The following is a 42,073-nucleotide window of genomic DNA, read 5'->3' as shown; positions in this document are numbered from 1 at the left end:
GACGATCTCTTCAGGCTTGTGCTTCTTCTGCGGCATCGCGGGCATCCTCCAAAGGCTCAAAAAGCCTACTTCAGGGAGGGCCACTTTTCAGGGGGCAGGCCACTGCGCCACGGCCGGCCTTTCGACGCACACAGGGAGGCTATCGCCATTTAGCGACCTCTCCAGGAGTTCGCGACGGAGCAGGTATGGAACGGATTAATTTGCGCACCCTGAGCCTGGTGGCCCTGGTGGCCCATGAACGGCCGATCCGCTAATGAGGCCAAAAGTGCGCGCGTACTCCCATCAAGGCCACGGCCCGCGAGCCGATCAGTAGGCGGGATACATATGAGCGACTTCCGTTACCGCGCCAAACCCGTTGTGAAACGCAGCCGGTCCACAGATAACGGGCCAACTCCGGAAGCGATTGCGCCTGTTTTTCCAGCAAGTCGGGCAATCGCGCACCGCGCCGATTGCGCCCACATTCGACTGGACTTCATTCGCACGGCACGCATTGGTGTCGAAGGCGGCGCGGAGATACGCGTCGATCTTCTAAGCTAACCCTGCCGGCGTCGCGCCGAGGCGGGGTCGCGGTGGTGCGGGGATGGTCCCGCTGCAACCGCGAGGAGATCGCCATGACACGCCGAAGCCGCAAGGCCGACACCGCTCCTGCGATCGACACATCGTCCGCTTCTAAGAGCGAGGCCATCTCAGCGGTGGTCTCCGGATCGCCTTTGCCGCCCCGTCCCGGCAGCAAGCTCGGCATCGTCTTGGGCCTGCTGCAGGCCGCCGAGGGGGTGAGTCTCGCCAAGCTCGCAGCCGTGACGGACTGGCAGCCACACACGACGCGCGCCGCCCTGACCGGCCTGCGAAAGCGCGGCTACGTCATCTCGCATGAGAATGTCGGCGCTGCCGATGGAGCGAAGTGCTCGGTCTACCGCATTACCGCGGGCCAGGCACAATGAGCAGGGCCCCACGCGATAACATGGCCCAGCCCTCGGCGTCGGGCCTGGCCGACGAGGTGGCCGCTCTGGCGAGCCTCGGCTTCGATGAGCTGCGGGCCCGCTTTCGCCGGCTGTATCGCACGGCCGCTCCGGCCGGCCTGTCGCGCGATCTGATCGCGCGGCTGGTCGCCCATCGGCTGCAGGAGCAGCACCTCGGCAAGCTTGATGATGAACTGGCGCGACACCTGGCGAAGCTGGCGCGGGGCCAGGAAACCCGACGACGCATCAAGACCGGCTCAGTCCTGGTCCGCGAGCACGACGGCGTCAACCATGAGGTTGTGATCGTGCCCGGCGGCTTCCTCTGGAATGGCGAGACACATCGCAGTCTCTCGACACTGGCCAAGCGGATCACAGGGACCACCTGGAACGGACCGCGCTTCTTCGGATTGCGGCAGCGGCAGGCCGCGAGGGCCACCCCATGATCCGCGAGCCGGCAACAAGGCCGCAGCGCTGCGCGATCTACACGCGCAAGTCGACCGAGCATAATCTCGATCTCGCCTTTAACTCGCTCGATGCCCAGAGAGAGGCCTGCGAGGCCTATATCAAGAGCCAGGCCCATGAAGGCTGGAGCCTCATCGGTGATCGCTATGACGATGGCGGCTTGTCTGGCGCATCCTTGCAGCGCCCTGCCCTGCAGCAGCTGCTCGATGCGGTCCGCGCAAGGCGCATCGACATCATCGTCGTCTACAAGGTCGATCGCCTGACGCGCTCACTCGCTGACTTCGCCAAGCTGGTCGAGCTCTTCGATGAGCACGGCGTCTCCTTCGTCTCGGTCACCCAGTCCTTCAACACGACAACGAGCATGGGCAGGCTGACGCTCAACGTCCTGCTCTCCTTCGCCCAGTTCGAACGCGAGGTCATCGGCGAGCGCGTTCGCGACAAGATCGCGGCGTCCAAGACCAAAGGGCTTTGGGTCGGCGGCCCGGTCCCGCTGGGCTATCGCAGCGAGAAGAAGCAACTCGTCATCGTCGAGCAGGAGGCTGCGCTGGTGCGTCGCATCTTCCAGCTTTATCTCGATCTCGGCTCGGTCGGAGCGGTGGCCGAGACCCTGGGTCGTAAGGGCATCGTCACCAGACTGGGTCATCGCTTCCGTGTCGGCATGCTCGCCCATCTGCTCAAGAACCGCTTCTATCTCGGCGAGATCGTCTGGCACGGCGTCTCACATCGTGGTGCCCATGTACCGATTGTCACGGTCGAGATCTTCGACGCCGTTCAACGGCACCTCGCTGCGGCCGCCATCGAGCGCAAGGGACGATCGGCGAACTCAGCCTTTACGCTTGCGGGTCTGCTGCATGACGATGCGGGCAACCGGATGAGCCCGAGCCATGCCCGCAAGAACGGGGCGCGGTATCGCTACTATGTCTCGCAGGCGCTGATCCAGCATCGCAAGGCCGAGGTCGGATCGATTGCCCGGATCTCGGCTCCCGAGATCGAAGCCGCCGTGTTGGCCGCAACTCCCAATCCTGCTCAGATCGCGCGCGTCACCCTGCACCGGGATTGTCTGATCATCGCGCTCCAGTCTCCCGATGATGCTGGCGAGCCCAGCACCATCACGGTTCCCTTTACCTGGCAGCCTCAGGGTCGGCGCAAGGGCGTCGCGCATGAGCCCACGCAGAAGCCCCGGCTCGATCATGATTCCGCGGAGGCGATCCTCACCATGATTGCTCAGGCGAGACGCTGGATGGCGCAGCTGATCGATGGCTCGATGGCCTCGACCGATGCGATCGCGATCCGCGAAGGTGTAGGCGAACGCAATATCCGCAAGCTGCTGCCGCTGGCTTGTCTCTCGCCGAATATCGTCCGCGCCATTGCCGATGGCACGGCACCCGCCAATCTCACCATCAGCAGGCTGACCGCAGCCCTGCCTCACGACTGGGCGAGCCAGGAGCACCGCATCCTCGTTCACTGAGCACCGCGATCAGCTATCGATTCGAGCCCGCCTCCTCGGCGGGTTTTTTCTCGTCCAGCGAATCTGTCGAACCAGTCTCGCCAAAAGCTGCCGCGAACCGGTCTCAGCCAAAATCCCGCGGAACACAAAAACCGGCCTGCCCAGACCGCGCCTCAGAAACCGGCCCGATAGCATGGGTTCTGGAGCTTGGATGGCGCGGCGAGACCGCCTCGGCCTGCTAACCCCCCACACCGTCGCAGTAACTGCTCACCCGTCCAAATCTGGCGTTTGGACAATATGCGTGGCTGGGGCGGGAGGATTCGAACCTCCGAATGGCGGTACCAAAAACCGCTGCCTTACCACTTGGCGACGCCCCAATGTGTCGCGCGTTCTAGAACGCGTCGTCGTCATGTGCAACCGTCTCGCGGTGGCTCCCTGGAACCTCGGAAGAAATCATCCCCAGGCTGCAAACGAGCTGTTGCGCCGGGGCCGCGTGCTGGCTATAAGCCGGCCACCAGTTGATCGGAGTGTGGCTCAGCCTGGTAGAGCACCTCGTTCGGGACGAGGGGGTCGCAGGTTCAAATCCTGCCACTCCGACCAAAAATTTCCCGCGATAAATCAAGACGTCAAAAGATAACCCTTCGGGGTTTTTCTTTTTTGCGATCGAAATACCTGACAGTTTTGTCATCTCCACTCGTCTTCTGCGCTCGGCCGACGCGCACGTGGTTGGAGGTATCTGCAGCCTGCCGCGTCCAACCGATGCAGGCGGCTTGCATTGATCGCCGATCGCGGTCGCATCGCAGCCACTTTCCTGCTGTTTACGTCGCCCCCTCGAGGGCAGACATGAGATCCCAGATTCGCCGGTTGAGCGCGTGAAGCTCGCGGATGGTGCGGGAGATTTCCTCGAGCCTCGCATCGTCGACCGCCCGGCGGACACCGAAGCGCAGGTTCCCCCGGCTTTCCTCCACCTTCATGTGCTGCGTATGGGTGATCTCGCCCTCCGCATCGATGACGAAGGTGGCGTGGCTGAGATCGTTGCGCAGCCGCGTCGCCGCCGAGAAGCGCTCCACGATCTCGTTGAGCTCGCCCCGGACGACCTTGTCGGCCACCCCGATCTTGGCCAGCCGCTGCACCAGATCGAGACGCGCGCGCGTCGTGTTCAGCGTGGCGAAGACGATCGCCGCCGACTTGTCATCCGTGCCGAGCAAAACCATCAGCACATAGATGAACAGGCTCTCGTTATTGGACCAGGCGAGATTCAGATCGCCTACGAGGTTCATGAAGGCTACTCTGCGGCTGGAGGATCGGCGCGCGGCGACAACCTCCAGGACATCGAAATCCGGCCTGGGCGGCAAGGCCGTTCGTCCTCGGGAGGGCTTGGGCATCGGCGCTTCCTCGGAGGCTAGGCTTCGCTCAGCGCGGGGGCGCCATGTTCGAATGGCTCAAGATTCGCAAGGCGCGCCGCATGGCCCATGCCGCGATCGCCCCCTTCCTGCATCGCGATCCCAGCGGGACCGCGACATGCCAGGCCGGTGACTGGCTTCATCCCCAGATCATCGGCTTCCTCGCAACGCTTGTCACGCTGATTGCCCAGCGCCATTGCGGCCCGATGCGCACGCATGCCCTCGCAGCGGTTCAATCCGATGTCCTGAACGCCGTCACGGGAATTGGCCCGGAGCTCATCGGCGAGGAAATCTGCCTGCTCAGCAGCCGCGAGGATCCGGCCTTTGCAGCCGGCGCCCGCGGTGCCGTCGCCTTCCTCGAAGCGCTGCGCCCAGCCAGCCAGCTTGACGAGATCGAAGAGCCCGTACTGCAGGCCGATCCCTCGCTTCAGCGGCTTTGGGAAGAACATGTCGATCAATGCCTCCGCCGCAGTCCCCGACCCCAATAGATAACTGCGCCGGAGTGTGGGGCGTCTTCCCTCTGCCAGTGGAGGCCGCCCTCTTCCCATCAGCCGTCAGCGCAATCCATCGTCGTCAGCAGTCCTTTTTCGCTCCGCAGGCTGATCGAACAGGCCCAACTCGAGCTGTTGCTCGAACCTGCCCTCCTCCGGCTCGGTGTCCACGCCGGAACTCCGCAGCAACCGGTTCAAAGCCTGGAGGAAGACAGTGTCATCGAGACGGTGCGTCGCGCTCGCGGTAACCGCAAGGAAGCGCTCGTAGCGCGCCTTGCAGACGGCCTGCCCCGGCCGGGGCGGCGCGGAGCTACTCGGAAAGGGCTCTCGCACGACGCGGTCGACAACGCTTTCGCCAGGCCATGAATTCGGCAGATCCTTCGCGGTTTCGAGGCCGGCCGCGATCTTCGTCTTGAGATGCCAGGCGGTCCGGACGGACACGCCGAGGATCTGGCCCAGCCTCTGCGAACCGATACGCTCGCCGGTCGCGGTCAGCAGATAGAGCGCCTGCAGCCAGACATGCATGGGCACATGGCTGTTCTGAAAGATCGTGCCATGCCTCACGGTGAAGGGCTTGCGACAGGCATAGCACTTCCACATTCCGACAGGTGTGCTCAGCCCGCTCAGGCGGCCGAGCCGACAGCTTTCGCTGCAATGCGGACAGACAGGTCCGTCGCGCCAGACCAACGTCTCGAGCGAGAGGAAGGCGGCCTGTTCGTCGTGCATGCGGACGGCGTTGGGCATAGCCAATCTCCGGCGCACAAGGCACCAGCCTTTACCAAGCCACCTCCTGGGTCATGAAAAATCAATGAACCGGTTAACGCAGGGTAACGATTCAGCACATTGACCCAACAGCCCCTTCGTGGCTGTTTATAGACACCAAGCAGCATTCAGGAAAGAAAAAATACTGAACTCGAATTTGCCTGCTTAGATTCATAGAGCGATCGAATTCAGCAATCCGATGGAATCGGATTTCCATAATATCGGATAATTATAGAATTAATCCTTCAACGCGACATTTCTCGCGAACGATAACTATTGAATTCAACAAACTTTAATCGTCAAAATACATGAAATACTTCTTAACAGCCAAATTTATTACCGAAATAACAACTACATAGGAGGCATAAATGGATTAAATCAGATCGGATAACATCGAAAATTGGATGTATATCGTTACGCTAGACGGTATCTATCCTTGTAAACCGCATAAAACCAATCGACATCGCTGAAACCGGACCGCGCACCGCAGAAGAGAGGCGCACCGGACCGCATCGATGTCTCCTGAACGCACAGGAGCGTGTCATGGGTAGCCACAACAATCCGCAGCCTTCGCACCACGACGACGACAACGACCCGACACAGGGCCAGTTGCAGGGCCAGGCCGAGCTGCAGGGTCAGCTCCAGGGTCAGGCCGAGCTTCAGGGCCAGGGACAGGGTCAAGGCCAGGGACAGGGCCAAGGTCAAGGCCAGGGTCAGTCCCAGGGTCAGTCGCAGTATGCCGGCCAGGTCGCCGCGCAGGCCGTCGACACCGACGTCTGGAATTCCGCCAGCAACGCCAATGAAAACGGCAACCTGAACGGCAACGGAAATCTCAACGCCAACGGCAACCTGAACGGCAACGTCAACTATAACGAGCTGGACAATCAGGTTACCAACCAGGTCGACAACTGCGTGAATGTCTCCGTCAACGTCGACCTCAGCCTCGAAGGTGCAATCACCGGGCCGCAGGACAACGAAGCGATCGACATCGACTCGATCTACGGCATCACCGATTCCATCGTGATGCCCGACGTGGTCACCCAGAACGTCTATGAGGGCAACAACTTCAATATCGATCAGATCAACAACCTGACCGATAACGACACCCTCAGCGGCGCCTCGGTGAGCTACAGCTCCGGCGGTGTCTCCGATGCGTGCTGCTGGGATCCTTGCGGCTCCGACGCGAACTCGGTCGGCGACTTCACCATGACCGCGACCGCCACCGGCGGCAGCGCGAGCTCCAGCCTCGGCGCACTTACCAGCGACGATGGCGACTTCGGCGGCGCCGGCGCGGCTTCGGCTGCAGCCTCGCTCACGCAGGAAGCCTTCACCCAGTCGATCGTTCAGGGTGCGAACATCCAGTTCAACTCGATCGAGATGACTGTGGGCAGCGGGGACGCTCTCGACTCCCTGTAAGCACTGTCCGAAGCGAAGCGACCGCGCGGGGCCCTCCCCGCGCGGTTTCCGCTCCCGCCTTCCCCTTTCTGCGCGCCATGCGTTTGAAGTGTTCCCGTCCGGTGCGAGCTGGACGCCGCGGAGGATCGTGCCATGCAGCCCGGCGGCTTCACCGAAACGATCTGGCAATTCATCGGCTATCTGCATCTGTCCGACTCCGTCGCCCGGACGCCGGTGTTCTATGACGGTGAGGCGCCACCGCCGTTTATACCCGAGGACCTCGATCCGTTCCGGGAGCCGCTCCGCGGGCTTGCTTTCGACGAACTCGTTTCGGTTCCAACGACGGTTCGCGAATTGCCCGCACCGGACCCGCACAGCAGTTTTACACCTTTATCGACGCCGGCCAGATTCGGCGTGCCCAGCAAGATTCTGCCAGTCGTTCCACAGCCCCTGAAGCCGATCCCGCATAATGCCGAGGACATCGGATCTTCGGTGGGCTTCCGCTCCGCTCAGCGCGAAATCACCGTCGAGTATCGCGACGCCGACGGCGAGGGCCTGTATCAGATCAAGCAGATCAACGTCGCGAGCGACCAGGATCTCATAACGTCCGATGCGATCACCTATGCCGACGGCAGCGTCGTGATCCCGGCTGAACTGCATCTGGAGGGCGAATTCGCTTCGCTCATCGATCAGGCCGACGATATCGCTCCCGCGGGCATCCCCGACATGACCGCGGCGCTCCGGATCGGAACCGACGACGTCATCGCCATGGTGTCGGCTCGCGACGCGCTCTGGGCCGAGACGGGCAATCCGAACCCGGACGGCAGCCCCGCCGAGACCGCCCCGCAAGGCCGTATCATCGACGGCGTTGCCGGCGCGCCCGAACCTTATGCGCCGACCTTGCTGGACAGCGCACCCTGGCGCCCGGACGAACCGCCGGCCCAGACCAGCACAACGGCGGCGCTCGATGCCGCGAGCCCGACCGGCGGCGTGGCGACGCTCGCCGAGACAGGTCTCAACACACAGATCAACGCCGCGAAGATCGTCGACCTCAACGAGGGGGTCGGCTCCATGATGATCGGCGGCGACTACTTCTACAGCCGCGGCATCGTGCAGGCGAACATCTTGGTCGACAACGATCATGTCGACATCGCCGTCTCCGGCACTCTCGACCCCGTCGTGAAGACGCAGGGCAACGAGGTTCACAACATCGCGGAGTTCATCACGCATCAATCGACGATCGACGTGCGCGGTGCGGCCGGGACGTCTCACTGGGTCGTCGATGTCCTGTCGGGCGATTTCTACGACGTGAAAGCGATCGTCCAGTTCAACGGTCTCGACGACAACGATCGCACGGTTCAAAGCGAGTCCGGCGTCTATTACAATCTCGGGACCGGCGGAAACGAACAGATCAATCTGACGAAGATTTACGGCATAGCCGATTACGACATCATCATCATCGGCGGAAACTACCATCGGGCCGACTGGATCTACCAGTACAACATCATGCTGGATCCCGATTCAGCCAAGCTCTACAGCACCGGCGGCGAAGAAGACGGCACGACCGTCACGACCGGTTTCAACAGCCTGACCAACAAGGCCACGATCGCGAGCTACGATGCGCCGGCCTTCAAGCCGATGCTCGATGCCCATCACGAGCTGATCGATCAGCTTGCCGGCGGCGCAACCATCCTCGCCCCGGACGCCGACTGGCACCTCTACGGTGGCGCCTCGGGCACGCTGAAGATTCTCTACGTCGCGGGCGATTACTACGACGCCAACGTCATCACGCAGGTCAACTTCCTCATCGACGGCGATCAGAGCATTCAGGCCAGCGCGCATGCGGACACCGAACAAGCTGTGGCCGCAGGCGGCAACAGCGCGCTCAACGAAGCCTACATCGTCGACCCCGGGCTGCTGTCGACCTCCAACTATCTCGGCGGCGAGGCCTATGAAGAATCCGTGCTGATCCAGGTCAACATCGTCACCGACAGCGACACGGTGAAGATTCATGACACCAGCACGCTCGTGCCCGAGCTCGTCGCCTTCGCCGAACAGGCCACCAATGAGCCCGAGCCCGAATGCCGGCACGTCAATGTGCCGGACCCGGCGCAGCACGACCATCTGACGTCGAACATCATGGTTTGAAGCAAGAAGAACGAGACGGGGTAAGGGGCATGAGCGAGAAGAACGAAGCATCGCCATCCGCGGCGCCCCTGGCCGGCCCTGCCTCGGTGCGGATGGTCGGCTTGCCGCAGGCTGTCGGGCTGGCCGCCGTCAAGGTCGAGGGCACCGCCAATGCCAACAGCCGGATTTCCCTGGTCCCGACCGGCGTGCCCGCATCGCTCCCGCAGCCGCCCGCTCCCCACGACCCGGCTACTCCCCAGGAAACCGGACCCCAAAGCCGGGCAGAACGCAGCGAAGCCCGCATCGACGGACAGCCGGCACCCGATGTCGTCACGCTGCGTCCGAAGCTGGATTCACAGCCTCCGAAAACGGCCCTCGACGGCGGCCGCGGCAGCAAGGGGCCGGGCGGCGGAGGAGGCGGTGGCGGATCGGGCGGTGGAACGCCGATCGAGCAACGGCTTGGTGATCGCGACTTCAAGCAGGTTCTCGGCGCGGGCCTCGGCGGCGCGCGGCACAACCTGACGGTCGTCGCGCTGTTCTCGATCGTGGTGAACACGCTCGTCCTCGCCGTGCCGATCTATCTCTTCCAGATGTCGGACCGCGTGCTGACGAGCCGCAGCGTCGATACCCTGGTGATGCTCTCGGTCATCGTCATGGTGGCGATCGGAGCCCATGTGCTGCTCGACATGGTGCGCCGCTTCATGCTGATGCGCATCGCGGTCGATGTCGAAACCCGGCTTGGTGGACCAGTGCTCGCGGCCGCCGCCAAGGCCGCCCAGACGGGCTCCAGTCGCGAATTCCAGACGCTCGCCGATCTCCAGCAGATCCGCAGCTTCCTGACCGGTCCGGTCATCCTCACCATGCTCGATGCGCCGACCGCGCCGATCTATCTGCTGGCGGTCTACCTGATCCATCCGCATCTCGGCTACATCGTGACCGTCGCGTCGGTCGTGTTGTTCCTGGTCGCCTATCTCAACCAGCAGGTCACGGCCGCGCCCTTCGCACGAGCCAGTGCGTTTTCGACCCGCGCGAATCTGCAATCGGAAGCGATGTCCCGCAACGCGCAGGTCATCAACGCCATGGGCATGATCCCGGAGGGCGTGGTGATGTGGGGGCGCGAGACGGCGGAATCCCTCAAGGCGCAGGTCAGCGCGCAGGATCGCAACATCCTGATGACCGGCACCTCCAAGTTTTTCCGCCTGGGAACGCAGGTGGCGATGCTGGGCTGGGGCGCGATGCTCTCGCTCGAAGGCCAGTTGACGGGCGGCATGGTGGTCGCGTCCTCCGTCGTCGCCGGCCGTGCCCTTGCCCCGCTGGAAGGCACCATCGAAGGCTGGCGCAGCTTCATCCATGCGCGCGCCGCCTATCAGCGCGTCAAGGCGCTGCTGCAGGCTTCCCCGCTCAACCTCGACCGGCTGAAGCTGCCGAACCCCAAGGGCCGGCTCGATGTCGAGCGCGTCCTCTACGTTCCGCCACCGAACAAGAAAGTCATCCTCAACGGCATCAGCTTCAGCCTGGAGCCGGGGGACTCCCTCGCCATCGTCGGCGCTTCCGGCTGCGGCAAGTCGACCCTGGCGCGCATGCTGGTCGGCTCGATCAACCCGACCGCCGGCACCGTCCGGCTCGACCGGATGGAGCAGCGCAATTGGGACCCCCGCCAGTTCGGCGAAAGCGTCGGCTATCTGCCGCAGGACGTTCAGCTCTTTCCGGCCTCGATCAAGGCCAACATCGCCCGCATGCGCGACGATGTCGCCGATGCCGATGTCTTCGAAGCCGCCGAGATCGCCGACATCCACGAGATGATCGCCCAGTTCGCCCATGGCTACGAGACGCAGATCGGCATCGACGGCGCTCCCCTCTCGGGCGGGCAGAAGCAGAGGCTGGGCCTGGCGCGGGCCTTCTTCGGCAATCCGCGGCTCGTCGTGCTCGACGAGCCCAACTCCAATCTCGACGCGCTGGGCGAGGCCGCCCTCGCGCGCGCCTTCGAGCGGGCCAAGAGCCGCGGCATGACGGTGGTCGCCGTGACGCAGCGCCCTGCCCTGCTCCGCAGCGTGGACAAGATCATGATGATTAAGGACGGCGCGGTTCAGGCCATCGGGGCACGCGACGAGATCCTGCCGATGATCGTTGGACAGCGCAGCATCGATGGCGGTGCGCCCAAGCCACACTGACAAAACCGGCATTCGAAGCCGGGGGCGACGAGGGAACGGAGTGGGGAAATGGCAGGGCAGCTGATATCGCAAACCTGGTATGCCGACGTGCCGCGCAGTACCCGCACGGCGACGCTGAGCGGCGTCGTCATCGTCGTCGCGACGGTCATGGGCTTCGGCGTCTGGGGCAACACGGCCCCGATCGCCGGCGCGGTCATCGCGACGGGCGTGTTCGTCACCACCGGCCAGAACAAGACGATCCAGCATCTGGAAGGCGGGGTGATCCGCGAGATCCTGGTCCATGAGGGCGACGTGGTCCAGGTCGGCCAGCCCCTGGTCAAGCTCGAAGACACCTCCTCCCGCGCCGAATTGCGCCGCCACGAACTCAAGCTCTTCCGTCTGGAGGCGATCGAGGCGCGGCTCCGGGCGGAGGTCATCGGCCGAACCGACTTCTCCTTCCCCCCGCATCTGGTCGACAGAGCCAACGACCCCGACATCGCCGTGCTTATCGCGGCGCAGCGGATCGCCTTCCGCGCGCGGCAGAACAATATCGCAAGCGAAATCGCCGCCCATCAGAAGAGCATCGATGCGCTCGAGGAGAAAGTCACCGGCAGCAAGGTGCAGCTTGCGGGAGTCCATCAGCAATCGCTGTTGCTGAAGGAGGAACTCGAAGGCAAGCAGGCGCTGCTTCAGCGCGGTTACATCCGCAAGCCCGACGTGCTCTCGCTCCAGCGTCTTGCCGCAAACCTCACCGGCGAGGCCGGGCGCATCACCGGCGATATCGGCGATTCCCGCGAGCGGATCGCCCGCTCGCTTGAACAGATCGACGGCGTCCGCAAGAACGCCCAGAAGATCGCCTCCGACCAGTTGCAGGAGATCAGCGCCGAACTCAACGACGTGCGCGAGCGCATCCATACCGTGAAGGGTATCCTGGACCGCTCGAACATCGTCGCTCCGGTCAAGGGAACGGTCGTCAAGCTGCGCTATCACACGGCCGGCGGCGTCATCGAAGCCGGCAAGAACATCATGGAGATCGTTTCGCTGCAGGATGAGCTCATCATCGAGGCGCGCGTGCGTCCGCAGGACATCGACAAGATCAAGCACAGCCAGCTCGCCACGGTTCGGCTCACCGCCCTCAATCAGCGCACCACCCCGATGGTCAGCGGCCGCGTCATCTACATCTCCGCCGACGCGCTGCCGGACGAGAAGCAGCGCGCCTATCCCGGCGTTCCGGATCTCTATGTCGTGCGCGCTCGTCTCGACCCGAAGAGCTTGGCCGGCGTCCACGACTTCCAGCCGACCGCGGGCATGCCCGCCGACGTCTACATCCAGACGACCGAGAGGACCTTCTTCGAATATCTGCTGCAGCCGCTCAAGGACAGCATGGCGCGCGCCTTCCGCGAAACCTGATCTCGCAACGTCGATCGGCGGCATCGCCTCTGCCGGTCGCGACAGCGATTTCTCGGGGCTTCCCAGGCCTCGGGGAAACCGTCACCCGCCTGTCAAATGGCACGACTATTGCGACGGCTCCCGCAACGGAGACGAAGCATGCTGCGCCATTGGCCGAACGACGCGAAAGCCACGATCGCCCTGATCGCCGTCTCGGCGATCTGCATCCTGGGCTGGCTCGCGGATATCGGCCTCTGAGCGTCGGCCTTCGCTCTCGACACCCCTGTCGCGCGCCGCCGGCACGTTCTAGATTACGACCCGCATCGAATCGAACGGTTGGGCCATGAAGCGCATCATTCTCCTCGCCGGCCTGTTGGGGCTGGCTCTCTCGCTTTCGGGCTGCGACAAATGCGGGAATTTCGGCCCACTCTTCGGCCCCTATGACGGCAAAAGCTGCGGTGGCGGCCAGTCGACCAGCTAACGGGATTGCGCAAGCGCATACGGGAATCAAAAAAGGCCGGGGGCGACCCCGGCCTTTGTGCTTGAAGGCGCTGTTTAAGCGAAGGCTCAGCCGCGCCGGCCGATCAGCGACCAGCCCGCCCCGGCGATGCAAGCCGTGAGCGCGATCTTCAGCGCCTCGCCGAGAAGGAAGGGCTGCACGCCATAGGCGAAGGCCTTTGCTAGACCGACCCCGGTCGCGCCGCCCGTCATCTGGGCGCCGAAGGCGAGCCACAGGCAGCCGATGGCCAGGAGCGCGAGATCGGCGAGGACCAGCCCGCCGACCAGCCGCAGCAGCGACGCACCGCGCTGGGCCGCCCAGCCGGCGATCGCCGCCGCGACGATGAAGCCGACCAGGAAGCCGCCGGTCGGACCGACGAGATAGAGCGGGCCGGCAACGACCGGCGGCGTGTTGGTGAAGACCGGCAGCCCCACAAGTCCGTAGACGATGTAGAGCGCCATGGTCGCAGCACCGAGGCGGGCGCCATAGGCGGCCCCGAGGCCCAGCACCGCCAGCGTCTGCAGCGTCATCGGCACGGGCCAGAACGGAACCTTGATCTTGGCCGCCGCGATCAGGAGCAGGCTGCCGGCGAAGGCCAGCGCGACGTTGCGCAGCATGGCCGAGCGCGTGTCCGCTGCGGGAAGGAGCGTACCGGCGAGCGTCGGCGCTTGCATGGGGATGGTATCGGCCATGGGCTTGTCGTCCTTTCCCGAAAAGGCCGCGCGACGCGGCCGCTTTTGCGTCTATAGGAAATGCGGCAGGGCCTCACAAGCGGACAGGCTTTGCGCGGATAGGCAGCCGGTTTGACGGAATCGGCACAGGCTCGGACGAGGCGTGCAGAGATGGCGGACGAGATCGAATTCGACAGGAGCGCGACCACGCCGCCCGGCGAGGTCGCGACGCTTTCGCCGCTCGTGCGCCGGGTCATCGCCGGCAATAGCGGGCCGATGACCTTCACCGGCACCTGCACCTATATCGTCGGCCACGGCACTGTGGCGGTCATCGATCCCGGTCCCGATGATCCCTCCCATGTCGAACACCTGCTGGCCGCTCTCCGCGGCGAGACGGTCAGTCATATCGTCGTGACGCACACGCACCGCGACCACTCCCCGGCCGTTCCGGCGCTCAAGGCAGCCACCGGCGCGCGCGTGGTCGGCTGCGGGCCGCATCGCCTCTCCCGCGAGCTCGGCCCGGGCGAGGAGCGTGTCCTCGATGCCGCCGCCGACACCGCCTACGTGCCGGAATGGCTGATGCGGGACGGCGACGCCGTTTCCGGTCCCGGCTGGAGCCTCGCCGCGGTCGAGACGCCCGGTCACACCGCCAATCACCTGGCCTTCACCCTCGCCGAAGAGGAAACGCTGTTCTCGGGCGACCATGTCATGGCCTGGTCGACCTCGGTCGTCGCACCGCCCGACGGTTCGATGGCCGCCTATATGGCCTCGATCGAGAAACTGCGCGGTCTCGAGCATGCCCGCTATTGGCCGGGCCATGGCGGCCCTGTCACCGAACCGCAGCGTTTCCTGCGTGGCCTCGTCCAGCATCGCCGCCAGCGCGAGGCCGCGATTCTCAGCCGCCTGGGGCAAGGCGACGAGACGATCGCGGCCATGGTGACCGCGATCTATCAGGGCTTGGCGCCGGCGCTGCACGGAGCGGCGGCGCTCTCGGTACTGGCGCAGCTCGAGGATCTGGTGCTACGAGGCGCCGTCCAGGCCAGCGATGCCGTGCCTGCCCTGACGAGCCGCTACCGTCTCACCTGAACCGCCTGTTCAGCGATTCTCCATCAGCAGCTCGATCTCGTCGGAGAATGCGGCGATGCGCGTCGCGTTGACTCCGAGATCGTGGCTGCCCAGCCGTGAAGCCGAGCGAATGTCGATCCGGCTGCCGTCGACGCGCGGCCTGACCCGGATCGTGATGTCCTCCGAGAAATGCAGCATGCGGCCGCGCGCGACCGCCTCGATCCGCCCGGCCCCGCTGCGCCCGCCCGGCCGGGTCGTTTCCAGCACCTGCCAGCCGAGCCCGGTCGCGGCGCGGCGCGCGACGTCGAAGGCGATCTCGGCCGGAACCTCCAGGAGAATGGGCACCGCCTTGGGATAGGCTTGGCGCTGCAGGCGCCTGCGCTCGGCCGGCACATCCGGTGGCACGCGCCCGGCCCTTGCCGTCTGCGCTATCTGCGACCGACTGAAGGCAGGCGGGTCGTCGATATCGGTCGAGATATCAGCCAGGGCGGGCCTGGTCACGAGCTTCACCGCGACATAGCCCAACGGCACCAGCAGGACCAGCGACAGCAGCATCGCCCAGGCCGCCTTGCCGACGCCGCGATGGCCGGACTGCCAGATGCGGATGAAGGCGAGGATCGCCAGCCCGAGCGCCGCAAAGACGAAGACATAGGCACCGGCGACCGGCGCGAGCCCTTCGATGCTCGGCTCCCGCAGCCGGACGAGCAGCAGCGACAGCAGCAGCACCGCGAGCGAGAACCAGGCCAGCCGCCGGCTCCAGATGGCCGCGCGTGAAACCGGTTCCTCGAAGACGAGACGGCGATGCATCGTTCTTAGGTGACGCCGCTACGAGCGGAAGGCAAGCGGCAGAGGCAGCTAAGCGCAATCTTAATCAAATCGGCCGTAACTGGGCGGGAAAGAGGCATCGGTCGCGCCGGGTCGCCTCTTCCGCCTGCGCCACCGCCTTCCAGCCGCACGCCTCTTCGAGCCTCGCCGTGAAATTCTTCCCCTCTTCGATCCAGAACTACCTCGTGGCCACCATGGCCTGTCTTTGCGTGCCCGGCATCGGTGCGCTGGCCTACATGGCGGAGCAGTCCATCATGGAGGTGAGGACCAATATGCGGCTGGCCGAGCTGGTCGAGGCCGACAAGGCGCTGCTTCTCACCGGCAACATGATCCGCACCGCGCGCGGCCAGGCTCAGACCAGCATCCAGGTCGCGGATGATCCGGCCCCGATGCTGAAGCAGATCGAGCAGGCCAATCGCGCCCAGATCGCCGAAGCGGTCGCTCAGCTCCAGGAAACCGATCTGCCGAACCGCAAGGAGCTGATCGCCGGCATCCAGCAGGAGCAGAAGCTCACCGACGCCAGGATGGCCGACCTCTATGCCGAGGCCGGCAAACCGAAGGCGCAGCGCAGCCTGGCCGCGACCATGCCCTGGTACAACGGTATCGGCGCGATCGAGGGTGCGATCGTCAAGGCTTCCGACGAGACCTCCACTGCGGCCCGGCTGGCCGACCCCGTGCTCGCCGACCTGCAGGGCTTCAAGTCCGCCGGCTGGGACGTGCGCTCGAACTACGGAACGCAATGTTCGGTGCTGCGCCCGGCCTTCAGCTCGAACAAGGCGATGGATGCGGCACAGCTACGTCGCATCGGCGAGTTGCGCGGTGTTTCCAACGCTTCCAGGGACACCCTCAAGCAGCTCGCGTCCCGCCCCGGCGTCGGCAGCGAACTCGTCCGGAAGATCGGTGTCATGTCGGCCGAGGTCGATGCCTCCAATCGCAAGATGGACGAACTGATCGGCAAGCTCGGTCAGGGCTCTGGCCCGGTCATCGCAGCCGAGGAATGGACAAAGCAGTGCAACGCCCCCTTTGAGGCGATCATATCGGCCGTGACCCAGTCGCTCGACGACATGATCACGCGCACGAACCAGAAGCTCAATCAGGCCTGGGTCAAGTTTGGCATCGTCGGCTCCCTGCTTGCCGCTTTGCTTGTGATTTGCGTCCTGAGCTGGCGCGGCGTGCAGCGTCGCGTAGCCCGGCCGCTGATCTCGCTCAAGTCGGCGCTCGACGGCATGCAGCAGGGCGATTTCGCGCAGGCCATTCCGCCGGCCCCCTCGCCCGACGAGATCGGAGCGCTGAGCCGCGCGCTCGAAACCTATCGCGAGAACGCATTGGCGCTCGAGCAGAACCGGCGCGATCGCGATCTCGCCATGCTGGCCGACGCCGAACAGGCTGCTCATGTCCAGAAGCTGCTTGGGGAAGTCGCGACCATCGTCGCCGATGCCCGCGACGGCAATTTCTCCGGCCAGGCGCAGGTCGGCGGCATGGAAGGCCCGCTCAAGGAGCTCGTCGAGGGCATCAACGAGATCAACATAGTTGTTGATTCTGCGACGACGGAGTTTGCGCAGGCTTTGTCGGCGATTGCGGGCGGGGATCTGACCAACCGGGTCGAGACGGCCTATCGCGGCCGCTTCGCCGATCTCAAGGGCGCCATCAACGAGACGGTCGACCGGCTCTCGGCCACGGTCGCGACGATCCAGACCACCTCGGCCGATGTCGGGCTGGCCGCACGCGAGATCAACATGGGCGCCGACGACCTGTCGAAGCGCACCGAGGAGCAGGCCTCCTCGCTCGAGCAGACCGCCGCCACCACCGAGGAGCTCGCAGCCTCGGTCAAGGCCTCGGCCCAGGCCTCGAAGGATGCCGCCCGCATCGCCGACGAGGCCATGCAGGCCGCCCAGTCCGGCGGCGCCATCGCCGGCCAGGCTGTCGATGCCATGGCCCGCATCGAGAGCGCCTCGCAGAAGATCTCCGACATCATCCGGGTGATCGACGACATCGCCTTCCAGACCAACCTGCTGGCGCTCAACGCGGCGGTCGAGGCGGCCCGCGCCGGCGAGGCCGGCAAGGGCTTCGCCGTCGTCGCCTCCGAGGTGCGCACCCTGGCGCAGCGCTCGGGCGAGGCGGCCAAGGACATCTCCGGGCTGATCTCCTCCTCGAACACCGAGGTCGGCGAGGGCGTGAAGCTGGTGCGCCAGGCCGGCGACCAGCTCGCGCGCATCCTCGCCGCCTCGCAGAAGGTGGCGGCCACCATCGCAGACATCTCGGCAGCGTCGGGCGAGCAGGCCAACGGCATCGACGAGATGAGCCAGGCGGTGGCGCATCTCGACGAGATGACCCAGCAGAACGCGGCGCTGGCCGAGGAGAGCGCGGCCTCCGCCAATGCGCTGACCGGCCGGATCGGCCAGCTCAACGAGCTGGTCGCGGCCTTCCGCACCGGCCGCGAGGCGGTCGGCCAGAGCGGCTATCCGCAGCCGGTCATGGCCGCCTCCTCCGCGGCGCGCGCCCTGAAAACCGTGGCGCCGGCTCGCGCCCCGGCCCGACCGGTCGCGGTTGCGGCAGCGTCCGCGGCGGCATCCGCCCGGGCTCCGGCCGCGGCCGAGCCCGAGCGCCTGCGCCAGCTCGCCGAAGCCGCCTTCGCCCAGTCCAAGGCCACCCCCGCCCCGCGCAAGGTCGCCAACGGACGCGCCCAGGATGCCGGATGGGAAGAGTTCTGAGACGGACAGCCTCCGCACTCGCGCTCGACCAAGACACACGAACGGCGCCCCGAAAGGGCGCCGTTTGCGTTTTGGCGCCAGCTGGCAACGTCGAATCCCTTTGCCGTCATCCCGGGCTTGCCCCGGGATCCATCGAGAAGCACCGCGCTCTACGATGGATCCCGGATCTCCGCTTCGCTGCGTCCGGGATGACGTGGTTCTTCTGGAGACTTTGAGAACGGCCCCTGCCCGGATGTCACCCCGGCAGCCGATAATCCTTGAACATCTCGCGCAGCGCCGTCTTCTGGATCTTGCCGGTCGCTGTGTGCGGGATGGCCTCGACCAGCACGACATCATCAGGCAGCCACCATTTCGCGATCTTGCCGGCCATGAAGGCGAGCATCTCGTCCTTGCCGGGCGTGCGGCCGGGTTTCGGCACGATGACGAGCAATGGCCGCTCGTCCCATTTCGGATGGGCAACGCCGATCACTGCCGCTTCCGCCACGTCGGGATGGCCGACCGCGAGATTTTCCAGATCGATCGAGGAGATCCACTCCCCGCCGGACTTGATCACGTCCTTCGAACGGTCGGTGACCTGCATGTAGCCGGCGGGGTCGATGGTGGCCACGTCGCCGGTATCGAAGAAGCCGTGATCGTCGAGGATGTCCTCGTCCGCGCGCCGGTAATAGGCACCGGCCACCGCCGGCCCGCGCACCTTGAGGCGGCCGAAGGTCCGGCCATCCCAGGGCAGGTCCCGGCCCTCGTCATCCGTGAGCCGGAATTCCACCGTGAAGGGCGGGTGGCCTTGTTTGACCTTGAGGTCGTAGAGCGCCTCGCCTTCGAGGCCACCATAGACCGGCTTCATCGAGCAGAAGGAACCGAGCGGGCTCATCTCGGTCATGCCCCAGGCATGCGCGACGGTGACGCCGTATTTGCGCTCGAAGGCTTCGGTCATCGCGCGCGGGCAGGCCGAGCCGCCGATCACGACGCGTTGCAGCGTCGAGAGCCTGCCGCCGGTCGCCTCCAGCTGCTGCAGCAGGCCGAGCCAGACCGTCGGCACCGCCGCCGTCATGGTGACGCCCTCGCCTTCGAGCAATTCGTGCAGCGACGCGCCATCGAGCTTCGCGCCGGGCATCACCAGCTTGGCGCCCGTCATCGGCGCCGAATAGGCGAGCGACCAGCTATTGGCGTGGAACAGCGGCACGACCGGCATCACCGTGTCGCGCGAGGACAGCCCCATATAGTCCGGCGCAGCGCAGGCCAGCGCATGCAGCACGTTCGAGCGATGCGAGTAGAGCACGCCTTTCGGCCCTCCGGTCGTGCCGGAGGTGTAGCAAAGCCCCGCCGCCGTATTCTCGTCGAGACGGGCCCAGGCGAAATCGTCGTCGGCCTCGGCCAGCCAGTCCTCATAGGCGACGGCACCCTTGAGGCTCGTCTGCGGCATATGCGCGGCGTCGGTCAGCACGACATAGCGCTCGATGCTCGGGAGCTTCTCCTGCAGCTGCTCGATCAGCGGCACGAAGGTCAGGTCGAGGAACATCAGCCTGTCCTCGGCATGATCGACGATCCAGGCGATCTGTTCCGGGAACAGCCGCGGATTGACCGTGTGCGTGATCGCGCCGATGCCGCTGATGCCGTACCAGAGCTCGAGATGGCGGTCCGTGTTCCAGGCCAGCGTCGCCACCCGGTCGCCGAGCACGACACCCTCTCGCTTCAGTCGCTTGGCGACCTTGAGCGCCCGGCTCCTGATCTCGGCATAGCTGCGACGGCGCAGGCTGCTATCCTCGACCGCCCGGCTGACGACCTCGCGCGGGCCATGCTGGATGGCGGCATGATCGATGATCCGATGGAGCAGAAGTGGCCAGTCCTGCATCAGGCCGAGCATGCGCGTTTCTCCCGGAGTCTTGTCTTTCCCGGAGGATAGCGACGAGCTTCCGCGAAAGGAAAGCTGCACCATCGAAGGCTCGCCTGTGCGCGCGAGATGGTTTAGGTCTGATCGTTCAAGAGGGGGAACGCGCGATGACCGCACCGAAGACCGTGCCGCACGCGGCGACGGAGCCTGATCGCGTCTGGTTCCGCTTCATGCGATTGCACCAGCGCATGCTGATTCAGATGACGGCGCGCATCCGCACGCTCGGCCTCTCGATCCCGCAATTCGACCTGCTTTCGACGCTGACCGAGCAGGAAGGCATCAGTCAGAGCGAGCTGGCCGAGCGGCTCTATGTCACCAAGGGCAACGTCTCCGGGCTGGTCGACCGCCTCGTGCAGGCCGGGCTCGTCGAGCGCCGCGCCATTGCGGGCGACCGGCGCTCCTACGCCATGCACCTGACGCCGGAAGGCCGCCGGCTGGCCGAGGCCGGCATCGCCGCCCAGCGCGATTTCGTCGCCAGCACGCTCGGCAAGCTCGGATCGGACGACCTCGCCGAGCTCGATCGCCTCGTGCTGCTCTGGCGCGATCTTGCCCGCGCCGTCGATGCCGAGTGACGGCACGATGGCTGCCGGCATCGATCTCACCGCCTCCGCCACGGCCTTGCGCGCGGCGCTGCTCGCCCGCCGCTTCAGCGCCACCGAGCTCCTGGAAGCGACCTTCGCCCGCATCGACGCGCTGAACCCGCGCCTCAATGCCATCGTCGCGCAGGATCGCGAGGCCGCCCGCGCCATGGCCCTCGCCAGCGATGCGCGGATCGCCGCGGGCACGGCCCGCCCGCTCGAGGGCCTGACGATCACGATCAAGGATGCCTTCGACGTCGCCGGCCTGCCCTCCGCCGGCGGCCTGCCAGCCTATCGCGAGCGTGTGCCGTCCGAGGATGCGGCAGCGGTGGCGCGGCTGCGTGCCGCCGGCGCGGTCATCATCGGCAAGACCAACGTCCCCGTCTTCTCCGGCGACTTCCAGAGCTACAATCCGGCCCATGGCGTGACCAACAATCCCTGGGACGAGGCGCGCTCGCCGGGTGGCTCATCGGGCGGAGCGGCCGTCGCCGTCGCGACCGGCATGAGCGCCTTCGAACTCGGCTCCGACCTCGGCAGCTCGATCCGTTGGCCGGCCCATGCCTGCGGCGTCTTCGGCCTCAAGACGAGCTGGGGGCTGGTCTCGACCTGGGGGGCGATCCCGCCGCCGCCGGAACGGCGCACACCGCGCAATGCCGACCTGATGGTCGCCGGCCCGATCACCCGCGCCGCCGATGATCTCGACCTGATCCTGCCGGTCATCGCCGGTCCGCGCGATGTAGCGCACGCCTCTGCGCCTTTGCCGGAGCCGCGCTTCATCGACGCGAAGGGCCTGCGCGTCGCGCTCTGGGCCGACGATCCCTTCGCCCCCGTCGACAGCCAGGTGTCGGACGCCGTGCGCGAGGCTGCCCGTCGTCTCGCCGAGGCCGGCGCCATCGTCGACGAGACCGCCCGCCCTTCCGTCAGCTTCGCCGACGCCTTCGAGGTCTATGCTCTGCTGAACCATGCCGTCGTCGCCTATGGCCTGCCGCCAAAGGTGCGCGCCCGCATCCAGGCGCAGGCCTCGCGCTTCAGCCCGAACGACCTGTCGCACCAGGCGTTGCAGGCGCGCGGCGCGCGGATGACGCCCGGCCTCTATCAGCAGATCGCGCATCGCCGCCTGGCCCAGAAGCGGCAATGGGCACGCTTCTTCGCGCGCTACGACGTCGTGCTCTGCCCGCCGGCGCCGGTCGCCGCGATCCCGCATGATCACACGCCCGATATCCACGCCCGCCGGCTCCTCGTGAACGGCGAGCCACGCCCCTATCTCGATTTCCTGCACTGGGCCGCACTCGCGACCGGATCGGACCTGCCGGCCCTGTCGGCGCCGGTCATGCTGTCGCGCGAGGGCTTGCCGCTCGGCGTGCAGATCATCGCGCCTTTCGGGGAAGACCGGACGGCCATCGCGGTCGGCGCCATGCTGGAGCGCGCCGGCAGCGGCTTCGCCGTGCCGCCGCTCAGTTCGTCGCCCTGACCTTCTCGACGGTCTGGCGTCCGCCCGGCAGATCGCGCAGGACGATGCGCTCATCCGCCGCGAGCTGCCCCAGAACCGTCTCGCCACTCGCGGTCACAGCGGTCGCGGTCTTGCCGACGAAGACGATGACCGGCCGGCTGCCGGCAGCGGCCCAGCGCCTGAACTGCGAGAGATAGGGCTCCTTGCGCCAGGCCTGTGCCGCGCCGGGATCGACCTGCGCATAGAGCAGCCGGCTCGTGCCATCCATGGTCAGGACGAAGCGGCTGCGCTCCGGCTTCCATTCCGGGCCGAGGAAATCCTGGCTGATCCAGAGGCAATGGAAATCGCGGCACTGCTGCGGGCGGGTGTCGTAGATGCGGCAGCCGCGCCCGGGCTGGCAATTCCGGCACCAGGTGCCGGCCGTCATCGGCACGGCCGGGACATCGTAGACCTTGCAGCACAGCGCGCAGCTGCCGCAGCTGCGGCCGGGCGCCGGCCGGTTTGTCGAAAATGACGGGTCGAGCATCAGCCTTGGCCAGTCCGGAACGATTCCAGATTGGAAGATTGCCCACCTGTACCCGGCCTGACAAGCGCGCGGCTTTGCGCCATCGGCCGCCTTGCAGCAGAGTATGGCGTCCCCTGCGCCAAAATCGCTCAACATTTGCGGTCAGTTCGGCTTATGGTGGCAAGAATTTTTAACAGGCCGGGAGCCCATCATGCTGTCGAATGTCGCCGTCAGGGATATCGAGACGCTCGTCCATCCCTATACGAACCTTGCCACCCACCGGCAGAACGGGCCGCTGGTGCTGGAGAGCGGCAAGGGCATCTTCGTCTACGATTCGGCGGGCAAGGAATATATCGAGGGCATGGCGGGGCTCTGGTGCACCGCGCTCGGCTACTCCAACCAGGAGCTGATCGAGACCGCCTACGAGCAGATGAAGAAGCTGCCCTTCACCCACATCTTCGGCGGGCGCAGCCATGACCCGGCGATCGAGCTCGCCGAGAAGCTGAAGGAGATCGCGCCGGTTCCGATCTCGAAGGTGTTCTACGGCGCCTCCGGCTCGGACGCCAACGACACCCAGGTCAAGATCGTCTGGTACATGAACAATGCGCTCGGCCGGCCGCAGAAGAAGAAGATCATCTCCCGGCTGAAGGGCTATCACGGCGTCACCGTCGCCTCGGCGTCGCTGACTGGCCTGCCCAACAACCATATCGACTTCGACCTGCCGCTGCCCGGCATCCTCCACACCTCCTGCCCGCACCACTACCGCTTCGCCGAGCCCGGCGAGAGCGAGCAGGACTATTCGACGCGCCTTGCAGCCGAACTCGAGGAAATGATCCTGCACGAGGGGCCGGACACGGTCGCCGCCTTCATCGCCGAGCCAGTGATGGGCGCCGGTGGCGCGATCACCCCGCCGGCCGGTTATTTCGAGAAGGTCAACGCCGTCCTCGCCAAGTACGACATCCTCTTCATCTCGGACGAGGTCATCACCGGCTTCGGCCGCACCGGCAAGATGTTCGGCACCGAGACCTACGGCATGAACGCCGACACGATCTCGCTCGCCAAGCAGATCACCTCCGCCTATTTCCCGCTCAGCGCCGTCATGATGAACGAGAAGGTCTACGAGGTCCTGGTCGACCAGAGCCGCAAGATCGGCACCTTCGGCCATGGCAACACCTATGCCGGCCACCCCGTCGGCTGCGCCATCGCGGTGAAGACGCTGGAGATCTATCAGCGCGAGAAGATCGTCGATCACGTCAACAAGGTTTCGCCGGCCTTCATCCGGCGTCTCGACAAGCTTGCCGAGCATCCGCTCGTCGGCGAAGCCCGCGGTGTCGGCCTGATCGGCGGCGCCGAGCTGGTCAAGGACAAGCAGACCAAGGCCTCCTTCGAGACCAAGAAGGGCGTCGGCGCCAAGGCCGTGACCTACGCGCTGGAAGAGGGCCTCATCACCCGCGCCATGGGTGACCGTCTCGCCTTCTGCCCGCCGCTGGTCATCAGCGAGGCCGAGATCAACGAGATGTTCGACCGCTGCGAGCGCGCGCTCGACAAGACGCTGAACTGGGCCAAGGCGGAAGGCCTGTTCGCCGCCTGAGGGCCGGACGCACGAGGGATACGAAGGGCCGGGCGGCGATCGCCCGGCCCTTTTTCTTTTGTTCATCAATGTGGCCGAAGCTGCCGCGGGCCACAGATCGCCATGAACAAATCACAGACGCGCCCCGGCCCCGACCTGATCGGCGGTCAGGTTGCAGGGGTCGGGAGCGAGAGTTCCCGGCACGAGGTCATCAGAAAGTCAGGAGCCATGCTTCAACACGACGCCCGTCCCAAGATGCAGGATCGCAGGGGTTTTCACGATGCCAAGGCACGCGAGACCTACGCCTCCCAATTCCGCCCGATCGCGATTCAGGCGGTCGCTGCGGGAACCAGACAGATGTCGGGCGCGTTGAGGAAGCACGGCGAGACACGCAAGGCCGATTTGCCCGGTGTGCTTCGCCACGGTTTCGCCGACTGAAACCTCCCCTTCGAGACCCAAACGACTGGCCGGTGCGGAGTTTGCTCCCACCGGCCTTTTTTTTGTCCGTCGTCCGAACGAGCGGTACTCGCAAACGAAAACGGGCGGCCCGAGGCCGCCCGCTGAAACACTAAAACCGGCCTGAAACGTCAGACGACGACGACCTTCGCGCCCGCCGGCACGCGGTTGAAGAGATCGATCACGTCGATGTTGCGCATCCGGATGCAGCCGGACGAAGCCGAGCGGCCGATCGTCTCCGGCTCGTTGGTGCCGTGAATGCGATAGAGCGTGTCCTGTCCGTTCTGGTAGAGATAGAGCGCCCGTGCGCCGAGCGGGTTGTCGGGGCCGCCAGCCAGGCCGCCAGCGACCGGCTTCAGATGCGGCCAGCGCTTGATCATCTCGGCCGGGGGCGTCCAGCGCGGCCATTCGGCCTTGCGCTGCACCACGGCCTCGCCGGTCCAGCCATAGGCCTCTTCGCCGGTCGCGACGCCGTAGCGGATCGCCTTCTTGTTCGGCAGCACGAGGTAGAGGAACTTCTCCTTCGTATCGACATAGATCGTGCCGGGCGGCTGACCGGTGGGATCGGCGATCTCATACGGGAGATAGGGAAGGTAGGTGTCGAACTTGGGGACGAGCGCGATATATTCCGCGTCCCGGGCTGACAGCTCAGGGGCAGCTACGCTCTTGTACTGGCAGGCGCCAAGAAGGGCCGACAGCGCCAAGGCAATGAAAACGGTTTTCTTCATAGCTTCCACCAGAGCGACCCGCAGGCAGCCTTTATGATGAATCGAACGTTAACGCTTCGTATCGCCCGAGACTTGCCCGAGGGGCGACGGTCGGGCGAAGCACTAGGCCCCAAACCGGCATGGCGCAATCTAGTTCCCTTTGTGACTCCCGGATGGCGCCTCGGCGTGGCAAAGCAGCCACGCTTCCCGCTGCTCAAGCCCTGTTCTCTCGGATAATCGCGCTTGACCACGCTTCTTATCACGCACCCGGCGGGCCTCGACCATGTCATGCCGCCCGGCCACCCCGAAAGCGCTGCGCGCCTGAAAGCCGTCGACCAGGCGCTGGAGGCGGAACGCTTCGCCTCGCTGATTCGGATCGAGGCGCCGCTGGGCACGCTCGATCAGGTGGCGCTCTGCCACCCCGCCGACCACGCGCAGGCGCTGATCGATTCGAGCCCGGCCTCCGGCTTCGTCCAGGTCGATGGCGACACCTTCATGTCGCCCGGCACGATCGAGGCTGCGCTGCGCGCCGTCGGCGGCGCGGTCCTGGCCGTGGACGAGGTCATGGCTGGCAAGGCGCGCAATGCCTTCGTCGCGATGCGCCCGCCCGGCCACCATGCCGAGCGCGACCGCGCCATGGGCTTCTGCTTCTTCAATCATGCCGCCGTGGCTGCCCGCCACGCGCAGAAGGCGCACGGCGCCGAGCGTGTCGCCATCGTCGACTGGGACGTGCATCACGGCAACGGCACGCAGGACATCTTCTGGAACGATGCCAGCGTGCTCTACGCATCGTCGCACGAGATGCCGCTCTATCCCGGCACCGGCGCCGCCTCGGAGCGCGGCAGCCATGGCACAATCGTCAATGTGCCCCTGCGTCCCGGCGAGGGCTCGGATGAATTCCGCGAGGCTTTCGAGATCGCGATCCTGCCACGCCTCGATACCTTCCGCCCCGATCTCATCGTGATCTCCGCCGGCTTCGATGCGCATTGGCGCGATCCGCTCGCCAGCCTCAACCTGCGCGAGGCCGACTTCGCCTGGGCGACGCAGAAGCTGATGGAGCTGGCCGACAGGCACGCTGGCGGCCGCATCGTCTCGGTGCTGGAAGGCGGCTACGATCTCGATGCGCTGGCGACCTCCACCGCCGCCCATGTCGCGGCGCTGATGGGCAGCTGACGGCGACAGGCGCCTGCCAGGTGATAACGAACGCGGGTCATCCCGGACGGAGCGAAGCGAAGATCCGGGATCCATGCCTGAGCCTTACCGATAGAGGTTCAGGCATGGATCCCGGGTCTCCCTTCGGTCGCCCGGGACGACCCGCGTTTTCTGTTCCAGATATCTCCGGAAGCGCCGCCTACTCCAACGGCGAAGTCCCGGCGATCTCGATGCCGAAGCCGCTCAAGCCCACGAAGGAGCGCGGCGAGGATGCGAGGTTCACGATCGAGCTGACGCCGAGATCGCGCAGAATCTGCGCGCCGAGCCCGACCTCGCGCCATTGCTGGCTGCGCAGGGCGTCGGCGCCTTCATCCTCGACGCTCTTGATCGGCACGCCGGCGCTGCCGTCGCGCAGATAGACCAGGACGCCCTTCCCCTCCTGCTGGAAGCGCTTGAGCACGCACTGGATCGAGCTGGCACCGCCGAGCACGTCGGCGACGACATCGGCCCGGTGCAGACGCGCCGGCACCTTCTCGCCATCGCCGAGCTTGCCCATGACGAAGGCGAAGTGCTGCGTATCGTCGAAGGGCGTGATGTAGACATGGCCTGTCATCTCGCCGAACGCGGTCTTGACCGGGAAGGAATGCACCCGCTCGACCAGCTTCTCGCGCAGCTGGCGATAGGCGATGAGATCCGCGACGGTGATCTGCTTGAGCCCGTGCTTCTCGGCGAAGGCGGCAATCTGCGCGCCCTTCATCACGGTGCCGTCGTCATTGGCGAGTTCGCAGATCACGCCGACCGGCGGCAGGTCGGCGAGCTTGCACAGGTCGACGGCCGCCTCCGTATGGCCGGAGCGCATCAGCACGCCGCCGTCCTTGGCGATCAGCGGGAAGACATGGCCGGGCCGCACGAAATCCGCCGCGCCCATATTGCCGTTGGCGAGCGCGCGGACCGTGTTGTTGCGCTGCTCGGCCGAGATGCCGGTGGTCAAGCCGTGCTTGACGTCGACCGTGATGGTAAAGGCGGTGCCGAGCGGGGCATCGTTCGACGACACCATCGGGTCGAGCCGCAAACGGCGCGCCTCGGCCGAGGTCAGCGGCGCACAGACGATGCCGCAGGTGTTGCGGATGATGAAGGCCATCTTCTCCGGCGTGCAGAGCGAGGCGGCGACGATGAGATCGCCCTCGTTCTCGCGGTCGTCGTCATCGGTGACGATGACGATCTCGCCGCGGGCGAAGGCTTCGATGGTCTCTGCGACATTGTTGGACATGGCAGCCTCGCGCGGCCCGGACAGGCCGAGGAAATCATTGGGGGTGACGGAGCCGCTCGTGGCGGCGGCGATGCGCTCGGCGCTTTCGCGGGAGATCCAGGCGGTCTGGTCGTTGCACAGCGCCGTCACGCTGGCCGGCGACAGGCCGACCTGCTTGGCAAAGGCGCTGCGCGCGATCTTATGCTGTCGGAGCCAGGCGTCGAGCTTCATGCGACCAAGCTAATACGGCAGCGTTTCATCCGCAATGAAGAGATAATACATTTTCAGTATTGCTGAAATGCAAGGTGCAACCGAGCCGTCATGCTCGGGCTCGCCCCGAGCATCTCATGACGAGAAGGCTCCTTACCACAGCTTCTTCCGGCCGGAGATTCTCGGGTCCGCTGCGCGGCTCGAGAATGACGCGGCCTACTCCTGAAACGGCCAGCGCGCCTCCACCACGCCCACCTGCCCGCGATGGCGCAGATACTGGTCCGCCAGCACGCAGGCGACCATCGCCTCGCCAACCGGCACCGCGCGGATGCCGACGCAGGGGTCGTGCCGTCCCTTGGTGAACATCTCGGCCTCGCCGCCCGTGCGGGTCACGGTGGCGCGCGTCGCCAGGATCGAGGAGGTCGGCTTCACCGCGAAGCGCGCCACGATCGGCTGCCCCGTCGAGATGCCGCCGAGGATGCCGCCAGCATGGTTGGAGAGGAAGAGCGGGCGCCCGTCATTGCCGGCGCGCATCTCGTCGGCATTCTCCTCGCCGGAGAGTTCCGCCGCACCGAAGCCCTCGCCGATCTCGACGCCCTTCACCGCATTGATGCTCATCAGCGCCGCCGCGATCTCGGCATCGAGCTTGCCGTAGATCGGGGCGCCAAGCCCGGCCGGCACGCCCTCGGCGACGATCTCCAGCACCGCGCCGATCGACGAGCCCGACTTCCTGATACCGTCGAGATAGCCCTCGAAGAAGGCGGCAGCCTTGGCATCCGGGCAGAAGAAGGGATTGCGGCCGACCTCGTCCCAATCCCAGTTGCCGCGGTCGATCTTGTGCGGCCCCATCTGGACCAGCGCGCCGCGCACGACCATGCCGGGCACGACCTTGCGGGCGATGGCGCCCGCCGCGACCCGCATCGCCGTCTCGCGCGCCGAGGAGCGCCCGCCGCCGCGATAGTCGCGGATGCCGTATTTCACGTCATAGGTGAAATCGGCATGGCCCGGCCGGTACTTGTCCTTGATCTCGGAATAGTCCTTCGAGCGCTGGTCGACATTGTCGATCAGGAGCCCGATCGAGGTGCCCGTCGTCACCTGAACGCCGTCGCTCTCGCGGGCGAAGACGCCCGAGACGATGCGGACCTGGTCCGGCTCCTGGCGCTGCGTGGTGAAGCGCGACTGGCCCGGCCGGCGCCGGTCGAGATCGCCCTGGATGTCGGGCTCGGTCAGCGGGATCAGCGGCGGGCAGCCATCGACGACGCAGCCGATGGCCGGGCCATGGCTCTCGCCGAAGGTGGTGACGCGGAAGAGGTGGCCGAAGCTGTTATGCGACATGGGTGCCTGCGCGAAATCCTGCGCAGGCTCTTAGTCCCTGCCGTGACCGGTGGTCAAACCGCGTGCTCAATGCCCGGCCGGCGCCTTCGCCGGCACCGCGGGCGCCCCCTCCCAGCGCGTATGCGCCGGCAGGTTCTCGCCCTTCATGATGACCGTGAGCAAGCCGATCTGGGCGTAGTCGCCGACATGGGTGTCGTAGAGCACGGTCGCGCCTGCGCCGACGCAGACGCCCTTGCCCAGCTTCACCCTGCCGACCTTCATCACCCGGTCCTCGTAGAGATGCGTCTGCAGCGCCGAATGGGCGTTCACCGTGCAGAAATCGCCGACCCTGATGCAGTCGAATTCGGTGATATCCGTCGAGTCAAGCCAGACGCCCTTGCCGTATTTCGCGCCGAACAGCGTCAGGAACCAGGGCAGGAACGGCGTGCCGCGCAGATAATCGAACAGCACCTTGCCGCCGAGGCCCCAGTACATGACGGCGACGGCCTCGGTGCGCATCGCCCACCACGACCACATCGGCTTCATCACCGGCTTGTAGGCGCCCATCATCAGCCATTTCACGGCGGCGCAGATCAGCGCCTGCACCACGGCGATCGCGACCGCGACCCCCATGAATGACAGCACGAGGCCGAGCCAGTCGCCCTCGTTGATCTTCTGCTGCAGCACCATGTCGACGGCGATGGTGCCGAAGGTGATGAACAGCATCGACGGGAAGGAGGTGTGCAGCGCCTCGAAGACGCCGCGCCCGAACTGCTTGCCGAAGGAGGGCTTGTAGGTCCAGTCCGCGCCGAGATCGACCTTCTGCCGCGTCGGCAGCTTGATCGGCGGCGAGCCGAACCAGGTGTCGCCGGGCTGCATGCGGTCATTGGCGGGGGGTTTCGACTTGATGCCGATCAGCACGCGGTCGGGAATGACGGCGCCCGGCGGCACCACCGCATCGTTGCCGATGAAGACCTGCTCGCCGGTGCGCGTCGAATCGAGGCGCATATAGCCGCGGCGCATGTCTTCGTCGCCGAAGACCACCTCGTCGGCGATGAAGTTGCCGGCGCCGATGCCGGTGAGGTCGTAGCGGCCGGAGAGATTGGTCGAGATCTCCGCCCCCTTGCCGATGCTGGCGCCCATCAGCCGGTACCAGGCCCGCATGTAGATGGTCGCGAAGAGCGAGGAGAGCGTCTCCAGCGTTACTTCCGTCGCCAGCGCTACCGTCCATTTGCGCGCGTAGAAGCCGGAATGGATCGAATAGGAGCCGGAGGTGACGCGCGGCAGGATCGCCCAGCGCAGCCCGGCCATCAGCAGCACGGTGAAGGCGATGAGCCCGATCGCCGTCGGCCAGGTCAGGATCGGCAGGAACCAGAGATAGCTGATCTCGGTCCAGCCGGCGATCCAGTAGTCGATCTTGTCGAACAGCCAGAAGGCCGGGAAGATCGGCAGCAGGCTGACCGGCGGCAGCACGATCAGCATCAGGATGTGGAAGGCCGTCATCAGCGTGCGCCGTGCGGGCGAAGCTTCCGCCTGCGGCGGCAGGGCGGCGAGATCGACCGTGCCGATCTTGCGCGCCGGGGTGCCGTCCCAGATCTCGCCTACCCCGACCTGGGCTCCGGGCGGGATCGCGGTCAGGTCGCCGATCTCGGCATGGTCGCCGATCGCCGAGCCGTGGCCGAGCACAACGGAAGCCCCGGCCGAGACGTCCTTGCCGATCTTGATGCGGCCGATGACGAGCTTGTCGCCGATCGCCTCGCCATTGGCGAAGGTGGTCTTGGAGCCGAAGCTCGTGCCCTCGCCGATCTCGATCAGGTCGATTGCGCCGGCCTCGTAATCGGAGATGATGACGTCGCGCCCGACCTTGGCGCCGAGCAGCCGCCAATAGAAGCGCATCACCGGCGTGCCCTGCAGCCATTTGATATGGACGAGCCCGGCGACGCGCGCCGCGAACCACCAGCGGAAGTAGTAGACGCCCCAGAGCGGATAGATTCCGGGCTTGGTCCGGCCGAGCACGAGCCATTTCAGCGCGATGGCGATGAGTCCGGTGACCAGGATGATCGCGATGTAGACGCCGAGCAGCGCGCCGATCTGGCCGAGCAGCGGCAGGTCCTCGCCGGACAGGATCATGTAGGTGACGAAGACGCCAAGCCATTGCGCCGTCGCGAGACCGATGATGACCGGCAGCACCACGGCCTGGGCCAGCCCGCAGAAGAAGCGGCGCAGGAATGGCGGCGGCGTGAAGGACAGGTCCTCGGTCGCGGCGATACCGCGCTCGTCGAGCAGTTCGGCCATCGCGCGCAACGTGCGTGCGCCGTAGACGTCCTGCAGCGTGATGCCGGCATAGGCCGGCGTTTCCCGCACGATCGAGATGAAGCGCGCCGCCAGCAGCGAATGGCCGCCGAGATCGACGAAGAAGTCCGCCTCCAGCGGCAGGCAGGCAGCGCCGAGCACGCGCCGGGCGGCGTCGAGCAATGCGGCTTCGGTGGCGTTGCGCGGCGGCTCCTGCTCGCCATCGGCGCTGGGCGCCGTCAGCGGCGCCGCCTTGAGCATCTTGCGGTCGACCTTGCCCGAGACCATGCGCGGCAGCGATCCGACCGCCTCGAAATGCGCCGGCACCATATAGGGCGGCAGCTTTTCGCGCAGCGCCGCGCGGAGTGCGCCCCCGTCGACGGCCACGCCCGGCTCGGCCACGACGAAGGCGACGAGCCGCTCGATGCCGTCATCGGTGCGCAGCACGACGGCGGCCTGCGCCACGCCGGGCTCATCGGCGAGCTTGGATTCGATCTCGCCGAGCTCGACGCGGAAGCCGCGGATCTTGATCTGGTCGTCGATGCGGCCGTGGAAGACGATGTTGCCGTTGTCATCGAGGCTGACCGCATCGCCGGAGCGGTAGAGCACCGGGTCGCCCTCTCCCGCCAGGCCGACGAAGGGGTTGGCGATGAACTTTTCGGCCGTCAGCTCCGGCCGGCCGTGATAGCCCTTGGCGACGCCCGGCCCGCCGATCAGCAACTCGCCCTGCTCGCCCGGCTGGACGAGGCGCAGCTCCTCGCTGACGACATAGGCGGTGTAGTTCGGGATCGGCTTGCCGATGGTGACGGTCTCGCCGGGGACGACCTCTGCGGCGGTCGCAACGACGGTCGCCTCGGTCGGCCCATAGGTGTTGAGGATGCGCCGGCCCGGCTTCGACCATTTCTGCACGATCGCCGGCGGCAGCGCCTCGCCGCCGAGCAGGATCAGCTTCAGCGAGGGCACGTCGGCAGGCAGGATGCCGAGCAGCGTCGGCACGGTGTCGATCACGGTGACGCCGGCCTCCTCGAGGATGGCGGGCAGCTTCTCCGCATCGCCCATCATCTCCGGCGAGGCGACGAACAGCGTCGCGCCGACGAGATAGGGCGTCCAGATCTCCTCCATCGAAAGGTCGAAGGCGACCGATGCGCCCTGGAAGACGACGTCGTCCGGCCCGATGCCGTAGAGCGCGTTACCCGAGCGCAGGAAATGGCAGATGTTGCGATGGCTGATGACGATCGCCTTCGGCGTGCCCGTCGAGCCGGAGGTGTAGATCAGATAGGCCGGATGGTCCTTGGTCAGCCCGGTGGGCCGTGCCGCAGGCTCGGTCCCGTCGGCATGCGCGGCCAGCCCCTCGGGCGACCAGACGGTCCGCTCGATCGCCTCCGCCCGACCGGCCCAGCCGGCGCAGGTGACGATGCCCTTGGCCGCCGCATCGTTCAGGCAGGTCGCGATGCGCTCGACAGGGGCCTCCGCATCGAAGGGCACCCAGGCCGCGCCTGCGCGCGTGATCGCGATCTGCGCGACGAGCAGGTCGATGCCGCGCGGCATCCACAGCCCGACCATGTCGCCGGGCCCGACGCCAGCAAGTTGCAGCCCGCGCGCCTGCCGACCGGCTTCCGCCCAGATTTCGGCATAGCCCAGGCGCCGCTCACGATCAACGAGGGCGGGATGATCAGGGCGAACGGCGACTGTCGCCGCGAAGATTTCGGCCAGCACCTCGTCACGGATCAGATCGGGGCGCTTCTCGCCCGCCATCATGGCAAGGGGATTAGCGCCGGTCGCGTCCGACGCCGCCGACAGCTTCGTCATATCGTTCATCGCGCCCCGTTGCGCTGAAAGGCCCGTCGCTGTCGCCGCGGCAAACCAAGCCTGCGGCAGCACGGTGCCCTACCACGCACCCTATGAAGAAAACCGGAATCGTCGCAACGCGCCGCGACATCCGCGTGAGCCCCCCGGCCGGGCGGGCCGCCGCTTCACGACGTTTTTGCTAGCACATTCCTCCTGCGGAATCACGCGTGAACCGGTGATGAATGCCATGCGGTTGCGGAGGCCGATCAGGGCGGATCAAAGCCAATCGGCCTTGTTGCCGGTGACGACGAGCAGCTTGCCCTGCCAGATCTCGACCATGGACGCCTCGCGCGGCGCCACCGCGCCGACCAGCGCCAGGACAGCGCGCGCCACCCCGCCATGGCTGACGATCACCGTCTCGCGCTGCAAGCCTTCGAGCACCGGCCGCACCCGCTCGGCCAGCATGCGGTAGCTTTCGCCGCCGGGCGGCACGAAGCCCCATTTGTCGCGCTCGCGCAGATGCGCCTGCTCGCGCTCGGCCTTGCGGATGTCGCGCCAGGTGAAGCCTTCCCACTCGCCGAAGGTCAGTTCCCGCAGCCGGTCGTCGATCGTGTAGGCGCCTGCCGGCAGGGCGAGCTCGCGCCGCAGGATATCCATCGTCTCGCGCGCCCGCAGCATGGGCGAGCCGATATAGTCGAGCCCGGCATAGGCCGGCTCCAGCGCCTTGAGGCGCCCGGCAGCCTCGGCCGCCTGTCTGCGACCGAGTTCGTTGAGCGGGATGTCCTGTCCGCCCTGCAGCCGGCCCTCGCGATTCCAGTCGGTCTCGCCATGGCGGACGAGGATGAGCCGGTGCGGAAGCGATAGCGGAACCATGTGGCGCTTCTGCACGCTGGCACCCGCACCGTCAAAGCCCGGAGCGGTGCTTCCTGCCCATGGCGACAATTGGCCGCTTTCTGTGGCCCAATCCACACGGCGTGTGTATAGCGCCCTTGCCCTGTCACTGGCGGACCCGCATGCCCCTCGCCCTCACCTTGCCCGACGGCCGCAGCTTGGCGCTCGATGCGCTGCCGCTCGTCATGGGCATCGTCAACGTCACGCCCGATTCCTTCTCGGATGGCGGCCTGCTCGCGAGCACCGAGGCTGCCGTGGCCCATGGCGAGCGCCTGGCCGCCGAGGGCGCGGCGATCGTCGACATCGGCGGCGAGTCGACCCGCCCCGGCCATGCCACCGTCGATGCCGCGACGGAACTGGCCCGCGTGCTGCCGGTGATCGCCGGGCTGAAGGCACGGACCGACACGCCCATCTCGATCGACAGCTACAAGGCCGAGGTGGCCGAGGCCGCGCTCGCCGCCGGCGCCGCGATCGTCAACGATGTCTGGGGCGCCCAGCGCGATCCGCGCATCGCCGAGGTCGCCGCCCGCGCCGGCGCGCCGATCATCCTGATGCACAACCGGGAGACGATCGACGCCTCGCTCGACATCTTCGACGACGTCAGGCGCTTCCTCGATCGCTCGATCGCCATCGCGACGCAGGCCGGCGTGCCCCGCGGCCAGATCGTCGTCGACCCCGGCATCGGCTTCGGCAAGACCATCAGCCAGAACCTCGAGCTGATCCGCCATCTCGACCGGCTGAGCGAGCTCGGCTGCCCGATCCTGCTCGGCGCCTCGCGCAAATCGACGCTCGGCCGCATCACGGGCCGGGAGATTCCGGCCGAACGGCTCGCCGCCAGCATCGCCGCCCACCTCTATGGCGTGAGCCGCGGCGCCGCCATCATCCGCGCCCATGACGTCGCGCCCCATATCGATGCGCTCAAGACCTGGGCCGCGATCGAGGACAGCATGAAGGTAGTCCCGTGAGCGAAACCGGCTCCATCCTGATCGAAAAGCTCGATATCTACGCCTATCATGGCTTCTTCTCGGAGGAGGAGCGCCTGGGCCAGCGCTTCGTGCTCGACATCCTGCTGGCCGTCGACATCCGCGCCTCCGCGATCAGCGACAAACTCGCCGACACCGTCGACTACGGTAACGTCGTCGCCGTCGCGATCGAGGCTTTCACGGCGCGGCGCTACAATCTGCTCGAGGCGGCGGCGCGCGCCGTGGCCTTTGCCATCCTTGAGCGCTTCCCGCCGGTCGGCCGGGTCGAGGTCACGCTGCGCAAGCCCGGCCCGCCGATCCCGGCGACGCTCGGCTCGGTCGGAATCAAGCTGGATTTCCGGCGTGAGGACTGAGGCCGCCCTCGCCTTCGGCGGCAATCTCGGCGATCCCGTCACAGCCTTCGCCTCCGCCCTGCGGAGCCTGCGCGGCCATTCCGCCGTCACGCTCGGGCGACTCTCATCCGTGTATCGCACGGCGCCCTGGGGCAAGACGGACCAGCCCGAATTCCTCAACATGGCAGCGCTCGTCGAAACCTCGCTCGCGCCCGCTGAGCTGCTCGCACTCTGCCTGGAGCTGGAGCGGGCCGGCGGACGCGAACGCCGCGAGCGCTGGGGGCCGCGCACCCTCGACATCGACATCCTGACTTATGGCGACGAACTCATCGACCAGCCCGGCCTGCAGATCCCCCATCCGCGCATCGCCGAGCGCGCCTTCGTGCTGGCGCCGCTGGCGGAGGTTCTGCCGCGACGAGTGATCGGAAGCGAGACGGTCGCCGGCCTGCTTGGGGCTCTCGCCGACGAAACGATCCGCCGCGACGATGCCGCGACGGACCGGTTGAGAGCGCTGCTTGCAACACCCCTGCCCTGACTCGCCCAGCGACCTCGGCTACTCTTCGTAGAGTTCGCGCAGAACAGCCAAGGCCCGGCTGAGAGTGGATGGTGGAGCCGCGCCCAGGCGTCGGATCAGTCTTTTCTTGTCGAGCGCCCTGCTCTGTTCGAGCAGGACTAGCCCGTCGATGCCCTGGAACGAGATCGGTACGCGAAAGCCCGCCGCCCGGCTTTTCGAGGTCATCGGCGCAACGATGACCGTACGAAGATGGTCATGAATCTCGGCAGGCGAGATGATGAGGCACGGTCGCGTCTTCTGGATCTCGCTGCCGATCGTCGGGTCCAGCGCCGCGAGCCAGATCTCGCCGCGCTTCACCATGCCAACTCGGTATCGTCCGCATTGCCGAATTCGGGCCAGGCCAACGCGTCGTCGCCCACCGCCGCGAGGCTTTGGGCATCTTGCGCCCAACCTGCACGGGCCTGCTCCTGCACGCGCTGGATGACGATGCGGCCCTGCTCCACCGTGAGCTCGACACCATCGCCTGCCTTCGCCCCGATTTCAGCCAGAAGGGGTTTTGGGATGACGACGCCGGCGGAATTTCCGAACTTCTTGACGGCGCTGCGCATGGCCTCCTCCAACGAGGAAAACAACATACGCACAACCGAACGCCGTTACAACAATGTTATAACAAAAACTGGCGTCACTCGCCCTTTTCGAGGCTGATGTCCGGCGCGGTCGGCACCTTCATGCCGACGACATGGTAGCCGGCGTCGACATGCAGGATTTCGCCGGTGATGCCGCGCGACATGTCGGAAACGAGGAAGACCGCGGTCTCCCCGACCTCCTCGATCGTGACCGTGCGGCGCAGCGGCGAGTTGTACTCGTTCCAGCGCAGGATATAGCGGAAATCGCCGATGCCGGAGGCGGCGAGCGTCTTGATCGGCCCGGCCGAGATGGCGTTGACGCGGATCTTCGAGGGGCCGAGATCGGCTGCAAGGTACTGCACGCTCGATTCGAGCGCGGCCTTGGCGATGCCCATGACGTTGTAGTGCGGCATCCACTTCTCGGCGCCATAATAGGTCAGCGTCAGCAGCGAGCCGCCATCGGTCATCAGCTTCTCGGCGCGCTGGGTGATGGCTGTGAAGGAATAGCAGGAGATCAACAGGGACTTGGAGAAGTTCGCCTCGCTGGTGTCCACATAGCGGCCGGTCAGCTCGTCCTTGTCGGAAAAGGCGATGCAATGAACGACGAAATCGAGCTTGCCCCAGAGCTTCTCGACCTCGGCGAAGACCGCATCGATCGTCGCTCCGTCGGTGACGTCGCAATGGCCGACGACATGGCCGCCGAGCTGCGTCGCCAGCGGCTCGACCCGCTTCTTCAGCGCATCGCCCTGATAGGTGAAGGCGAGTTCCGCGCCGGCATCGGCAGCCGCCTTGGCGATGCCCCAGGCGATGGAGCGATTGTTCGCGACGCCCATCACGAGCCCGCGCTTGCCCTTGAGGAGATTGGCGGTCGGCGAAACGGCGTTGGAATCAGGCATGGGAAACCCGCGAACTGAACGATGAAGGACGGTCTCTTAGAACAGTCGCGGGGAAGTGGGAACCGCTTTTGATGCCGGCCTCCACGGATGATTCGCGCATCCGGGCCCGATTGGCGGCACTTGTCCGCCGTTTCGCGCCAAAACCCAAAACGCGCCGGCTTAGTCGCCGCGCGCCTTCATCAGGGCCGTCAGCTCCGCATCTTCGGCCGGCATCTCGATGTCGATCGCGACGAACAGATCGCCGACCGCGCCCTTCTCGCCCTTGAGCCCCTTGCCGCGCAGGCGGAACTGCTTGGCGCTGCCCGTCATCGGCGGGATGGTCATCTCCACCGCCCCCGTCAGCGTCGGCACATGCAGCGGCCCGCCGAGAACCGCCTTGGCGAGCGGCACCGCGACGCGGGTGCGCAGGTCCTTGCCGTCGATCGTGAAGCGCGGGTCCGGCTTGACCTTGATCGTCATCATCACGTCGCCGGCCTCGCCGGAGAACGGGTCGGTCTGGCCGAGCCCACGCAGGCGCATCACCTTGCCGTCGCTGACGCCTTCGGGAATCGTGATCTCGACCTCGCGCCCGCCGGGCAGCTTGACTCGGCGCGTCCCGCCAGTCGCGGCCTGGACCAGCGTGACCTCGAGCGTGAAGCTCTGCTCCGGTGGCTTCTGCGGCTCGGGCTTGCCGCGGGCGCGCCGGCTCGCCTCGCCAAACAGCGAGGAGAAGATGTCAGACGCGTCGAAGCCGGCATCGCCGCCGCTGCCGCCGGCACTGCCCCGGCCGAAGGGCGCGCCGCCCTGGCCGAAATTGAACTCGAAGCCGCCGCTGCGCCCGCCCCTGCCGGCGCCCATGCCCTCGAAACCCTGGAATTTCGGCTTGCCCTCGGCGTCGATCTCGCCGCGGTCGAACTGCTTGCGCTTGGTCTCGTCGCCGACGATCTCATAGGCGGTGTTGAGCTCGGAGAAGCGGTCCTGCGCCTTCGGATCCTCCCGATTGCGGTCCGGGTGCAGCTCCTTGGCGCGGCGGCGGAAGGCTTTCTTGATTTCCGCATCGCTCGCGCCGCGGGCGACGCCCAGAACCTGATAGGGATCGCGCATCCAAAACCTCGTTTCCACGCAAAGTCGGACAGCCGGCGTCAACCGCGCCAGCTACCCGCTTCGCTCTATCTGGGTATGGTGTGGCGCGAGCGCAACACCCTTCAAGCGCCCTTCTGCACCCGCCGTCAAGGCGAGGCAAGCGATAGCTGGGCGGTCAGCCCAGGTCCTTCCAGGGGCCGACATCCTTCACCGCCCATTCGCCGCCGGAGGGGCGGCAGGCCGTTCCCTGCAGCTTGACCGGCCGGGTCTGCGTCTGGACGCTGGCGATGAAGGCGCGGCAGATCTCATCCGAGCGCAGGAACGGCCCGCCGACCGGCACGAAGGAGCCCTTGATGCCGTTCTGGGGATTGTCCCAGGAGACGGCGGCGCCATTGCCCTGCGGATCGAGCGCAACGCCCATCGCGCCATCGGCGCGGCGCATGTCTTCCGGCCCGAGCTCTGACGAAAGGCTGGCCAATGCGGCAGGCCTGTTGCCGCCTCGCGCGGGCAGGATGGCGGACGTCGTCGCCACCTCGTCCTCGCTCTTGCTCGACAGGCCGAGGATCGGGAACGACACCGAGCAGCCGGCAGAGAGCAGCGCCAGCGCCATGGCGGCAACCAGCGGGCGCATGGGGGCTGCGCAATCAGGAAGGCTTTGGAACGCCTCGGCCCCTGCCCTATATAAACCAGCCGTCCGAAACCGGATCACTTCGCGCTCGCCCAAACGCCCACACTCCACTGACCGAGGATTAGAACGTGCAACCGTTAACGAGCGGTGACTTCACCGAGGAAAACGAGCCTTTCGCGTTGTTCCAGAAGTGGTTGGACGAGGCGGCGAAATCCGAGCCGAACGACCCGACCGGCATGGCGCTCTCCACCGTCGATGCCGAGGGCCTGCCCAACAGCCGCATGGTTCTGCTGAAGGGCCACGGACCCGACGGATTCGTCTTCTACACCAACACTGAGAGCCAGAAGGGCCAGGAACTGCTCGGCCAGCCCAAGGCCGCCGCGCTGTTCCACTGGAAGAGCCTGCGCCGGCAGGTCCGCATCCGTGGCACGGTCGCCCTCGTCACCGACGCCGAATCCGACGCCTATTTCCAGTCGCGCCCGCGCGACAGCCGCATCGGCGCCTGGGCTTCGCAGCAATCGCGCCCGCTCGAGAGCCGTTTCGCGCTGGAGAAGGCGGTGGCGAGCTACACGGTCAAGTTCGGCCTCGGCGAGATTCCGCGCCCACCCTATTGGCGTGGCTTTCGCATCACCCCGGTCTATATCGAGTTCTGGCGCGACGGCGCCTTCCGCCTGCACGATCGCGTCGTCTTCCGTCGCGACACGGCCGGCGAGCCGTGGACCAAGACGCGCTTCTACCCTTAAGGACTCCAGCTCCATGGCGATGCCGACGTTCGATTTTCCGAAGACCGAGGCTGGCAAGCGCCCGGTCATGCTGCTGACCGGGGCGAGCCGCGGCATCGGCCATGCCACGGTGATGCAGTTCGCCATGGCGGGCTGGCGCATCCTGTCCTGCTCGCGTCAGGCCTTTTCCGAGAAATGTCCTTGGCCCTCGGGCGCCGACGATCACATCCAGATCGATCTCGGCGACCCCGAGGACACGATGCGCGGCATCGCCGAGATCAAGAAGCGCTTGGCCGCCGAGGGCGGCAAGCTCAACGCCCTCGTCAACAATGCCGGCATCTCGCCGAAGGGGCCGAAAGGCGAGCGCCTGGGCGCCGCGACGACCTCTTTCAACGACTGGCACAAGGTCTTCCAAGTCAATTTCTTCGCGCCGATCATGCTCGCGCGCGGCCTGCTCGACGAGCTGACCACGGCGAAGGGCGCCATCGTCAACGTCACCTCGATCGCCGGCTCGCGCGTCCACCCCTTCGCCGGCGCGGCCTACGCCACCTCAAAGGCCGCTCTCGCCAGCTTGACCCGCGAGATGGCCGCCGATTTCGGGCCCCTCGGCATCCGCGTGAACTCGATCTCGCCGGGCGAGATCGACACCGCCATCCTCTCGCCGGGCACCGAGAAGATCGTCGCGACCCTGCCGATGAAGCGGCTCGGCAAGACCGACGAGGTCGCCAAGGCGATCTATTTCCTCTGCACGGACTCTTCGAGCTACGTCACCGGCTCGGAACTGCACATCAACGGCGGGCAGCACGTTTGACGCAGGGCGCAGCAGCATGACCGCCGAAGGCGGGCAGGTCATCCGCTTTCCGGCCGCCGGCCGCGCGGCGGCAAGACCGGTTCTGGCAGCCTCTGTCGCGGTCTTCCGCGACGGCAAGGTGCTGCTGGCGACCCGCACCAAACCGCCGGCCGACCAGCTCTGGTCCCTGCCCGGCGGCAAGGTCGAGGCCGGCGAGACGCTCGAGGAGGCCGCGCTGCGCGAGCTGGAGGAGGAGGTTGGCGTCACCGCCCGCATCCTCGGCTTCAACCGCCATGTCGAGATCTTCGGCCGCGATGCGAAAGGCGAGGTGACGCATCATTTCGTGGTCGCCTCCTTCGTCGGCGCATGGCTCTCCGGCGAGCCGCGGCCGGGACCCGAAGCCGGCGCCGTCATGTGGGCCGATCCGCTCAAGCTCGGCGGTCTCGCCACGACCCGCGAGCTCGGCGATGTGCTGCGCCGTGCGCACGACATCTTTGCGGCCAGTGGTGCGGCATGAGGCGCGCGGCGCCCGCCCTCGCCGTTCTGGCCGCCCTGCTGATGCTGGCGCCCGTGGCCACGGATGCCCAGCAACGCACGCAACCGGCGGCCAAGCCCCCGGCTTCCAAGCCCGCCGAGCAGCCCGCCCCCGAACCGACCGGCCCGCCCTACGAGCCGCAGCTGCTTCAGCTGGCCGAGATCATGGGGTCGCTCGCCTATCTGCGCACGCTCTGCGGCGGCAAGGAGGCGCAGGACTGGCGCGCCCGGATGACCGCGCTCGTCGAAGCCGAAGGCCGGACGCCGCAGCGGCGCGAGCGCCTGACCACCGCCTTCAACCGTGGCTTCCGGGCCTATTCGCTGACGCATCGTTCCTGTACCGAGGCGAGCCAGGAAGCCTCCGCGCGCCTGGCGAGCGAAGGCGAGGCGCTGTCGCGTGCGCTCGCCGGCCGCTATGGCGGATAGGCAACAGCTGTGGCCCGAATGCGATCTTCGGTGGAATTCTCCCGGTCGCATTAACCTTTCTTAAACGCCGCGGTAGCGTGCCGCTCTGGCACGGCCTATGACTTGAGCATCGCCCAACCGTCGCGATCCGGGGCACAACCGGCGCGTTTCG

Annotated in this window: 39 protein-coding genes and 2 tRNA genes; 23 read left to right on the top strand and 18 right to left on the bottom strand. The window is 66.4% G+C overall.

Annotated elements, in window-relative coordinates:
- Window positions 1–611: 611 nt before the first annotated feature.
- Genes AC2FAN_RS25890 through AC2FAN_RS25880 form a run of 3 tightly spaced genes read left to right on the top strand, consistent with a single transcriptional unit; the run spans window position 612 to window position 2,889 of the window.
- The gene (locus AC2FAN_RS25890; protein ID WP_485176888.1) at window positions 612–941 is read left to right on the top strand and encodes a DUF3489 domain-containing protein; all 330 of its coding nucleotides are present in this window, start codon (window positions 612–614) and stop codon (window positions 939–941) included.
- A gap of 20 nt (window positions 942–961) precedes the next feature.
- Entirely contained in the window at window positions 962–1,402 is a 441-nt protein-coding gene (locus tag AC2FAN_RS25885) for a DUF2924 domain-containing protein (protein ID WP_485176887.1), read from the top strand.
- Complete coding sequence (locus AC2FAN_RS25880) at window positions 1,399–2,889, top strand: recombinase family protein (RefSeq protein ID WP_485176886.1); 1,491 nt, start codon at window positions 1,399–1,401, stop codon at window positions 2,887–2,889. Before AC2FAN_RS25885 ends, AC2FAN_RS25880 begins: the two co-directional genes overlap by 4 nt.
- A 281-nt stretch (window positions 2,890–3,170) precedes the next feature.
- Here AC2FAN_RS25880 and AC2FAN_RS25875 read toward each other — a convergent pair.
- Window positions 3,171–3,245: transfer RNA gene (locus AC2FAN_RS25875), tRNA-Gln, on the bottom strand.
- A 146-nt stretch (window positions 3,246–3,391) separates the two neighbouring features.
- Here AC2FAN_RS25875 and AC2FAN_RS25870 point away from each other — a divergent pair.
- Window positions 3,392–3,468, top strand: a tRNA-Pro gene (locus AC2FAN_RS25870).
- Between the two features lie 218 nt (window positions 3,469–3,686).
- Here AC2FAN_RS25870 and AC2FAN_RS25865 read toward each other — a convergent pair.
- The 3 genes from AC2FAN_RS25865 to AC2FAN_RS25855 form a co-directional block, all read right to left on the bottom strand.
- Window positions 3,687–4,148, bottom strand: coding sequence for a hypothetical protein (locus AC2FAN_RS25865; protein ID WP_265054698.1), 462 nt, complete (start codon window positions 4,146–4,148; stop codon window positions 3,687–3,689).
- A 122-nt stretch (window positions 4,149–4,270) separates the two neighbouring features.
- A complete protein-coding gene (locus AC2FAN_RS25860; protein WP_485176885.1) occupies window positions 4,271–4,729 on the bottom strand; it encodes a hypothetical protein in 459 nt (152 codons plus the stop codon).
- A 96-nt stretch (window positions 4,730–4,825) separates the two neighbouring features.
- A complete protein-coding gene (locus AC2FAN_RS25855) occupies window positions 4,826–5,488 on the bottom strand; it encodes a transposase (RefSeq protein WP_485176893.1) in 663 nt (220 codons plus the stop codon).
- 579 nt (window positions 5,489–6,067) lie between these two features.
- Here AC2FAN_RS25855 and AC2FAN_RS25850 point away from each other — a divergent pair.
- From AC2FAN_RS25850 to AC2FAN_RS25830, 5 genes are all read left to right on the top strand, one after another.
- Window positions 6,068–6,940 carry a hypothetical protein gene (locus AC2FAN_RS25850; protein ID WP_265054701.1) on the top strand — a complete coding sequence of 291 codons (873 nt, stop codon included), beginning with the start codon at window positions 6,068–6,070 and terminating at the stop codon, window positions 6,938–6,940.
- A 132-nt stretch (window positions 6,941–7,072) separates the two neighbouring features.
- Window positions 7,073–9,067: a hypothetical protein gene (locus AC2FAN_RS25845; RefSeq protein WP_485176883.1), complete on the top strand. Its 1,995-nt coding sequence runs from the start codon at window positions 7,073–7,075 to the stop codon at window positions 9,065–9,067.
- Window positions 9,068–9,096: 29 nt separating this feature from the next.
- On the top strand, window positions 9,097–11,217 hold the full coding sequence (locus AC2FAN_RS25840; RefSeq protein ID WP_485176881.1) for a type I secretion system permease/ATPase: 2,121 nt from the start codon (window positions 9,097–9,099) through the stop codon (window positions 11,215–11,217).
- A 48-nt stretch (window positions 11,218–11,265) separates the two neighbouring features.
- Window positions 11,266–12,606, top strand: coding sequence for an HlyD family type I secretion periplasmic adaptor subunit (locus AC2FAN_RS25835; protein WP_485176880.1), 1,341 nt, complete (start codon window positions 11,266–11,268; stop codon window positions 12,604–12,606).
- A 322-nt stretch (window positions 12,607–12,928) separates the two neighbouring features.
- Window positions 12,929–13,066: a hypothetical protein gene (locus tag AC2FAN_RS25830; protein WP_187640068.1), complete on the top strand. Its 138-nt coding sequence runs from the start codon at window positions 12,929–12,931 to the stop codon at window positions 13,064–13,066.
- Between the two features lie 86 nt (window positions 13,067–13,152).
- On the opposite strand, the gene AC2FAN_RS25825 is transcribed toward AC2FAN_RS25830, so the two are convergent.
- Window positions 13,153–13,776: a biotin transporter BioY gene (locus tag AC2FAN_RS25825; RefSeq protein WP_265054705.1), complete on the bottom strand. Its 624-nt coding sequence runs from the start codon at window positions 13,774–13,776 to the stop codon at window positions 13,153–13,155.
- Window positions 13,777–13,926: 150 nt separating this feature from the next.
- On the opposite strand from AC2FAN_RS25825, the gene AC2FAN_RS25820 reads away from it, so the two are divergent.
- Window positions 13,927–14,841, top strand: a complete 915-nt coding sequence (locus tag AC2FAN_RS25820) for an MBL fold metallo-hydrolase (RefSeq protein ID WP_476807604.1) — start codon at window positions 13,927–13,929, stop codon at window positions 14,839–14,841.
- A 9-nt stretch (window positions 14,842–14,850) separates the two neighbouring features.
- Here AC2FAN_RS25820 and AC2FAN_RS25815 read toward each other — a convergent pair whose 3' ends face one another.
- The gene (locus tag AC2FAN_RS25815) at window positions 14,851–15,627 is read right to left on the bottom strand and encodes a DUF1499 domain-containing protein (RefSeq protein ID WP_265054707.1); all 777 of its coding nucleotides are present in this window, start codon (window positions 15,625–15,627) and stop codon (window positions 14,851–14,853) included.
- A 167-nt stretch (window positions 15,628–15,794) separates the two neighbouring features.
- On the opposite strand from AC2FAN_RS25815, the gene AC2FAN_RS25810 reads away from it, so the two are divergent.
- Complete coding sequence (locus AC2FAN_RS25810; protein ID WP_485176879.1) at window positions 15,795–18,356, top strand: methyl-accepting chemotaxis protein; 2,562 nt, start codon at window positions 15,795–15,797, stop codon at window positions 18,354–18,356.
- Window positions 18,357–18,591: 235 nt separating this feature from the next.
- Here AC2FAN_RS25810 and AC2FAN_RS25805 read toward each other — a convergent pair whose 3' ends face one another.
- On the bottom strand, window positions 18,592–20,220 hold the full coding sequence (locus AC2FAN_RS25805; RefSeq protein ID WP_485176877.1) for a long-chain-fatty-acid--CoA ligase: 1,629 nt from the start codon (window positions 20,218–20,220) through the stop codon (window positions 18,592–18,594).
- A gap of 134 nt (window positions 20,221–20,354) precedes the next feature.
- On the opposite strand from AC2FAN_RS25805, the gene AC2FAN_RS25800 reads away from it, so the two are divergent.
- Both AC2FAN_RS25800 and AC2FAN_RS25795 read left to right on the top strand, forming a co-directional pair.
- Window positions 20,355–20,819 carry a MarR family winged helix-turn-helix transcriptional regulator gene (locus AC2FAN_RS25800; RefSeq protein ID WP_485176876.1) on the top strand — a complete coding sequence of 155 codons (465 nt, stop codon included), beginning with the start codon at window positions 20,355–20,357 and terminating at the stop codon, window positions 20,817–20,819.
- Window positions 20,820–20,826: 7 nt separating this feature from the next.
- Window positions 20,827–22,296, top strand: a complete 1,470-nt coding sequence (locus AC2FAN_RS25795) for an amidase (protein ID WP_485176874.1) — start codon at window positions 20,827–20,829, stop codon at window positions 22,294–22,296.
- On the opposite strand, the gene AC2FAN_RS25790 is transcribed toward AC2FAN_RS25795, so the two are convergent.
- Complete coding sequence (locus tag AC2FAN_RS25790; RefSeq protein ID WP_485176873.1) at window positions 22,280–22,801, bottom strand: YkgJ family cysteine cluster protein; 522 nt, start codon at window positions 22,799–22,801, stop codon at window positions 22,280–22,282. The two genes, AC2FAN_RS25795 and AC2FAN_RS25790, sit on opposite strands and share 17 nt — an antisense overlap.
- Before the next feature lie 190 nt (window positions 22,802–22,991).
- Here AC2FAN_RS25790 and AC2FAN_RS25785 point away from each other — a divergent pair, with 190 nt between their 5' ends.
- Window positions 22,992–24,371, top strand: coding sequence for an aspartate aminotransferase family protein (locus AC2FAN_RS25785; RefSeq protein WP_485176871.1), 1,380 nt, complete (start codon window positions 22,992–22,994; stop codon window positions 24,369–24,371).
- A gap of 102 nt (window positions 24,372–24,473) precedes the next feature.
- Complete coding sequence (locus tag AC2FAN_RS25780) at window positions 24,474–24,788, top strand: hypothetical protein (RefSeq protein WP_476805989.1); 315 nt, start codon at window positions 24,474–24,476, stop codon at window positions 24,786–24,788.
- A 149-nt stretch (window positions 24,789–24,937) separates the two neighbouring features.
- Here the strand turns inward: AC2FAN_RS25780 and AC2FAN_RS25775 are convergent, their stop codons facing one another.
- On the bottom strand, window positions 24,938–25,534 hold the full coding sequence (locus tag AC2FAN_RS25775) for a L,D-transpeptidase (protein WP_485176870.1): 597 nt from the start codon (window positions 25,532–25,534) through the stop codon (window positions 24,938–24,940).
- Between the two features lie 222 nt (window positions 25,535–25,756).
- On the opposite strand from AC2FAN_RS25775, the gene AC2FAN_RS25770 reads away from it, so the two are divergent.
- Window positions 25,757–26,686 carry a histone deacetylase family protein gene (locus tag AC2FAN_RS25770; protein WP_485176869.1) on the top strand — a complete coding sequence of 310 codons (930 nt, stop codon included), beginning with the start codon at window positions 25,757–25,759 and terminating at the stop codon, window positions 26,684–26,686.
- A gap of 178 nt (window positions 26,687–26,864) precedes the next feature.
- On the opposite strand, the gene ribB is transcribed toward AC2FAN_RS25770, so the two are convergent.
- From ribB to AC2FAN_RS25750, 4 genes are all read right to left on the bottom strand, one after another.
- On the bottom strand, window positions 26,865–28,145 hold the full coding sequence (ribB, locus tag AC2FAN_RS25765) for a 3,4-dihydroxy-2-butanone-4-phosphate synthase (RefSeq protein WP_476805990.1): 1,281 nt from the start codon (window positions 28,143–28,145) through the stop codon (window positions 26,865–26,867).
- 195 nt (window positions 28,146–28,340) lie between these two features.
- Window positions 28,341–29,459 carry a chorismate synthase gene (aroC, locus tag AC2FAN_RS25760; protein WP_485176868.1) on the bottom strand — a complete coding sequence of 373 codons (1,119 nt, stop codon included), beginning with the start codon at window positions 29,457–29,459 and terminating at the stop codon, window positions 28,341–28,343.
- 66 nt (window positions 29,460–29,525) lie between these two features.
- Entirely contained in the window at window positions 29,526–33,548 is a 4,023-nt protein-coding gene (locus AC2FAN_RS25755; RefSeq protein WP_485176867.1) for a Pls/PosA family non-ribosomal peptide synthetase, read from the bottom strand.
- A 246-nt stretch (window positions 33,549–33,794) separates the two neighbouring features.
- Entirely contained in the window at window positions 33,795–34,391 is a 597-nt protein-coding gene (locus tag AC2FAN_RS25750) for a histidine phosphatase family protein (protein ID WP_485176866.1), read from the bottom strand.
- A 140-nt stretch (window positions 34,392–34,531) separates the two neighbouring features.
- Here AC2FAN_RS25750 and folP point away from each other — a divergent pair, with 140 nt between their 5' ends.
- From folP to folK, 3 genes are read left to right on the top strand one after another with little or no spacing between them, the layout of a single operon-like run.
- Window positions 34,532–35,374, top strand: a complete 843-nt coding sequence (gene folP, locus AC2FAN_RS25745; protein WP_485176865.1) for a dihydropteroate synthase — start codon at window positions 34,532–34,534, stop codon at window positions 35,372–35,374.
- Window positions 35,371–35,745: a dihydroneopterin aldolase gene (gene folB, locus AC2FAN_RS25740; RefSeq protein WP_265054722.1), complete on the top strand. Its 375-nt coding sequence runs from the start codon at window positions 35,371–35,373 to the stop codon at window positions 35,743–35,745. The genes folP and folB overlap by 4 nt, the downstream gene beginning before the upstream one ends.
- Window positions 35,735–36,259 carry a 2-amino-4-hydroxy-6-hydroxymethyldihydropteridine diphosphokinase gene (gene folK, locus AC2FAN_RS25735; RefSeq protein WP_485176864.1) on the top strand — a complete coding sequence of 175 codons (525 nt, stop codon included), beginning with the start codon at window positions 35,735–35,737 and terminating at the stop codon, window positions 36,257–36,259. Before folB ends, folK begins: the two co-directional genes overlap by 11 nt.
- 18 nt (window positions 36,260–36,277) lie before the next feature.
- Here folK and AC2FAN_RS25730 read toward each other — a convergent pair whose 3' ends face one another.
- The 5 genes from AC2FAN_RS25730 to AC2FAN_RS25710 all read right to left on the bottom strand — a co-directional run bounded on the left by AC2FAN_RS25730 (window position 36,278) and on the right by AC2FAN_RS25710 (window position 39,453).
- Window positions 36,278–36,598 (bottom strand): type II toxin-antitoxin system PemK/MazF family toxin, encoded by a 321-nt coding sequence (locus AC2FAN_RS25730; protein ID WP_265054724.1) that lies wholly within the window; start codon window positions 36,596–36,598, stop codon window positions 36,278–36,280.
- Window positions 36,592–36,846 (bottom strand): AbrB/MazE/SpoVT family DNA-binding domain-containing protein, encoded by a 255-nt coding sequence (locus AC2FAN_RS25725; protein WP_265054725.1) that lies wholly within the window; start codon window positions 36,844–36,846, stop codon window positions 36,592–36,594. Before AC2FAN_RS25725 ends, AC2FAN_RS25730 begins: the two co-directional genes overlap by 7 nt.
- A gap of 74 nt (window positions 36,847–36,920) precedes the next feature.
- Window positions 36,921–37,760 carry an enoyl-ACP reductase FabI gene (gene fabI / locus AC2FAN_RS25720; protein ID WP_265054726.1) on the bottom strand — a complete coding sequence of 280 codons (840 nt, stop codon included), beginning with the start codon at window positions 37,758–37,760 and terminating at the stop codon, window positions 36,921–36,923.
- Between the two features lie 159 nt (window positions 37,761–37,919).
- Window positions 37,920–38,843 (bottom strand): DnaJ C-terminal domain-containing protein, encoded by a 924-nt coding sequence (locus tag AC2FAN_RS25715; protein ID WP_265054727.1) that lies wholly within the window; start codon window positions 38,841–38,843, stop codon window positions 37,920–37,922.
- Between the two features lie 154 nt (window positions 38,844–38,997).
- Window positions 38,998–39,453 carry an RT0821/Lpp0805 family surface protein gene (locus tag AC2FAN_RS25710; RefSeq protein ID WP_265054728.1) on the bottom strand — a complete coding sequence of 152 codons (456 nt, stop codon included), beginning with the start codon at window positions 39,451–39,453 and terminating at the stop codon, window positions 38,998–39,000.
- Between the two features lie 125 nt (window positions 39,454–39,578).
- Here AC2FAN_RS25710 and pdxH point away from each other — a divergent pair, with 125 nt between their 5' ends.
- Genes pdxH through AC2FAN_RS25690 form a run of 4 tightly spaced genes read left to right on the top strand, consistent with a single transcriptional unit; the run spans window position 39,579 to window position 41,922 of the window.
- Window positions 39,579–40,193, top strand: coding sequence for a pyridoxamine 5'-phosphate oxidase (pdxH, locus tag AC2FAN_RS25705; RefSeq protein WP_485176863.1), 615 nt, complete (start codon window positions 39,579–39,581; stop codon window positions 40,191–40,193).
- Window positions 40,194–40,206: 13 nt separating this feature from the next.
- Entirely contained in the window at window positions 40,207–40,983 is a 777-nt protein-coding gene (locus tag AC2FAN_RS25700; protein ID WP_442865015.1) for an SDR family NAD(P)-dependent oxidoreductase, read from the top strand.
- A 16-nt stretch (window positions 40,984–40,999) separates the two neighbouring features.
- Window positions 41,000–41,479, top strand: coding sequence for an NUDIX hydrolase (locus tag AC2FAN_RS25695; protein WP_485176861.1), 480 nt, complete (start codon window positions 41,000–41,002; stop codon window positions 41,477–41,479).
- Window positions 41,476–41,922, top strand: coding sequence for a TIGR02301 family protein (locus AC2FAN_RS25690; RefSeq protein WP_265054731.1), 447 nt, complete (start codon window positions 41,476–41,478; stop codon window positions 41,920–41,922). Before AC2FAN_RS25695 ends, AC2FAN_RS25690 begins: the two co-directional genes overlap by 4 nt.
- Window positions 41,923–42,073: the final 151 nt, after the last annotated feature.

This window comes from Allobosea sp. RIT-PG3_2 (assembly GCF_057321085.1).
This window is presented reverse-complemented; position numbering and strand designations above follow the sequence as displayed.

Coding starts and splice junctions, on each gene's coding strand:
- AC2FAN_RS25890 (WP_485176888.1), top strand. CDS start 612: ATGACACGCCGAAGCCGCAAGGCCGACACCGCTCCTGCGATCGACACA.
- AC2FAN_RS25885 (WP_485176887.1), top strand. CDS start 962: ATGGCCCAGCCCTCGGCGTCGGGCCTGGCCGACGAGGTGGCCGCTCTG.
- AC2FAN_RS25880 (WP_485176886.1), top strand. CDS start 1,399: ATGATCCGCGAGCCGGCAACAAGGCCGCAGCGCTGCGCGATCTACACG.
- AC2FAN_RS25865 (WP_265054698.1), bottom strand. CDS start 4,148: ATGAACCTCGTAGGCGATCTGAATCTCGCCTGGTCCAATAACGAGAGC.
- AC2FAN_RS25855 (WP_485176893.1), bottom strand. CDS start 5,488: ATGCACGACGAACAGGCCGCCTTCCTCTCGCTCGAGACGTTGGTCTGG.
- AC2FAN_RS25850 (WP_265054701.1), top strand. CDS start 6,068: ATGGGTAGCCACAACAATCCGCAGCCTTCGCACCACGACGACGACAAC.
- AC2FAN_RS25845 (WP_485176883.1), top strand. CDS start 7,073: ATGCAGCCCGGCGGCTTCACCGAAACGATCTGGCAATTCATCGGCTAT.
- AC2FAN_RS25840 (WP_485176881.1), top strand. CDS start 9,097: ATGAGCGAGAAGAACGAAGCATCGCCATCCGCGGCGCCCCTGGCCGGC.
- AC2FAN_RS25835 (WP_485176880.1), top strand. CDS start 11,266: ATGGCAGGGCAGCTGATATCGCAAACCTGGTATGCCGACGTGCCGCGC.
- AC2FAN_RS25830 (WP_187640068.1), top strand. CDS start 12,929: ATGAAGCGCATCATTCTCCTCGCCGGCCTGTTGGGGCTGGCTCTCTCG.
- AC2FAN_RS25825 (WP_265054705.1), bottom strand. CDS start 13,776: ATGGCCGATACCATCCCCATGCAAGCGCCGACGCTCGCCGGTACGCTC.
- AC2FAN_RS25820 (WP_476807604.1), top strand. CDS start 13,927: ATGGCGGACGAGATCGAATTCGACAGGAGCGCGACCACGCCGCCCGGC.
- AC2FAN_RS25815 (WP_265054707.1), bottom strand. CDS start 15,627: ATGCATCGCCGTCTCGTCTTCGAGGAACCGGTTTCACGCGCGGCCATC.
- AC2FAN_RS25805 (WP_485176877.1), bottom strand. CDS start 20,220: ATGCTCGGCCTGATGCAGGACTGGCCACTTCTGCTCCATCGGATCATC.
- AC2FAN_RS25800 (WP_485176876.1), top strand. CDS start 20,355: ATGACCGCACCGAAGACCGTGCCGCACGCGGCGACGGAGCCTGATCGC.
- AC2FAN_RS25795 (WP_485176874.1), top strand. CDS start 20,827: ATGGCTGCCGGCATCGATCTCACCGCCTCCGCCACGGCCTTGCGCGCG.
- AC2FAN_RS25790 (WP_485176873.1), bottom strand. CDS start 22,801: ATGCTCGACCCGTCATTTTCGACAAACCGGCCGGCGCCCGGCCGCAGC.
- AC2FAN_RS25785 (WP_485176871.1), top strand. CDS start 22,992: ATGCTGTCGAATGTCGCCGTCAGGGATATCGAGACGCTCGTCCATCCC.
- AC2FAN_RS25780 (WP_476805989.1), top strand. CDS start 24,474: ATGAACAAATCACAGACGCGCCCCGGCCCCGACCTGATCGGCGGTCAG.
- AC2FAN_RS25775 (WP_485176870.1), bottom strand. CDS start 25,534: ATGAAGAAAACCGTTTTCATTGCCTTGGCGCTGTCGGCCCTTCTTGGC.
- ribB (WP_476805990.1), bottom strand. CDS start 28,145: ATGAAGCTCGACGCCTGGCTCCGACAGCATAAGATCGCGCGCAGCGCC.
- aroC (WP_485176868.1), bottom strand. CDS start 29,459: ATGTCGCATAACAGCTTCGGCCACCTCTTCCGCGTCACCACCTTCGGC.
- AC2FAN_RS25755 (WP_485176867.1), bottom strand. CDS start 33,548: ATGAACGATATGACGAAGCTGTCGGCGGCGTCGGACGCGACCGGCGCT.
- AC2FAN_RS25750 (WP_485176866.1), bottom strand. CDS start 34,391: ATGGTTCCGCTATCGCTTCCGCACCGGCTCATCCTCGTCCGCCATGGC.
- folP (WP_485176865.1), top strand. CDS start 34,532: ATGCCCCTCGCCCTCACCTTGCCCGACGGCCGCAGCTTGGCGCTCGAT.
- AC2FAN_RS25730 (WP_265054724.1), bottom strand. CDS start 36,598: ATGGTGAAGCGCGGCGAGATCTGGCTCGCGGCGCTGGACCCGACGATC.
- AC2FAN_RS25725 (WP_265054725.1), bottom strand. CDS start 36,846: ATGCGCAGCGCCGTCAAGAAGTTCGGAAATTCCGCCGGCGTCGTCATC.
- fabI (WP_265054726.1), bottom strand. CDS start 37,760: ATGCCTGATTCCAACGCCGTTTCGCCGACCGCCAATCTCCTCAAGGGC.
- AC2FAN_RS25715 (WP_265054727.1), bottom strand. CDS start 38,843: ATGCGCGATCCCTATCAGGTTCTGGGCGTCGCCCGCGGCGCGAGCGAT.
- AC2FAN_RS25710 (WP_265054728.1), bottom strand. CDS start 39,453: ATGCGCCCGCTGGTTGCCGCCATGGCGCTGGCGCTGCTCTCTGCCGGC.
- AC2FAN_RS25700 (WP_442865015.1), top strand. CDS start 40,207: ATGGCGATGCCGACGTTCGATTTTCCGAAGACCGAGGCTGGCAAGCGC.
- AC2FAN_RS25695 (WP_485176861.1), top strand. CDS start 41,000: ATGACCGCCGAAGGCGGGCAGGTCATCCGCTTTCCGGCCGCCGGCCGC.
- AC2FAN_RS25690 (WP_265054731.1), top strand. CDS start 41,476: ATGAGGCGCGCGGCGCCCGCCCTCGCCGTTCTGGCCGCCCTGCTGATG.